Source organism: Paenibacillus sp. J31P190, from assembly GCF_059692075.1.
In genome coordinates this window covers 346,029-402,277 of record NZ_JCAUAS010000005.1, presented here as the reverse complement: position 1 = coordinate 402,277, position 56,249 = coordinate 346,029, and the positions used below count along the sequence as shown (strand labels likewise).

The 56,249-nt window shown below is 44.9% G+C and carries 53 protein-coding genes, 3 tRNA genes and 1 pseudogene (1 of these 57 only partly in view); 39 read left to right on the top strand and 18 right to left on the bottom strand.

The features are described from left to right. The first annotated feature begins 207 nt into the window (after positions 1–207). The 5 genes from AC58U0_RS13415 (at position 208) to metK (ending at position 3,178) form a co-directional block, all read left to right on the top strand. A tRNA-His gene (locus AC58U0_RS13415) sits at positions 208–280 on the top strand. 16 nt (positions 281–296) lie between these two features. Further along, positions 297–368 (top strand) — tRNA-Gln (locus AC58U0_RS13410). Between the two features lie 16 nt (positions 369–384). Further along, positions 385–466 (top strand) — tRNA-Leu (locus tag AC58U0_RS13405). A gap of 249 nt (positions 467–715) precedes the next feature. Then, complete coding sequence (mtnK, locus tag AC58U0_RS13400; RefSeq protein WP_497379500.1) at positions 716–1,930, top strand: S-methyl-5-thioribose kinase; 1,215 nt, start codon at positions 716–718, stop codon at positions 1,928–1,930. Positions 1,931–1,960: 30 nt separating this feature from the next. Further along, entirely contained in the window at positions 1,961–3,178 is a 1,218-nt protein-coding gene (gene metK / locus AC58U0_RS13395; protein WP_497379486.1) for a methionine adenosyltransferase, read from the top strand. A 69-nt stretch (positions 3,179–3,247) separates the two neighbouring features. Here metK and speD read toward each other — a convergent pair whose 3' ends face one another. From speD to AC58U0_RS13380, 3 genes are all read right to left on the bottom strand, one after another. Beyond that, positions 3,248–3,619 carry an adenosylmethionine decarboxylase gene (gene speD, locus AC58U0_RS13390; RefSeq protein ID WP_497379485.1) on the bottom strand — a complete coding sequence of 124 codons (372 nt, stop codon included), beginning with the start codon at positions 3,617–3,619 and terminating at the stop codon, positions 3,248–3,250. A 159-nt stretch (positions 3,620–3,778) separates the two neighbouring features. Beyond that, positions 3,779–5,089, bottom strand: coding sequence for an aminotransferase class I/II-fold pyridoxal phosphate-dependent enzyme (locus AC58U0_RS13385; protein WP_497379484.1), 1,311 nt, complete (start codon positions 5,087–5,089; stop codon positions 3,779–3,781). Between the two features lie 115 nt (positions 5,090–5,204). Next, positions 5,205–5,795 carry a GNAT family N-acetyltransferase gene (locus tag AC58U0_RS13380; RefSeq protein WP_497379483.1) on the bottom strand — a complete coding sequence of 197 codons (591 nt, stop codon included), beginning with the start codon at positions 5,793–5,795 and terminating at the stop codon, positions 5,205–5,207. Between the two features lie 252 nt (positions 5,796–6,047). Between AC58U0_RS13380 and AC58U0_RS13375 the strand changes: the two genes are divergently transcribed. From AC58U0_RS13375 to AC58U0_RS13350, 6 genes are all read left to right on the top strand, one after another. Continuing rightward, the gene (locus AC58U0_RS13375; RefSeq protein ID WP_497379482.1) at positions 6,048–7,028 is read left to right on the top strand and encodes a phosphotransferase; all 981 of its coding nucleotides are present in this window, start codon (positions 6,048–6,050) and stop codon (positions 7,026–7,028) included. A 15-nt stretch (positions 7,029–7,043) separates the two neighbouring features. Next, positions 7,044–7,949: a phosphotransferase gene (locus tag AC58U0_RS13370; protein ID WP_497379481.1), complete on the top strand. Its 906-nt coding sequence runs from the start codon at positions 7,044–7,046 to the stop codon at positions 7,947–7,949. A 148-nt stretch (positions 7,950–8,097) separates the two neighbouring features. After that, on the top strand, positions 8,098–8,895 hold the full coding sequence (locus AC58U0_RS13365; protein ID WP_497379480.1) for a glycosyltransferase family 2 protein: 798 nt from the start codon (positions 8,098–8,100) through the stop codon (positions 8,893–8,895). 11 nt (positions 8,896–8,906) lie between these two features. Next, complete coding sequence (locus AC58U0_RS13360; RefSeq protein ID WP_497379479.1) at positions 8,907–9,953, top strand: glycosyltransferase family 2 protein; 1,047 nt, start codon at positions 8,907–8,909, stop codon at positions 9,951–9,953. A gap of 4 nt (positions 9,954–9,957) precedes the next feature. Further along, positions 9,958–10,701, top strand: a complete 744-nt coding sequence (locus tag AC58U0_RS13355; RefSeq protein WP_497379478.1) for a glycosyltransferase family 2 protein — start codon at positions 9,958–9,960, stop codon at positions 10,699–10,701. A 551-nt stretch (positions 10,702–11,252) separates the two neighbouring features. Beyond that, complete coding sequence (locus AC58U0_RS13350) at positions 11,253–12,692, top strand: NAD-dependent malic enzyme (protein WP_497379477.1); 1,440 nt, start codon at positions 11,253–11,255, stop codon at positions 12,690–12,692. Positions 12,693–13,268: 576 nt separating this feature from the next. Here the strand turns inward: AC58U0_RS13350 and AC58U0_RS13345 are convergent. Together AC58U0_RS13345 and asd are read right to left on the bottom strand one after the other, a co-directional pair. Continuing rightward, positions 13,269–14,528 carry an MFS transporter gene (locus AC58U0_RS13345; RefSeq protein ID WP_497379476.1) on the bottom strand — a complete coding sequence of 420 codons (1,260 nt, stop codon included), beginning with the start codon at positions 14,526–14,528 and terminating at the stop codon, positions 13,269–13,271. A gap of 30 nt (positions 14,529–14,558) precedes the next feature. After that, complete coding sequence (gene asd, locus AC58U0_RS13340; protein WP_497379475.1) at positions 14,559–15,347, bottom strand: archaetidylserine decarboxylase; 789 nt, start codon at positions 15,345–15,347, stop codon at positions 14,559–14,561. A 592-nt stretch (positions 15,348–15,939) separates the two neighbouring features. Here asd and AC58U0_RS13335 point away from each other — a divergent pair. Continuing rightward, positions 15,940–16,236, top strand: coding sequence for a transposase (locus tag AC58U0_RS13335; RefSeq protein ID WP_497379474.1), 297 nt, complete (start codon positions 15,940–15,942; stop codon positions 16,234–16,236). A 69-nt stretch (positions 16,237–16,305) separates the two neighbouring features. Then, complete coding sequence (nagZ, locus tag AC58U0_RS13330) at positions 16,306–17,583, top strand: beta-N-acetylhexosaminidase (protein WP_497379473.1); 1,278 nt, start codon at positions 16,306–16,308, stop codon at positions 17,581–17,583. A 139-nt stretch (positions 17,584–17,722) separates the two neighbouring features. On the opposite strand, the gene AC58U0_RS13325 is transcribed toward nagZ, so the two are convergent. Then, complete coding sequence (locus AC58U0_RS13325; protein WP_497379472.1) at positions 17,723–18,823, bottom strand: YheC/YheD family endospore coat-associated protein; 1,101 nt, start codon at positions 18,821–18,823, stop codon at positions 17,723–17,725. A 279-nt stretch (positions 18,824–19,102) separates the two neighbouring features. Here AC58U0_RS13325 and AC58U0_RS13320 point away from each other — a divergent pair, with 279 nt between their 5' ends. From AC58U0_RS13320 to AC58U0_RS13250, 15 genes are all read left to right on the top strand, one after another. Continuing rightward, positions 19,103–23,764, top strand: a complete 4,662-nt coding sequence (locus AC58U0_RS13320) for a WIAG-tail domain (protein ID WP_497379471.1) — start codon at positions 19,103–19,105, stop codon at positions 23,762–23,764. Positions 23,765–23,976: 212 nt separating this feature from the next. Then, positions 23,977–24,696, top strand: coding sequence for a sugar phosphate nucleotidyltransferase (locus AC58U0_RS13315; RefSeq protein WP_497379470.1), 720 nt, complete (start codon positions 23,977–23,979; stop codon positions 24,694–24,696). Then, the gene (rfbB, locus tag AC58U0_RS13310) at positions 24,696–25,700 is read left to right on the top strand and encodes a dTDP-glucose 4,6-dehydratase (protein WP_497379469.1); all 1,005 of its coding nucleotides are present in this window, start codon (positions 24,696–24,698) and stop codon (positions 25,698–25,700) included. The genes AC58U0_RS13315 and rfbB overlap by 1 nt, the downstream gene beginning before the upstream one ends. Further along, entirely contained in the window at positions 25,697–26,569 is an 873-nt protein-coding gene (rfbD, locus tag AC58U0_RS13305; RefSeq protein WP_497379468.1) for a dTDP-4-dehydrorhamnose reductase, read from the top strand. Before rfbB ends, rfbD begins: the two co-directional genes overlap by 4 nt. Before the next feature lies 1 nt (position 26,570). Next, positions 26,571–27,665, top strand: a complete 1,095-nt coding sequence (locus tag AC58U0_RS13300; RefSeq protein ID WP_497379467.1) for a CgeB family protein — start codon at positions 26,571–26,573, stop codon at positions 27,663–27,665. A 15-nt stretch (positions 27,666–27,680) separates the two neighbouring features. Next, positions 27,681–28,901: a CgeB family protein gene (locus tag AC58U0_RS13295; RefSeq protein WP_497379466.1), complete on the top strand. Its 1,221-nt coding sequence runs from the start codon at positions 27,681–27,683 to the stop codon at positions 28,899–28,901. Then, on the top strand, positions 28,870–29,166 hold the full coding sequence (locus AC58U0_RS13290) for a hypothetical protein (RefSeq protein ID WP_497379465.1): 297 nt from the start codon (positions 28,870–28,872) through the stop codon (positions 29,164–29,166). Before AC58U0_RS13295 ends, AC58U0_RS13290 begins: the two co-directional genes overlap by 32 nt. A 75-nt stretch (positions 29,167–29,241) precedes the next feature. Beyond that, the gene (locus AC58U0_RS13285; protein ID WP_497379464.1) at positions 29,242–31,143 is read left to right on the top strand and encodes a glycosyltransferase family 4 protein; all 1,902 of its coding nucleotides are present in this window, start codon (positions 29,242–29,244) and stop codon (positions 31,141–31,143) included. After that, positions 31,140–32,234, top strand: a complete 1,095-nt coding sequence (gene wecB / locus AC58U0_RS13280) for a non-hydrolyzing UDP-N-acetylglucosamine 2-epimerase (RefSeq protein WP_497379463.1) — start codon at positions 31,140–31,142, stop codon at positions 32,232–32,234. Before AC58U0_RS13285 ends, wecB begins: the two co-directional genes overlap by 4 nt. Next, on the top strand, positions 32,224–33,210 hold the full coding sequence (locus AC58U0_RS13275) for an SDR family NAD(P)-dependent oxidoreductase (RefSeq protein WP_497379462.1): 987 nt from the start codon (positions 32,224–32,226) through the stop codon (positions 33,208–33,210). Before wecB ends, AC58U0_RS13275 begins: the two co-directional genes overlap by 11 nt. Continuing rightward, positions 33,207–34,043 carry a dTDP-4-dehydrorhamnose reductase family protein gene (locus tag AC58U0_RS13270; RefSeq protein ID WP_497379461.1) on the top strand — a complete coding sequence of 279 codons (837 nt, stop codon included), beginning with the start codon at positions 33,207–33,209 and terminating at the stop codon, positions 34,041–34,043. The genes AC58U0_RS13275 and AC58U0_RS13270 overlap by 4 nt, the downstream gene beginning before the upstream one ends. Continuing rightward, positions 34,031–34,936 (top strand): NAD-dependent epimerase/dehydratase family protein, encoded by a 906-nt coding sequence (locus tag AC58U0_RS13265; RefSeq protein WP_497379460.1) that lies wholly within the window; start codon positions 34,031–34,033, stop codon positions 34,934–34,936. The genes AC58U0_RS13270 and AC58U0_RS13265 overlap by 13 nt, the downstream gene beginning before the upstream one ends. Beyond that, positions 34,929–35,663 (top strand): glycosyltransferase family 2 protein, encoded by a 735-nt coding sequence (locus AC58U0_RS13260; RefSeq protein ID WP_497379459.1) that lies wholly within the window; start codon positions 34,929–34,931, stop codon positions 35,661–35,663. Before AC58U0_RS13265 ends, AC58U0_RS13260 begins: the two co-directional genes overlap by 8 nt. 22 nt (positions 35,664–35,685) lie before the next feature. Further along, positions 35,686–36,405, top strand: a complete 720-nt coding sequence (locus AC58U0_RS13255) for a glycosyltransferase family 2 protein (RefSeq protein ID WP_497379499.1) — start codon at positions 35,686–35,688, stop codon at positions 36,403–36,405. A 4-nt stretch (positions 36,406–36,409) separates the two neighbouring features. Continuing rightward, the gene (locus AC58U0_RS13250) at positions 36,410–37,126 is read left to right on the top strand and encodes a glycosyltransferase (protein WP_497379458.1); all 717 of its coding nucleotides are present in this window, start codon (positions 36,410–36,412) and stop codon (positions 37,124–37,126) included. Between the two features lie 148 nt (positions 37,127–37,274). Here the strand turns inward: AC58U0_RS13250 and AC58U0_RS13245 are convergent, their stop codons facing one another. Then, entirely contained in the window at positions 37,275–37,700 is a 426-nt protein-coding gene (locus AC58U0_RS13245) for a hypothetical protein (RefSeq protein ID WP_497379457.1), read from the bottom strand. Positions 37,701–37,866: 166 nt separating this feature from the next. Further along, positions 37,867–38,937, bottom strand: a complete 1,071-nt coding sequence (locus tag AC58U0_RS13240) for a glycosyltransferase family 4 protein (RefSeq protein ID WP_497379456.1) — start codon at positions 38,935–38,937, stop codon at positions 37,867–37,869. A 163-nt stretch (positions 38,938–39,100) separates the two neighbouring features. Between AC58U0_RS13240 and AC58U0_RS13235 the strand changes: the two genes are divergently transcribed. From AC58U0_RS13235 to AC58U0_RS13225, 3 genes are read left to right on the top strand one after another with little or no spacing between them, the layout of a single operon-like run. After that, complete coding sequence (locus tag AC58U0_RS13235; RefSeq protein WP_497379455.1) at positions 39,101–40,522, top strand: glycosyltransferase family 4 protein; 1,422 nt, start codon at positions 39,101–39,103, stop codon at positions 40,520–40,522. 28 nt (positions 40,523–40,550) lie between these two features. Further along, a complete protein-coding gene (locus tag AC58U0_RS13230; protein WP_497379454.1) occupies positions 40,551–41,129 on the top strand; it encodes a methyltransferase domain-containing protein in 579 nt (192 codons plus the stop codon). A 30-nt stretch (positions 41,130–41,159) separates the two neighbouring features. Further along, complete coding sequence (locus tag AC58U0_RS13225; RefSeq protein ID WP_497379453.1) at positions 41,160–41,573, top strand: hypothetical protein; 414 nt, start codon at positions 41,160–41,162, stop codon at positions 41,571–41,573. A 35-nt stretch (positions 41,574–41,608) separates the two neighbouring features. On the opposite strand, the gene AC58U0_RS13220 is transcribed toward AC58U0_RS13225, so the two are convergent. The 5 genes from AC58U0_RS13220 to AC58U0_RS13200 all read right to left on the bottom strand — a co-directional run bounded on the left by AC58U0_RS13220 (position 41,609) and on the right by AC58U0_RS13200 (position 45,239). Then, complete coding sequence (locus AC58U0_RS13220; protein WP_497379452.1) at positions 41,609–42,835, bottom strand: sialidase family protein; 1,227 nt, start codon at positions 42,833–42,835, stop codon at positions 41,609–41,611. Between the two features lie 15 nt (positions 42,836–42,850). Beyond that, on the bottom strand, positions 42,851–43,228 hold the full coding sequence (locus AC58U0_RS13215; protein WP_497379451.1) for a hypothetical protein: 378 nt from the start codon (positions 43,226–43,228) through the stop codon (positions 42,851–42,853). A gap of 18 nt (positions 43,229–43,246) precedes the next feature. Beyond that, positions 43,247–44,311 (bottom strand): glycosyltransferase family 4 protein, encoded by a 1,065-nt coding sequence (locus AC58U0_RS13210; protein ID WP_497379450.1) that lies wholly within the window; start codon positions 44,309–44,311, stop codon positions 43,247–43,249. Positions 44,312–44,345: 34 nt separating this feature from the next. Next, positions 44,346–44,693 (bottom strand): hypothetical protein, encoded by a 348-nt coding sequence (locus AC58U0_RS13205; RefSeq protein ID WP_497379449.1) that lies wholly within the window; start codon positions 44,691–44,693, stop codon positions 44,346–44,348. Positions 44,694–44,831: 138 nt separating this feature from the next. Further along, complete coding sequence (locus AC58U0_RS13200; RefSeq protein WP_497379448.1) at positions 44,832–45,239, bottom strand: hypothetical protein; 408 nt, start codon at positions 45,237–45,239, stop codon at positions 44,832–44,834. Between the two features lie 198 nt (positions 45,240–45,437). Between AC58U0_RS13200 and AC58U0_RS13195 the strand changes: the two genes are divergently transcribed. From AC58U0_RS13195 to AC58U0_RS13165, 7 genes are all read left to right on the top strand, one after another. Further along, complete coding sequence (locus AC58U0_RS13195; protein ID WP_497379447.1) at positions 45,438–45,785, top strand: hypothetical protein; 348 nt, start codon at positions 45,438–45,440, stop codon at positions 45,783–45,785. A 210-nt stretch (positions 45,786–45,995) separates the two neighbouring features. Next, on the top strand, positions 45,996–46,790 hold the full coding sequence (locus AC58U0_RS13190; protein WP_497379446.1) for a glycosyltransferase family 2 protein: 795 nt from the start codon (positions 45,996–45,998) through the stop codon (positions 46,788–46,790). A gap of 4 nt (positions 46,791–46,794) precedes the next feature. Beyond that, positions 46,795–47,892: a glycosyltransferase family 2 protein gene (locus AC58U0_RS13185; protein ID WP_497379445.1), complete on the top strand. Its 1,098-nt coding sequence runs from the start codon at positions 46,795–46,797 to the stop codon at positions 47,890–47,892. A 6-nt stretch (positions 47,893–47,898) separates the two neighbouring features. After that, positions 47,899–48,627 carry a glycosyltransferase family 2 protein gene (locus AC58U0_RS13180; protein WP_497379444.1) on the top strand — a complete coding sequence of 243 codons (729 nt, stop codon included), beginning with the start codon at positions 47,899–47,901 and terminating at the stop codon, positions 48,625–48,627. Between the two features lie 85 nt (positions 48,628–48,712). After that, positions 48,713–49,003, top strand: a complete 291-nt coding sequence (locus AC58U0_RS13175) for a nucleoside-diphosphate sugar epimerase (RefSeq protein ID WP_307446869.1) — start codon at positions 48,713–48,715, stop codon at positions 49,001–49,003. Between the two features lie 11 nt (positions 49,004–49,014). Continuing rightward, the gene (locus AC58U0_RS13170; protein ID WP_497379443.1) at positions 49,015–49,362 is read left to right on the top strand and encodes an alpha-helical endospore appendage domain-containing protein; all 348 of its coding nucleotides are present in this window, start codon (positions 49,015–49,017) and stop codon (positions 49,360–49,362) included. Further along, positions 49,362–49,646: a hypothetical protein gene (locus AC58U0_RS13165; RefSeq protein WP_497379442.1), complete on the top strand. Its 285-nt coding sequence runs from the start codon at positions 49,362–49,364 to the stop codon at positions 49,644–49,646. Before AC58U0_RS13170 ends, AC58U0_RS13165 begins: the two co-directional genes overlap by 1 nt. Here AC58U0_RS13165 and AC58U0_RS13160 read toward each other — a convergent pair. The 5 genes and pseudogenes from AC58U0_RS13160 to AC58U0_RS13140 form a co-directional block, all read right to left on the bottom strand. Further along, a complete protein-coding gene (locus tag AC58U0_RS13160; RefSeq protein WP_497379441.1) occupies positions 49,626–50,615 on the bottom strand; it encodes a ketoacyl-ACP synthase III in 990 nt (329 codons plus the stop codon). The genes AC58U0_RS13165 and AC58U0_RS13160 overlap by 21 nt on opposite strands. A 193-nt stretch (positions 50,616–50,808) precedes the next feature. Then, positions 50,809–52,064 (bottom strand): annotated as a pseudogene (locus tag AC58U0_RS13155) (Gfo/Idh/MocA family protein). A gap of 81 nt (positions 52,065–52,145) precedes the next feature. Further along, positions 52,146–53,732, bottom strand: a complete 1,587-nt coding sequence (locus tag AC58U0_RS13150; protein WP_497379440.1) for an extracellular solute-binding protein — start codon at positions 53,730–53,732, stop codon at positions 52,146–52,148. A 37-nt stretch (positions 53,733–53,769) separates the two neighbouring features. Beyond that, entirely contained in the window at positions 53,770–54,654 is an 885-nt protein-coding gene (locus AC58U0_RS13145; protein WP_497379439.1) for a carbohydrate ABC transporter permease, read from the bottom strand. Positions 54,655–54,678: 24 nt separating this feature from the next. Further along, positions 54,679–55,623: an ABC transporter permease gene (locus tag AC58U0_RS13140; protein WP_497379438.1), complete on the bottom strand. Its 945-nt coding sequence runs from the start codon at positions 55,621–55,623 to the stop codon at positions 54,679–54,681. 255 nt (positions 55,624–55,878) lie between these two features. Here AC58U0_RS13140 and AC58U0_RS13135 point away from each other — a divergent pair, with 255 nt between their 5' ends. Continuing rightward, positions 55,879–56,249 carry the start of a helix-turn-helix domain-containing protein gene (locus AC58U0_RS13135; protein WP_497379437.1) on the top strand. Its footprint extends 1,888 nt past the window's final position, so only the first 371 of its 2,259 coding nucleotides appear in the window; the start codon lies at positions 55,879–55,881; the stop codon falls past the right edge of the window.

The following is a 56,249-nucleotide window of genomic DNA, read 5'->3' as shown; positions in this document are numbered from 1 at the left end:
GAGGTGGAAGTGCAGCAATGCATGCAGCTGACGAATACTAATCGGTCGAGGGCTTAACCTAATATAGGGATCTTTTGACGAAGTCAAAAGTCTCTCTGCTTAGGGATCTTTGACGAAAGTCAAAGTCTCTCTGATCAGCTGACTAAGCAGTTGTTCAACTTTACGCAAGTTTCGTATCTAGTCTTCAGGGAATAAATCCCTACTGTGGCGATCGTGGCGAAGGGGTTAACGCACTGGTTTGTGGATCCAGCATTCGTGGGTTCAAGTCCCATCGGTCGCCCTTTTCCCTTTCATAATGGGGATTAGCCAAGCGGTAAGGCAACGGACTTTGACTCCGTCATGCCTAGGTTCAAATCCTAGATCCCCAGTTTTCTAACTTCATACGCGGTCGTGGTGGAACGGCAGACACACCATCTTGAGGGGGTGGCGCTCACAAGGCGTGAGGGTTCAAATCCCTCCGACCGCATCCCTATTTTAAGCAAGAAACCCTTACTAGTTAAGGGTTTTTTTGCGTTATTACGAATGTATAAGTAACATACAGACAGGGTCTAGACACATTAATATTTCGGTTCCATCGATAGATTCTCTTATTGTGACCTAAATATGTAGTCTGTTTCACTATTTTTGCTTTTTACATACACCAAAACTTCTTCCTTTGATTATTAATAGAATAGAATTACTTTCTACATGAGGAGGAAGGAGGAATGAAAGTGTGATTCAATACCAAATCCTTAATGAATATAGTGCTATGAATTATGCCCGAAAGTTAAGAAACTTGTTTATGACAAATGCACAGTTGGTTTGCCAAGAGATTGGCGATGGAAATTTGAATCTCGTCTTTCGTATTACAGACAAAAATTCAGAAAAAAGCATCATAATGAAGCAGGCGCTTCCTTATGCGCGGGTGGTTGGGGAATCTTGGCCATTGACCCTTGACCGGGCACGAATTGAGAGTCAGGGATTGATTGCTCAACATTCTATTTGCCCAGGTTTAGTGCCTATTGTCTATCATTATGATAGTACGATGGCATTGACGGTGATGGAAGATTTGTCGAGCCACCTGAATATGCGAAAAGGATTGGCTGCCCGAGAACGCTATCCTCATTTTTCACGTCATATTGGCACCTTTCTAGCGAGAACTTTGTATTTGACGTCTGATTTGGCATTGCCCGCTCAAGTGAAAAAGGCAAAAGTGATTCAATTCTCTAATCCGGAAATGTGCAAGATATCCGAAAATCTTATTTTTACGGATCCCTATTTCGCTTCAGAAACCAATCAATTTAATCCATTGATAGCAGATAAGGTGGTTGAAATATGGGAGAATTACCAACTGAAACTTGAGGTCGCAAAATTAAAGGAAGGTTTCCTCACTCATGCCCAGGCACTCATCCATGGGGACCTTCATACCGGGAGCATCATGGTAACGAAAGAGGATACCAAGGTGATTGATCCGGAATTCGCCTTTTATGGCCCTATTGGTTTTGATATCGGCGCTGTGATAGGTAACCTATTACTTAGCTTTGCCTCCCATGAAGGACACACTATGGACTCGCGGGAGCGAATGGATTATCAAGCTTACCTGCTTACGATGATCGAACAAATATGGACTTACTTTGAAAAAGAGTTTAGGGATTTATGGGGGAAAGAGTCAAAAGAAAGAATGGCGGTAATCCCAGGATACGTAGATCATTACTTACTCCAAATACTTGAAGATACTGCAGGCTATGCGGGTTGTAAAATGATTCGTAGAATCATAGGTCTAGCACATGTATGGGATCTGGAAAGTATAAATGATCCAAGTTTGCGGGCAAAATCTGAAAAGCTAGCACTTTCGATCGGACAAGAGCTGGTACTAGAAAGACGGCAAGTTCAAAGAATCAACGACATTACATCCCGTGTTAGACAGATAGCAGGGTGGGGGGAGTTATAAAAGGGGATTATTATTTGGGAGGTCATGTATATGACTATAAAAAAAAGAAACCATCTCTTTACATCTGAATCGGTGACTGAAGGCCATCCTGATAAGCTATGTGACCAAATTTCTGATGGAATTTTAGATGCTATATACGAGATAGATCCGAATGCACGCGTTGGTTGTGAATGCTGTGTAGGTCGGGGGTTTGTACTTGTAACTGGCGAGATTACGGCAAATGCGTTTATTGATTATCAAAAAGTTGTTCGAAAAACAATTAGTAACATTGGATATACACGAGCTGAGCTCGGTTTCGATGCTAATTCATGTGCAGTCTTAATCGCCATTAATGAACAATCTCCTGATATTGCAATGGGGGTCAATAAAGCTTTAGAAATTCGCGAAGGCAAGCTGAACGATGGAGAGTCTGAAGAGACTGGTGCTGGTGATCAAGGATTGATTTTTGGTTTCGCTTGTAATGAAACCGAGGAATTGATGCCATTGCCGATATCTCTGTCCCATAAGCTGGCCTACCAATTGGCTCAAGTACGTAAGAACGGTACGGTACCTTATTTGCGTCCCGATGGGAAAGTGCAGGTTAGCGTAGAATATGAAGGCGATTACCCCATCCGAATCGATACGATCGTAATCTCAGCTCAACATGATCCTGAAGTGTCCCTAGAGCAAATTAAAAAAGATATGCATGAGTTTGTGATATTACCTGTCATTCCAACGGATTTGATAGATGAAAAAACAAAATATTTTATTAATCCAACAGGCCGTTTCGTGATCGGAGGTCCAGAAGGAGATGCAGGATTAACGGGGCGTAAAATTATTGCCGATACTTATGGCGGTTATGCTCGTCATGGCGGGGGAGCATTTTCGGGTAAAGATCCCACCAAGGTTGACCGTTCGGCTGCTTATGCCGCGCGTTATGTAGCAAAAAACATTGTTGCGGCTGGTCTCGCTCAAAAGTGTGAAATTCAGATTGCTTATGCGATTGGAGTGGCACATCCCGTTAGTATAGCTATCGAAACATTTGGTACGGGAATCATTGACGATGACGATCTTATTCAATTAGTTCGCAATCACTTTGATCTACGTCCGGCAGGTATTATTAAAATGCTTAATCTACGCCAACCTATCTATCAGAACACGGCAGCATATGGACATTTTGGCCGAACAGATGTTGAATTTCCTTGGGAACAGACAGATAAAGCGGAATTGTTAAAAAAAGAAGCAGCAATAGGGCCAGTAGGGGAATGATCAACAACCATTTATGTATATGACAAACTAAACACTAAAAGCCTCTTCATTCACAAGAGGCTTTTTATATTAATCTAAGACAACTATTTCATTAGAACCGCGAATTAATGTTTTTGTATACATTTTCTTGGGTTTTAATATATCCACTAAATAATCGATCGCTATTTTAGGGTCTACTCTTTTTCCGCAGGTGTAACAATCTATTGCCGCAAAATCTTCCTCCGGATATGTGTGAATGGAAAGATGACTTTCAGATAAAAGAACAAGTATTGAACAGCCACTTGGATCGAATTGTTTATGAATGACTGACAGCACTGTAGCACTGCTTTTCTCAGCCGCATTCACCATAATTAGCTGTAAAAGATCAACATTATCTAGAAATCTGGAATCTACCCCCCAAACGTCAACAACCGTATGCCTGCCAAATGTTGAGTATTGCAAATCTATCACCCCTTTAAATTTCAACTTCATAATATTCTATGAATAAAAAAGGAAGAGTGATCTAGTAAAGTGACTAATTGTAGTGAAAGCCAAGAACATACGAGAAGAACAAAAGAGCACTCTCTAACTTGAGGTTAGGAAGTGCTCTTTTTGTTCTTATTATTTGCTAGCTGAGACGGTTTCTATTTCTTTAACGCTTTGATAAATGAGGTTGAATAGCTCTTCAAGGTTACCTTCTTCAATACAGGAGAAAGCAACGCGCAGGTCAGTAGATCCGAGGGCGATCGTCCCTACACCATGCTGATTCAGCAAGTGTACACGTAAGGCTTCGGCGTCAACGGTTTTAAGCTTCAAGCACATGAAGTAACCGGAGTTGAAGGGGTAGTAGCCCCATGCATCATCGAACTTTCCGCTGTCCAGAATGGACTTGGTGCGATTAGCACGGCCTTTCATGATCTCATATTTCTCTTGCTTCTGTTGACTAAACTCTGGAGAGTTAAGCGCGTGAAGCACGAATGTTTGAGATGGGTGAGGACCGCTGGAAATAGTTGCACGGATGATTCCCATTGTTTTCTGCTCCAAGGCGCTGAGAAGTGCTTCACTTTGGCCTGCATACGTAATGAAGCCTACACGGAAGCCCCAAACGTACTCTTCTTTGGTGGCTCCATCGATTTTGACTGCGAGTACACGCGGGTGGATGTCAGCCAATTGACCGAATAAGGACTCGTGCATGGAACCTTCGAAGAAAAGACCGAAGTATGCGTCGTCCGTAAGTACGATGACGTTGATGCCTGCTTCAGCAGCATCTTTGATGGCAGCAGTAATTTCTTTCCCTTCTTCGGCCCCAGGTGTATAGCCTGTCGGGTTGTTCGGGAAGTTCAAGACAACGATCGCTTTGCCTTTGGATTTTTGAGCAAAAAGAGCTTCACGAAGTCCAGCTGCATTAAATTTCTGCTGCTCGTTGTATAACGGGTAATTCACGATTTGGGCACCGCGGCGGATTTCGAAGGTGAGCTCGTAATTTTCCCAGTTTTTATCTGGAATAATGACTGCGTCACCAACATCTGCGAAAAGGTCAGCGGCAATGCTAAGACCATGGGTCAAGGCATTTGTAACAATCGGGTTCCCAATCAGTTTACTGCCAATCTCAGGATTTTCCTCAAGCATTTTTTTGCGCCACGCTGTACGAAGTTCAGGTTTACCGGCAGGTGGTGCGTATTCATATATATCTTTTGGAGCATAGGTGGAGAGTGTGTCTTGAATGACCTTCAGATGCATAGGTTGACCATTTTCGATAGCAATACCGATAGTAGCATTGTATTTTTTGGCTTTGGCCTTTGCTTCAGCAGATTGGCTGAGAATGCCTTCTTTCGGGAAGTAAATCGATCTACCTAATGCAGAAAGCATGTCATGCACGTGAGAATTTTCACGTTCCAGGGTCTCGTTTAACTGTCGTGCCAGAGGATTCATAAGAGTGGGTCATTCCTTCCAATGAGCTATTCATTTTTTGCAGTTATTATACCACTTTAACAAGAGTACGTCACTGCGTGAAACAAATATTTTCGGATTGGTTTTGGATATGGAATTATACGCCAACGTTATTTAAAAAACCTTCTAATCGCTGTTTAACTTCAGGCCATTCGCTATCGAGGATGCTAAACATGACGGTGTCCCGTATATAGCCATCGTGGAGTATACGATGTTGACGGAGAATACCTTCTTTTTGGGCACCTAATCGAGCAATAGCCGTTTGGGAGCGTTCGTTCCGTAGGTCTGTTTTTAATTGGACGCGAAGAAGATTTAAGGATTCGAAACAGTGCTTCAATAGTAAATATTTGCATTCAGTATTAACGCGCGTACGCCACACTTGGGAATTGTACCAGGTATGACCGATCTCCAGATTACGATGTTGTGCTGAAATATCGAAGAGACGTGTGCTGCCGACGAAAGAATCGGTATGCTTGTCGTAGACGCTATAAGGGATGCCCAGTCCTGCCTTTTGTTCTTCTAGTGCTTGGTGAACAAACTTCTCCACATCTGCGAAACTAAGAAGCGGCGTCATATATGCCCATATGTTTGGGTCGGCGGCAGCTGCTGTAAGACCGGTTATATGGGATTCTTCCAAAGGCAGTAGAACGACACGTGTTCCTTCTAGAATATCGGTGTGTAGATTCATTGGGAATGTTCTCCTTGTTAATTGGTTATTTGTATATGTGATTTTAGTTAGCATAATTGAAAAGTAGAGTAATAGAAAGACCCAATTTAGTTTTATTTATATGTACCAGTCTTACGTTTGCGAAGGTGGTGATCTCTTTGGGGTATCGATCAAATATTTGGATTTTCCACCGGGGTATGAACACCAATCCGTATCAACATTAATAAATTGTAAAAGGCAATGCTTTATAGGCTTTTAGGAAGGAGACGTTTCATGGCTAGAACGCATGGCTATCGATTAATTTTCAAGAAAATCGCTCGTTCCTACGGGTTTTCTATCAGAAAGACCCGCTCCTACTCCTCACAGTATAAAAAAACTGCCGCATTCCGGGTAACGACGAACAAAGGAACATATATGATTAAACCTTTTATAGGATCGAAAAGCCGTCTAATCCAGCTATCATCCTATGCGGTCAAATTGCACAAAAGAGGCTTTCACGGTATGCCCAAATGGTTAAGATCCCGATCGGGGAAATATTGGGAGCAGGAGGGAGGGAAGTTTTTTTACTTAACCGATTGGATCCAGGGCAGAAAAATGAGCAGGAGCAAGGAGGATCTTGTCAAGTTAGGGAGAATGCTAGCCAGACTGCATTCGGTTTCGCGTAATTTGAGGCTTCCTCGCCAACCCGATTCGGTTACGCTGCGTCATAGGAAAAACTATTACGCATTCCTAAGACGATTGAAGAATCTTCGGAGAAAGCCTACCAAAGCGGGAACTTGGTTTAGGCATCATGGGGATCTCTGCATTGAATTAAGCCGAGATGCTATACAGTCGCTTGGAACATCAAAAATTCGCTCAACGTTGAGGGAGGAATGCCGGCATCCCTCCCTCGTGCATGGGGATGTTACCGTAGCAAATACCCTGCAATCGAAAAACCGTATTTATTTGATCGACTGGGATTTAATGAAACGAGGCTCTAGTTATTACGATTTGGTCGTAGCACTTACCAATACGGCTGGATTTGAACCATCAAAAATGGCAGCATTCCTAAAGGGGTATGAAGAGGTGCGCCCGCTTCGCCGTAGAGAGAAAAAACTGATCAGTGCCCTGTACCGCATCCCCAGAGAGGCCTGGTATGTCTGTCAATATGCTATGAACGGACGTAAACATGGTCCCCTTTTAAATGTTTTAAATAAAACCTGGAATAGTAGGCTATTAGCCATCAAGTGGATCGACACCTGGTCTAGGCAGTAGTGAGGGAGGGTTAACATGCCGTTATGGACTGATTTCAATAAAGATTTCGGTTTACAGGTTAAAAGGAGAAAGAAAATTCGAGACGTCTACCAAGTCTTCACTACAACGGGACGTACTCTTTGTTATAAACCTTATTCAACCGGGGAAGACGAGGTTGCCTTTATAAGAAAGCTTTTTGTACATCTTGACAATAAAGACTATCGGTATGCCCCTAAACCTGTTGAAGGCCCCGATCAGAAGCTTTGGTCCTTTCACCGGGGGCAATATTGGCTGCTGACCAATTGGGTGAAGGGGCGGTCACCGAATTTCACCCGGGAATCAGAGCTCATGAAGGGGTTCCGAACCCTGGCAAAGTTTCATCGCCTTGCGGAAGGATTTACTGCTGAAGGAATACCAAACGGCAGAATCCGCTATGACGAATTGTACCGGCGGCCAGGCGATTACCGTTCGGAGATTCGCCGTTATGGCGGCAGTCTCGACCGTTTTATCGATTGCTGCTATAAAGCTGAAGCGTTCAGCCAAAAGCCTGCTATTGCTAGTGCTGTAGAGATGGAACGGAACGCTGGAGCTTTCTCCCACGGAGATTACAATTATCCTAACTTAGTATTGGACCGTTCCAATCATCTTCATCTGATTGATCTGGAGAATGCGTCTATGAACGTAAGAATGATAGATTTAGCCCATATTTTATACCGGAACTATCCTTGGAATGGAAGAGGCATACTGAAGGGAATCGAGGAGTACGACCGGAAACGTCCCCTTTCAGTTGAAGATCGGCATTTGTTGTATATGCTTCTCCTGCTCCCCTATCCGCTTGTCCGTGCCATGAGACAATTCGGAACTCAGTACCTTCGTCATATTGAGCTTCCATCATCCAGTAGACTTTCGGGATATAAAAAAACCTTGCGTAAGATATTATAAGTATTTATTGAAAAACGTCCGCATAAAGCTGGCGTTTTTCTGTTTTTATGCATCTGTACCTAGACCTGTACTAATGCCGTTACATATATCATTCAGGGACATACAATGGGGTAAGACTGGAAGAATGCTAATCTTGGAGGTGTATTTTGTGACGTTCCCAAAAAGAGTCCGTGTCGTAGAGAAGAAAACCACTACCCCACAGCGTATACTTAATTCCAAAAACCCAGAAGTTTCTGTCATTATACCTCTTATGAATGAAAGACGGACGATCGCCAGGGTCATCGCCAATGCTCGAAAGGTTCATCCTAAGACAGAGGTTATCGTTGTAGCGAACGGATCACGGGACGGCTCCAGCCAATTGGCTAAACAAATGGGGGCCAAGATGATTACCTATAAGAAGGCTTTGGGCCATGATGTAGGAAGAAGCATAGGGGCGAAAGCAGCCAAAGGAAATGTTCTTTTGTTTCTGGATGGAGACATCGTCTTCTCGTCCAATTCATTGAAACGACTGGTTCATGCGGTAAAAAACGGCGTGGATGTCGCCTTAAACAAATTTAACGGCACGTTGGCAAGAAAAAATGTCCACAGTGTTGTTCTTTCCAAGTACGCATTAAACAACATGTTGTCCTTACCTCACCTGAAAGGTGCTTCTTTAACGACTATTCCCCATGCCCTAAGCCGCAAAGCTTTGGAGAAAATCGGAGCGGAGAATTTGACGGTTCCCCCCAAAGCGCAGACCATCGCAGCTAATAATGGTTTGGTGATTAAAGGTGTCCACTATTTTGAAGTAGGCAAAACGAATCCACGAAAACGACGAGGTCCAAATGACCCGTTGAAAGACTTAATTATTGGAGATCACCTGGAAGCTATTCAACATCTATTGGACAAAACCGATACCCGTGGAGGAATGACCGATCTAGACCGGAATAGAAAGATGGTGAAATAATGATAAGGGCTGTGAAGTCAAAATTAAAATCAAAACGGACCTCCCCATCCACCCGACATCAAATGAATACAAAAGAGATCAAAAGATGGAAAAGAAAGGCCTATGAGGCGGGATCACATTATGGCTCCCGCTTCGAGAAAGAAACCGGAGGCTTTGAGCCCGCGAAATCTGCGATGAATCATGATTGGAACAAATGGGCCTCCCGTCTTCCCCGGGCATTAAGCACAACACTCTATCATTCCGCAGCGCGTAAGTTTTTCAAAGGATATTATTCGGAAATCGGGGAGAAATACACACGCTTGATCCCGCTTCCCACAGATAAGAAGGTCGCAGCCATTCTAAGCGTCAAGAACGAGGATGACACGATTTCCAAGGTGCTTGACGAGCTTGAGTGCCTCCCTTTTCACGAGGTCATCGTAGTGGTTAACGGGTCGGATGATAAAAGCTTCGAGCGCATTAGGGAACACCCTGCCGCACCGATCGTGCTCCACTATGAAGAAGCGCTCGGACACGATGTCGGGAGATCAATAGGAGCCAATGTCTCCCAGTCGGACATTCTTTTGTTTCTTGACGGGGATATTCGCATTTCCTATAAAAAGCTTATCCCTTTTATCCATGCGGTTGAGAAGGGAACGGATGTTGCACTCAATGACATAAGCCCCTTTATCCATAAATTAGGTTCCCGTGACGCGGTATCGGTTGTTAAAGAATTCGTCAATCGGGCCATGGGAAGAGCCGACTTAATGGCGAACTCCATGACAGCTATACCTCACGCCCTCTCCAGGTCTGCTGTGGAGACCATAGGTTTGGCGAATCTGTCCGTACCGCCTCTCGCTCAGGTGATTGCCATGAAAAAGAAGTTAAAAGTGAAGGCTTCGGCCAGCATAAACGTCCTGAATAGCAATCGAAGATCAGGTCTCAACCACGGGCGGCATAATCCCTTGACCCAATTGATTATCGGCGATCATCTGGAAGCCTTGCATAAAGTCATGTCGCGCCGTGGCAAGAGGCTTAGTTTCAAAGATAACATGCGAAAAAGGCATCTGGCGGGAGGCTAGGTAAATGAACAACATTAAAACAAGCATCATCATTCCTAGCTATAACGGACTGGAGCTGCTTAGAGAATGTGTAGAGGCCATCCGTAGCTATACACACGAAGTATATGAAATTATCGTAGTGGACAACGGCTCCGATGACGGGACTCCTAAATACTGTGTACAGGAAAAAATCCGCTTGATCTCGCTTCCTAAAAACAAAGGGTTTCCAGCAGCGTGTAATCTGGGTCTAAAGATAGCGACTGGAGACGCGCTTCTCTTGCTGAATAACGATATCGTTGTTACCCACAACTGGTTATCCAATATGCTAAACTGCCTTTACAGCAGCGAACGCATCGGTATCGTCGGTCCCTATACAAACTACACGAGCGGCCGGCAGCTGAAGGATTCCGGCTATACGGATTTATCCCAGTTTCACGAAATTGCCGCCACAGCCAATATACAGAACCCGGAGCTGCGGATGCCACTCAACCGATTGGTAGGCTTATGCTTCCTTTTTAAAAGGGAAGTGATGAACAAGATTGGCTTATTAGATGAACAATTTACACCCGGCCATTACGAGGACGACGATTATTGTTATCGCGCCAGGTTAGCTGGATTTGAGCTTATGCTGGCAGGGGATGTCATCATTCACCATCACGGCAGCAAAAGTTTCAATAAGATGGATAAGGAACAATTGTCTAAATTGGTCCACAAAAACCACAAAAGGTTTCGCGAAAAATGGAAAGTGGATCCGCTGCAGTTTTTATAACTAGCTCCATGTTCCACCTATCAAGGCACTTTATCAGTCAAGGGGTTTTTCTAAAATGAATGACAAGTCAACAAAAATCGGCGATTTCCCTGGAAATCGCCTTAATAATCCCGCAATAAGCGTTCATGAAACCATATAGCACCCATGTTTTTGGCGATCTCCTGTTCCATCTTAGTCATGCTAGCGATGACTTCTTGCACTTCACCTGACTTACCATATGCAGTTGGTGTATTGGCAGATTGGGCAAACGTCTATGATAAAGACATACGATCATCGCTATATCCCCGACACATAATTATTATGGCTGTGCGAGCTAGTATGGCGGTCTAGTAAGTGAGTAGATCCTGAAGGGTTTATTAAAAGGGAATTGCAGTTGCGGCACGGGTTTTTCGCACCTCACCAAGGATGAAATTCGCCGCGGCGTTGCTCTCCTACGACATGTTTAAGAAATTGTCACAAAATGACCAATATGATTTTTGGCAAGGTCGACATTGTATGCTATGATCTAATCTGGTGGTCAATTAATTATCTTCTTAGGAGTGATCCTTATTATGGCGGGGTTAAACGGTGGAGGCACAAGCGTTATTGTGCGTTTGGAAATACATAAAGAATTAGTCACTTTTGGAAAAATCGCTACAGCAATAGGTGAAGCAGGCGGCGATATTGTCGCGATCGACGTAACAAGAGCTAGTAAAACAACAACAACGCGCGATATTACAGTAAAAGTTAGCGACCCTGAACATACGGAATCCATAACCAAAGTGTTGAAGGATATTCCTGGCGTCCGGTTAATTAACGTTTCAGACCAAACGTTTCTCATGCATTTGGGCGGCAAGATCGAAGTGACTCCGAAAATGCCTATTAAAAATCGGGACGACCTATCCCGTGTATATACACCGGGTGTTGCTCGCGTTTGTATGGCTATTCATGAAGACCCTAATAAAGCACACTCATTAACGATAAAACGGAATACGGTTGCTGTTGTGTCGGATGGCACAGCGGTCCTAGGTTTAGGAAATATCGGTCCGGAAGCGGCGATGCCGGTGATGGAAGGGAAGGCTATGCTGTTCAAGCAGATGGCCGGTGTAGATGCGTTCCCGATTTGTTTGGACACGCAAGATACCGAAGAAATTATTCGTACTGTAAAAGCGATCGCACCAGCATTCGGCGGTATTAATTTAGAAGATATTTCATCGCCTCGTTGTTTTGAAATTGAGGAAAGATTAATCAATGAGCTCGATATTCCTGTGTTCCACGATGATCAACATGGAACGGCAGTAGTTATTCTTGCAGGGCTGCTCAATGCAGTTAAGCTAGTGGGTAAGAATTTGGAAGATTGTAAAGTAGTTATCACGGGCATTGGAGCTGCAGGGATTGCCTGTACGAAGATGCTGCTAGCTGCCGGTGTTACAAATGTTATCGGTGTAGATCGACAAGGCGCAATTGTACGCGGAGAGAGCTATACGAATTCAGCTTGGGAATGGTATGCAAACAATACAAATCCGTTTTTACAAAAAGGACCTCTGTCGGATGTGATACCAGGTGCTGATATTTTCATTGGGTTATCGGGGCCAGGTGTACTTAAGGCTGATGATGTGAAGAGAATGGGCACGGATCCGATTGTGTTTGCGATGGCAAACCCAACACCGGAAATTACGCCGGAAGAAGCTGAACCTTATGTTCGTGTGATGGCAACAGGCCGTTCGGATTACCCGAATCAAATTAATAATGTTCTTTGTTTCCCGGGGATTTTCCGCGGTGTGCTGGATTGCCGTGCTTCACGCATCACGCAAGAAATGAAGCTGGCCGCAGCCAAAGCCATTGCATCGGTAGTAAATGAAGATGAATTGAACGAATATTACATTATTCCAAGTGTGTTCAACACGGCTGTTGTTGAAAAGGTAAGGGAAGCGGTCATGGAAGCCGCCTATGAATCCGGTGTAGCCCGCCGCCGCAACCAGCGTGAGACACATGATGCACACCACGAATAAGTCGCGATGAATTAGCAGTTCGGTATACCTCAATGAGGTGTACCGAACTGCTTTTTTGTGTTCTGACAATAGAGGATATTTGGGGCAAGGCAGGTAGCTAGCTGTGTGATGCGCAAAACCACACAAGTTGCAGTTTGTGCATCAAAATTATAAATTACCGTCCTTTTTTGGGAATTACCTGCAAAATGTGCAGCTAATTCTCGTCTTAACGGGTCAAAAGGGCGTTTTTGGGAGAATTAGATGTAGGAAATGCAGATAATCCCTGAGGAAAGAGCAGCACATTAGAAATTAACTGCATGTTTTGCAGCAAAAGTGTTTGAACAGTTCCTAAAGTCTGGCGGAGGATGGATGGGGGCAAAGGCTGGAGGAAGTGTTGGTATGTCATGACAGTAATGGTTTGGCAGGCAGTAAGGTAATGGATTAGCAGTCAACAAGGTAGTAGATTGTAGCAGCAAAATAATGAGTCAGTAGAAGCAAGGGAATGCACGAAATCACTCTGCTTGTTTATATATGTACACAAAAAAAAACCTTGTTTCAGCAGCTGATGCATTCAGCTTGCCTAACAAGGTCTTTTGGCTAATTAGATTCTTCTGTCCATTGTCTTAACTTGCGATCCGAAGGGAGAAGGAAAGTCAGGATACCAAGGAGCGGTAGAAATGCACACATTTCCATAACACGCGTCGTGCCTAAGGTGTCGCAGAGATTGCCAAGGACGACACTCCCGATACCGCCCATTCCGAAGGCTAAGCCTGTAATTAAGCCAGAAACTGTCCCGACTTTCCCAGGGAATAGCATTTGGGCGTACACAACGGTAACAGAAAAGCTGGATAGTAGGATGATACCGATAATGACAAGTAAAATGTAAGCCCAAGTAATTGACACATGCGGTAACAGCAAAGCAAAAGGCGCTGAACCAAGCATGGAAAAGAAAATGAGATTACGCTTACCGAAGCGGTCAGCAAGCGGACCGCCAAAAAATGTTCCAACCGCTCCAGCCGCTAGGAATAAGAAGATAAAGTCTTGTGCACGGTCGATTGACATGCCGTATGTATCCTGCAAGAAAAAGGCGAAGTAGCCGCTCATGGCTGCTCCATACCAAGAACGGACGAATACAAGAAAAACAAGTAGGCAAATCGCAAACATGACTTGCTTGCGCCGCTGCGGGTTGACGGTGCGTTGTACGATTGTCTTCGCTTTAACCGGTGTGGCAAGCAGCACGGATTTATACCAGCGAGCAATATATAATTGCACGGCGATAGCAACAGCTGCTACACCTGTGAACCATATGGAACCGAATAACCCAAGTGGAATGAAAATCCATTTGGTCATCATGGGGGCCAAAGATTGACCGGCGTTACCGCCAACTTGGAAAATGGACTGAGCCAGACCTTTGCGACCTCCCGCGGCCATATGTGAGACACGAGACCCTTCCGGGTGGAAGGCGGCTGAACCAAGACCTACAAAGCAAACAGACAATAACACGACCCAATACGAATGTGCGAATGCGAGCAGCAGCATACCCGTTAGGGTGGAGGCCATGCCAATCGGCAGCATATAGGGTGAAGGTTTGCGATCTGTGTATAAGCCGACAACTGGCTGCATGATGGAAGCCGTGAAGTTAATGGCAAATTGCACCCAACCAATCTGTGCATAGCTAAGTCCCATCTCGCTTTTTAGAATGGGAAAGATAGCAGGAATGACAGATTGAATCGAATCGTTGAGTAAATGGACAAGACCAATTGCGAATAAAATACGATATACGGTAGGTTTGACGTCTCCGGTACCATGTAAGCTCTTGGAGCTTTGTTCGGGAGATGATGCTGTAATGGACGCCATGGTTCTCTCCTCTCCAATCACATATTCCCTTTATTTTTCTAGGAAACGGCCGAGGTCTTCTCCCATTTTAACTTTAGAACCGAGCTGCAGATCTGAACGAGGCTCAAACATATCATCTTCAAAAAGGAGAACGACCGTTGAACCAAACTCGAAGTAGGCTAGTTCTTGACCTCGCTCAAGCGTTTTGGGAAGAGGCTTCACATATTGAATCGAACTTACGTTAAGGGCCCCAACCTTTACTACAGCAACTTCACCGGCATTGTGCTGGATAAAGGTAATTAACCGTTCGTTACGACTTAGTACTCTCTTCATATGACGAAGGCCAAACTCATTCACAGGATATACTTTCCCAAGCACATGCTCGCTCTCAAGCACATCACCTGAAATTGGCGAATGAATGCGGTGGTAGTCGGTAGGACTTAGGTACAGAACAAAATAAAAGCCATTCTTATAGTTGATCGTACGAGGGGAACGATTAAGCAGCTCTTCGATGGTGTAGTCTTGACCTTTGACATTCACAATCAAGCCTTCTTTAATGTCGCCGATGCCCGTAATCATGGCATCAACAGGACTTACAACGCGAGTCAGGTCTTCGTGAATAGGGCGTAACCCTGGCTTTAATCGGCGTGTGAAGAAATCATTCAAAGATTTATAATCCTGTAAATGCTTCTCAGCATCTTCGATGCGTATTCCGTAGGTTTGGGCAAAGCGAGGAATGAAGATCCGGCTTGCTTTGGATCTGGCAAAAGCACCTGTCACTTGGGACACCCATTTGCGTGAAGATAGCTCCGTTAGCAATCGAAAAAATGGTTTAGACATAGATTGAAAAACTCCTGTTCATTCGTGTTTAGGAGAGACTTTGATCGATCACGGATCAATGCTCCCTTCATGCAGAGAGACTTTGATCAAGATCAAAGATCCCTATATATTGTTCTTCGCTAATCTTGCCACAGAAAGGTAAAAGAATCAATTGTCGAATGAGGAAGGAATGCAAGGTAAGTGCAAGAAAAAAACAGCCTAATGGCTGTTTGAGGTGGAATATGCTAGCTTTGCTTATAATCCCCGCAGGTATAGCAGGTAGCGAGGTTAACGGAGATGGGAACCGAGGAGCCGGCGAACTTGATACATTGGACAGGGGTTCGAGATGAATGATCAGAAATACTCGTACAGGACTTGCAGCTTGCAATTAGCTCAAAGGAAGCATCTAAGGGCAGCGAATACTGTAAGACGATATTCTTTTTCATTAATAGACCTCTTTTCCTTGTGATGGATACGAGCCGGATCCTAGCAGTAGAAGCCTTCATGTAAACGCTTTACTTTCACTATCAATCATATCACAAAATGGATCAATATGCCTTTGGTATTTCCGGAATGGAAACCGTCAATGCTGTTGATGAGGTGAAATAACAATATGTCCATAATAATCGTGATACTTAGTATTCTGATTCCGATTTGCATGCTAATCAGTGCTTGGCTGTTCACAATGTGCCGAATTGTATATCATGTGCTGGCAGTGGGGTGTGCCTATGTGTTTGGTATCATCAGCGTGCTCGCTATATATGAGATTTTAAGAGATGAGACGGTATTTATGACGAATATTCACGGCATTTTTCAAAATGAGCTATTTCTGTTAAGCGGAGCTTACTTGGGGTGTTATGGGATCTACACGTTACTGAGATGGACGCTGAAAGAGCTTAGAAGCGAATAATCGGTCATGCAACAATTTTAGGTTGAGGATCGTTAAGAAGATTAGGTTCAAAAGGGAAGGTAGATGAAGATGAAACAAGATTTACCATTATTGCTCAAGGGTGCTTGGTTCGCAGCTGCGTTCTCTCTGCTCTTAACCGGCTGTTCGTCGTCTCACCCGGGACCGGGAGTCAGTCCATCTTCCTCAGCACCCGCCGCGACACCGCCGAGAGTGGAAACTACACCAACACTGACTCCAATACCAACACCAGTCGCAACAAGCGATGCTGTGGCGATGACGCTGGAAGAAAAGATAGGACAAATGATTATAGCGGGAATCGATGAGTACAGTATGAATGTACATGCACGCGCACTGATTGAAAGTTATCACGTTGGCGGGATTATATTATACAAGCCTAATGTGAAAAATACGACTCAGTTGGTAGATCTAGTTAATGAATTGAAACTGACGAATGCTGTGAATAAGCTTCCGCTTTGGTTGGGTGTAGATGAAGAAGGCGGCAGAGTGACGCGGTTGCCGGATGAGATTACGAAAACACCGACCAGCAAAGACATCGGTAAAACGGGCCGTCCTGCGCTGGCATATAATATTGGCCAACTTCTGGGAAAAGAACTAAATGCCTATGGCTTAAATATGGATTTCGCACCCGATTTGGATGTCAATAGTAACCCTAATAATCCGGTCATTGGCGATCGTTCCTTCGGATCTAACGCTTCTATCGTAAGCAGCTTTGGTGTTCAAATGATGAATGGACTGCAGAAGCAGCAGGTTGTCCCGGTTGTAAAGCATTTTCCAGGGCATGGTGATACTTCGGTTGATTCGCATGTGGGACTGCCGATCGTCCAAAATGACCTCGCCCGCTTGCGTAAGCTTGAGCTGGTTCCGTTCGCAGAAGCTTTCAAGCATCAGGCTGATGCGGTCATGGTCGCTCATATTCTGCTGCCTAAAGTGGATGCTCAGAATCCTGCTTCGATGTCGAAAAAGATTATGACAGATCTTTTGCGCAAGGAAATGGGGTTTGAGGGACTCATCATGACCGATGATATGACGATGGGGGCCATCATCAAGAACTATGATCAGGGTGAGGCCGCTGTGAAGTCTGTTCTTGCGGGGGCAAATGTCGTCATGGTCGGACATGAGTATGAGAGGGTCGTAACGGTCATTGACGCATTGCGAAAAGCCGTTCAATCCGGGCGAATACCGATGGAAACAATCAACCAAAGTGTTCGTCAAGTCACGAAGGTGAAACAAAAATACCAACTAAATGATCGTCCGATTAAAGTCCCTGATACGAAGAAACTGAACGCTGAGGTTCAAAGCGTACTGGGAACAAATGCAAACAAATAACACCGTTCCTGCGATTTATTCGCAGCACGGTGTTTTTTTTGCGCGTAGATAAGAAAGTATAAGTTTTATTACACTTCGCGTCATTAGTCTTGACAAACGCGCTCGTCCCAGAAGGACGACGGAGTCGTTTATCCTTGGATTATAGTGGGGGGATGCCGCCATCTAACAAGAATTTGGCATAGGCGATAGGGTTAAAATAAGTAGCTTTCCATATCTCCTGCATGTTGGCATTAAGGAAGCTGTAGCGTTGATCTTTTCCATTACATTCAATAAATAATGGAAATCCGTAGCATGTGATCCCTACATCAAGCCCGATATCAGCTAGGTAGGGCAGTTCTGTACTGAGATGCCGGGCTATACGCAGGGAGAAGTCGGTAATTTGGTTTAATACGTCTTCTTGATTAAGGTGAGGGTATTCGGTGGATAGAATATGGGGTAAAGTTTGCAATTCTCCACCCTGCGCTACGTTGGTGAGAAAGAGTTTACGTGACGCGACTTTCGCAACCATACCTGTTATCCCCCATTCTCCTGATGCCCCGCGTTGAACAGATATGCGAAGATCGAAGGGTCGGCCATCAAATGTAGCCAGGGGCAGACGCTGCTGAATCATGTAGGTGTTGCTTTGGATTTTGCGTCGCAAGGTCAAAGGAAGGTAATGACGGAAGCTTACTGTCCGCCAGATTCGGTTGCTGATCTTCATGCTTGCCGGGTAAATGAGCGTCCAGCTCCTGGCATGGCGATCCATTTTCATCACACCACGTCCGATGCTAGAATTGGTTGGTTTAATAATGAGAGAGTCGTAGGTTGACATCATGATTTTCATATTTTTCAAGGTAGCTGGATAAGTGCCTGGCAGATGGGGGCGAATACTATCATTTTTCATCAAAAGATCGTGAATTCGAAGTTTGCTATAGCGATTCCATCTATTAAACAAGATGACGCCTCGTTTGCTCCATTCCTCCAGTTTCCGATAAGAAGCATGGTCCAAATAAATCGCTCGATTGTGGATAACCTTCGGAAGATCCAACCATTTTAGCTCAAAGCAACGACCTTCTTGTACATAAGCGTGTACTTTCATCTTATCGATTTGGACATCCTGGAGGCGGAAATAACAAGGAGTTACACCGTAATGCTTGCCAGCTTCATCATAATATGGAATAGCTTCATACTGCGTGTTCCCTAGGGGAATGCCTGCGTATAAGGAATCGTTGACTAAAATACCCACATAGGGATTTGCCATCTACTTCACTCCTTCTTCTTCAGAGGGCTTTTATGAAATGGAGACTCTCCTTAGTTTATGGAAAAGCAGGGGTGCTTGTTTGTACGGATGCTTATACTTTCCAAGAGGAAATAGAACAAATGCCCAAGCTTTGCCTTTTAATCCGCATATGTATAGAGAGTAGTTGGTGAATTCGACCATTTATCTAGGTTAGCGCACATTTTCTCGGGCTAGCGTACCTATCGGGCGGAGACTGAATATGTTACAAGTGACTAATTCTTGGAGAATGGAGAGGAGTCTATGAGTAAGCGTAAGAGCAGCAGATTAAGACCTTATGTTCAAAAAGTGAACTCCAGCAAGGTGAACGAACTGGATTGGATAGATGAGATTGAACCAGTACCAACTCCAGTGAAGCAGGAAAAAGCCGAGAAAGTCGAAAAAGCGGAACCCGTTCAGAAGACGGTAACGAGTGATCCACTTCCGCCAGTCAAAGGGAATGTGAAATCCCCAGTAGAAACGACCAAAATTAACAAGCAAACCAATCTTATGAAGGTTTCCACTACTTCTACCGCTCCCGCACCACCGCTGTTATTGCTCTCTGAAAGGAAAACGGGGAAATTTGTAAACCCTGTTGTCTATACAGATGATATTGTCGAAGAAGCGATTACTTGGGAGAAAATTGCAAATCGCTCTGTTGATGAGAGCAAAATTAAACCACTCAGTATCGGCACTAAAGCTCTGAAGGATTTTGCGATCGAGCATTCAAAGCTTGCTCCGGGAAGCGTAACAAGAGATAAGATCGCTAATCAAGCAATCAACGATGAACATCTTGCCCCGCATAGTATATCGGGTGATAAAATTCAGGATCAATCCATTCCGGGCAGTAAACTGCTAGACAATAGTATCACAGCTGATAAACTGGCCGACCAAACCATTGATTCCTTAAAAATTGCTCACGGTTCCATTCTTCCACAACATTTATCTGAACTGATCATTACAAGCGAGCTCATTGATAATCAAGCTGTAACTGGAGAGAAAATTCATAGTGGCGCTGTGCAAGCAAAGCATTTGTCCAATTACATTATTGATACCGCCAAGATGATGGATGCTTCCATCACAACGGATAAGTTAAGAGATCAGGCTGTGACTGAAGAAAAAATCGCCAATGCAAGCATTACCTCTGTTCATTTTCAACCGCAAAGTATTTATGGAGAGCATTTGGCTAATGGCAGTGTTCTAAGTCATAATATTGCTCCGCGTCAAATCGAAACAACGCATATTGCTGATCTTGCGATTGAGAACTTTCATTTGAAAAATGAGTCGATCACAACAGAGAAGCTGGCGTGGGATGCTGTAAATCACGATCAGATTGCGGATATGGCTGTATCGAGCGTGAAGATTGCTCCACTTGCGATTGAGACGAGACATTTGCAGGAATCCTCCATCTATGGTGAACATATTACCGATGAAGCAATCACCAGTCGTCATATCGCTGCAAGCTCGATTCATGCGGAGCATATTGCGAATGGTGCTTTATATGGAAGCTTGCTTTCGGATGGAAGCATTACATCGGATAAGTTGGCAGAAAACCTCATTACGGATACCCACATTCATCCTAATGCCATTCAAAGCCAGCATCTTGCGGACGCTATCATTTCGAACTCGAAACTGAAAGATGGGTCCATTACATCAGCTAAATTGGTAGAAGACCTTGTTGAAGGAAAGCACATTCGCAGTCAAACGATTGGTAATAGACATTTGATTGATGGTGAAATCACGCCTTCAAAGCTTCAAGATGGAACGATCACCTCTTCTAAATTAGCCGAAGGCTCGGTTGAAGGAAGACATATTAAAGCACAATCCATACAGAATACACATTTGGCGGATCATATCATTTCTACTGCTAAGCTTGAAGCGGGTTCTGTGACGAATGAGAAATTATCAGAGGGCAGTGTAGATACTTCGAAGTTGAAGGAAGAAAGTGTAACTTCAGATAAAATCTCTCCGAGTTCCATCAAAACAGGACATTTGCAAGAAGGCATCATCAGTAGTATCCACTTGAAGGATGTAGCCGTACTCGGTCAACACATTACCCATCAGGCAATTGGGAAAGAGCACCTTCAGAATGGGATTGTTACCGGGGATAAGATCGGGTTAAATGTGATTCGTTCGGAGCATGTCGCAGAGCAAGCCATCGGCGGGAAACAAATTGCGTGGTTAGCGGTTCAGCGCGAACACATAGCTGAAGAAGCCATTACAACCCTTCATATGCAAGATGAAACAATTACAACGAGTAAAATCGCGGAAGAAGCTGTAACGAGCAGTAAAATGGCCTCAATGTCTGTTGAAACCCGCCATTTACAAGAGAAAATTATTAAAGGGATGCACATTAAACCAGGTGCAATAACGTCCGAACATTTAGCCCAAGGTTCAATTAATATCGGTATTTTCGCTGACCGAAGTCTGGAAGGAACCAAACTTGTCGAACGATCGATCACCTCTGAAACACTTGCTCAAGGAGCTGTTACAGAAGAGAAGCTGGCAAACGGAGCGGTTGGAACCCAGCATCTGCAAGCTGAATCCGTATCGTCGAAGGTACTCCAGGATCGAGCGGTCACAACAAAGAAACTGGATGACCAAGCGGTGATGGAAGCCAATTTAGCTGATGCGAGTGTGACTAGTCGCAAAATCACTGTGAAAGCTGTTAATAGTGAGCATATCGCTGACGGGGCAATTACAGCAGCTAAACTGGCTAATGAAAGTATTCATGGCAGCAAGTTAGTGAGCGGGGCACTAAGCGGAAGACATTTGGCAGACGGTGCTGTCACGAGTTCCAAAATTTCAGCACTTGCTGTAAATAGTGAGCACTTAGTGGATGGTGCTGTAAGCAGTTCGAAGCTGGCAATGGGCAGCGTAGACGGTACGAAGCTGTCTCTAGGATCAGTTACGAGCAAACATCTGTCTGATGGCGCTGTGGATGGTACAAAGCTAGGATTTGGGGTTATTGACACCGAACATCTGGCTATCGGTGCTGTTGATAATGATAAGCTTGCTGCGAATTCGGTAGACGGGAGCAAATTAATACTTGGCGCTGTTAGTAATTATCATCTAGCGGATAACGCGGTGTATGGAGCGAAGCTGGCGACAGGCAGCGTTGACGGCAGTAAGTTGACAACGGGTTTGATAAGGAATGAGCATCTGTCAGATGGTGTTGTAGATGCTGTGAAGCTGGCAGCAGGTTGTGTGGATGCGACTAAGTTAATGGTGGGTTCGGTTCATCGGGAACATCTCATTGATAGCGTTATAGATGGATCGAAGCTGGCGGCAGGCGCTGTAAATAATGAGCACTTAGCGAATGGCATAGTGGATGGGTCAAAGCTCGCTGACAGCAGTGTAGGAAGTAGTAAATTAGCTCTAGGAACGGTTGGCAGCGGTCACCTCATTGATGGCTCCGTTACGAGTGCGAAGTTGGCAGCAGGTACGGTTGACAGCAGTAAGTTAGTCACTGGGGCCGTGAACAGCGATCACATTGCTACTGGATCCATTAATGCATCAAAGTTGGCTCCAAACAGTGTGGACAGCAGCAAGCTAGTGGCAGGTGCGGTTACGAATGAGCATTTGGGAGACGGAATCATCACAAGCAGTAAGTTGGCACCGTTCAGTGTGGATGGCAGCAGGCTGGTATCTGGCGCAGTTAGTGGTTTTCATATCGCAGAAGGTGCAGTGGATAATACGAAGCTAGCCGCAGGAAGTGTAGATGGCAGCAAGCTGACAGCTGCATCTGTCAACAACGCTCACCTTATCGACGGTGCTGTTGATGGGGCTAAGTTGGCAGCAGGAAGTGTTGATGGCAGTAAGTTGACCGCAGGTGCTGTTAGCGGCGATCATCTCGCTGATGGCGCATTGTATGGCGCGAAGCTAGCTGCGGGAAGTATTGATGGCAGCAAGTTGGCCTCTGGCATCATTAGCAACTATCATTTGACGAGTGGCAGCGTGGATGGAAGTAAGATCATCGCAGGCGCTATTACGAATGGACATCTAGCGGACGGTGCAGTGGATGAGGCAAAGCTGGCAGGCGGCAGTGTGAACGGTAGTAAATTGGCCAGCGGCTCGGTGAGTGGTGAACACCTTGTCGATAAAGCTGTATCGGGATCGAAGTTGGCCCCAGGAAGTGTAGATGGCAGTAAGATTACAGTTGGCGCAGTAACGAAGGAGCATCTGGCAGACGCCGCGGTAGATGGTAATAAGCTGACGGCAGGCAGTGTGGATAGCAGTAAATTGGTAGAAGGTGCGGTAAGGAATGAGCACCTGATGGATGGCGCTGTGGATGCAGCGAAGCTTGCAGTAGGAAGTGTAGATAGCAGTAAGTTGGCGTTTGGAGCCGTGGACAGCAGTCATCTGGCCCCCGGTTCCGTAGACGGATCGAAGCTGACAGCTGGCAGCGTAGATGGCAGCAAGTTGGTTGCTGGCGCAGTGAATAGCAGCCATCTGGCAGACGGTGCGTTGGACGGATCGAAGCTGACGGTTGGCAGTATTGATGGCAGCAAACTGGCTTATGCAGCTATTAGCAACTTTCATATTAAGAGCGGCAGCATTGACGGATCAAAGCTGAAATCAAATGCTGTAAGCAGTGAGCACATTGCAGATGGAACGCTTTCCGTAACGAAGTTAACGGAAAATGTTCTGCAGACGCCAAGCACGCAAAAAAATATTACGCAGCAGTTCGGGCTCGTTCCTTTCGAAATGAAAATTCAGGATGAAATAATTGAAGTGGAAGTACACTTCGATGAGAAGTTTGCGGATGAGAATTATGTGTTGACGGCGATGACGAATCATCAGGCCTGCTATGTATCTGTGAAATTTAAATCGATGGAAAACGCGGTAATATCGGTTATACGTGCCAAGTTTTCACCGGATCAACAGGGTATCGTAAATTGGATTGCTATCGGCAAGAAGTTGTAAATGATGAGGGTTCAGTCGATAAAAAAACGGCTTGTGTCGCAGATTCTGCGAGCTAGCCGTTTTTTGTTGTTTAGCGGTATTGTTTTCGTGTGGTTGAATGACCAATTTTTGATTCAGGGGTATTCGTCCAATTTCCATATATCACGAAAGCATATGATTAAAGAAGTGGATGTGACTACGCATATTATAACGCTTGGAGAGGGGTATGTCTTGTGAAGGGTGTTGTACTGGCGGGAGGAACAGGAAGCCGCTTGCGTCCTCTAACGAACATCATCAATAAACATTTACTTCCAGTCGGTGAATTGCCCATGATTCAATATGCCATCGAGAAATTAAGCAAAGCTGGCATTCAAGATATTTTATTAATAACGGGGAAACAATCGGCAGGTTTGTATGTAGAGTACTTGGGCAGCGGTGAAACGTTTGGTGTCCGTCTTACTTACAAACTTCAAGAGAAAGCCGGCGGGATCGCTCAGGCATTGGCGCTTGCGGAGGAGTTCGTGCCGGAAGGAGAGAAATTCGTCGTTCTGCTTGGTGATAATCTGTTTGAAGAATCATTAGTTCCGATTATCAACACCTTCGAGAAGCAGGAAGAGGGAGCGATGGTCATTCTAAAGAAAGTGGATGATCCTAGAAGATATGGTGTTGCAAAGATGAAGGATGGCATCATTGAACAGATTGAAGAAAAGCCGGATCATCCGAGCTCATCTTATGCGGTTACGGGTATTTATTTATTTGATTCTACAGTGTTTAACATTATAAAAAAACAAAGGCCTTCCAAAAGAGGCGAGTTAGAAATCACCGATGTGAACAATGTGTACGCAGCTGCTGGCACACTTACTCATGGGTTCTTTACAGGATGGTGGATTGATGCCGGGACACATGAATCTCTCTTTCAAGCCACACTTTTTATCAGAATGGGGGATAGCTAATGGCAGTGATTTTAGTAACTGGCGGCATGGGATTTATTGGAAGTAATTTTATTCATTACTGGAAAAAGCAGCATCCGCAAGATCATATGATAAATGTAGATTTACTTACTTATGCGGGAAATAAGGACAACGTCGCTGCATTAGAAGGGCAAGTTGGTTATCAGTTTGTATACGGCGATATTGGAAATGAAGCCTTCATGAACGAGCTAATGAAGCGAGGGGTCGATGTGGTTGTACATTTTGCAGCCGAATCCCATGTAGATCGAAGCATCCATAGCCCGCGCGGTTTCGTGGTTACGAATGTAGTGGGAACGCAGTGCTTATTGGAGGCGGCAAGGAAGCACCAAGTCAAGAAATTTATTCATATTTCGACGGATGAAGTTTACGGATCACTAGGTGAGGAAGGTGCTTTCACTGAAACGACGCCGCTAGCCCCTAATTCTCCTTATTCCGCAAGTAAGGCTGGTTCAGATCTGCTAGTTAGAGCCTACTATGAAACCTACGGTTTTCCGGCTGTGATTACTCGCTGTTCTAATAACTATGGTCCAAGGCAGTTTCCTGAAAAGCTCATTCCGATGACGATTACCCGTGCCCTTCGCAATGAGTCTATTCCGATCTACGGCGATGGCAGGAATATACGAGATTGGTTGTATGTGGATGATCATTGCAGCGCGATTGAGCGGGTGATCATGGATGGTGTCCCTGGGGAGGTTTACAATATCGGCGGACAAAACGAACGCTCCAATCTGAATGTCGTAAAGAGCATATTGAAAGAGCTAAACAAATCAGAGGATTTGATCCAATTCGTAGCGGATCGACTTGGACATGATTGGCGATATGCGATTGATAGTACTAAAATTCGTTGTCAGCTAGGTTGGGAACCGTCCTATTCATTTGAAACGGGACTCAAAAAAACGATTGATTGGTACGTGCAGGAAAACGAGTGGTTTGCAAGTATTGCAAACGGATCTTATCGTCAAGTTAAGGAAGCTGGTCTCACATGAAAATATTAATTACCGGTGCCGGAGGACAGCTAGGGTATGATCTCAACCGCGTTTTTCGACCTGTTCATGATATAACAGCTTGGCGAAGAGACCAATTAGACGTCAGTGATGAGAAGAGAGTCATGGATATTCTTCTTCAGGAACACCCTGATGTTGTGATTCATGCGGCTGCTTACACGAACGTAGATAAGGCGGAAGTGGAGACGGAGCTTGCTTATCAAGTGAATGCGCTCGGTCCCCTGCATATAGCCAAGGCCTGCGAACAAATAGGAGCTAAGCTTGTCTATGTCAGTACCGACTATGTGTTCGATGGTACGAAGGGAACACCTTACGATGAACGGGATATCACCAATCCAAACAATGTGTATGGCCATTCCAAGCTTCTTGGAGAGAAATTCGTCAGAATGACCTGCTCGAAGCATTTTGTCGTACGAACTTCCTGGTTATACGGAACCAAGGGAGCTAACTTTGTTACCAAGGTATTAGAAAAGGCTAGATCAGGAGAACCGCTTTCTATCGTGGATGATCAATTCGGTTCGCCTACTTATTGCTTAGATCTGGCGATCTTTCTTAGAGAACTCATTGAAACGGACAGGTACGGGATCTATCACGCTTCGAATCAAGGGGTTTGCTCCAGATATGAATTCGCCATACACATTTTGAAAGTAATGCAAATGGAGCATGTTCCGTTAATTCCTGTTCCTTCGGATCTATTTCCAATGCCCGCTGTAAGACCGATGTATTCGGCCTTTAATCACAAAGCGATTTCAGACAATGGGTTTACCCCCATGAGAGATTGGAAATCGGCTTTGAACTTTTTTCTGCAAGTTGACCATGATTATCCAGCCGTAATAGATAAGAAGGTGTGATATGAGTAAGAGGGATGCTGCCAGTTCGGAAATGGGAAGAAAACGAGGATTCCGAGCAGGGCTTGAGCAAGGACTCCGGATGGGGAGGTGCAAGTCTGTTCTTGATACGGTAACCCCTGCCCTTATACCGCTCAGAGAAGCAAGAGTGTTATTTATTGTTCAAGGCTTCGATGCGATCGATCAAGGGATTATTCAAGGGCTAAATGAAACGGTTCGAGAAGTGATTGTCGGAACTGCTGCGGATCTGCTTCGTTTGGCGAGAGAGCATAAACCGAACCTCGTTCTAGTCATGAATGGTCTCCATGTCTTTCCGGCTGATCATACGGACCATGTCGATCAAGTTAGACAAATGGGCATACGAACAGCGATTTGGTTTGCTGATGATCCCTATTTTACCGATCTTACGGCCTCTCTTGCTCCGCACTATGATTACGTGTTTACCCATGAAATGAGCTGTGTAGCGTTTTATCGGGAAGTTGGTTGCAGGCAGGTCCATTACTTACCCTTAGCGGTCAATACGACGGTATTTAGACCCTTACAGGTTGATCCCGCGTATTGCAGCGATATTTGCTTCATTGGAAACGGCTTTCCCAACCGGATCGACTTATTCAACCAGTTAACGCCCTTCTTAGTGAATAAAAAGGTGCTGCTGGCCGGTGCTTTATGGGACCAGTTAAGTCAGTATGAACTCTTAAAGCAAGGGATTAAGCTGCATTGGGTTCCTATCGAGGAGTCTGTTAAATATTATAGCGGCGCTAAAATTGTCATTAACGTACATCGCCTAACCTCTCACAAAACGTACAACAAAAATAGCAGGAACATTCCTGGTCATTCGATTAATCCTAGAACGTATGAGATTGCTGCATGCGGTACGCTGCAAATAACGGACTACCGTCACGACTTGGACCTATATTACACACCAGGTCAAGATATCGAGACCTTTCTTAATTCGGCTGAGCTTATCAAGAAGATGAAGCATTACTTGAATCATGAAGAGGATAGGCTGCGAATTGCGTTAAGAGGCTTGCGAAGAACGGTAAACGAACATACGTTTGCGTGTCGATTAGTAAAGCTGATGGAAATTGTATTTGCCTAGGAAGGAGTGGAAAAAATGGCCTCGGTCAATAATCACCGTGCCAGGAAACGGGGATATAAGGACGGTTATGAAGTGGGCTATACCAATGGAGTCCGGTTGGGTCAATGTGAGGCCGTTATTCAAAAAGCGATTCGGGATCGGACACCAAATCCCGTATGGGATGTGCGCGTGTTGTACGTTACGTCGGGAAAAGGCTATCCTTATGTGCCTTTGGATCATGCGATCATTGGCAGCTTGCGTCCTTTGGTCCGCGAATTGATTATAGGAAACTGCGATGACGATCAGATCCGCATCGGGAGCCCGGAGGCAAACCTTGAAACGCTTGCTGCAGTCTATCAACCTAATCTGATGATCATTCTAGATGGGATGAATTTATCTCTAGATGTGGTAGATCGCATTCGTAGTATGGGCATCCGCACAGCCGTATGGCTTACTGATGACCCTTACTACACGGACCATACGGCCTCTTATGCGCCCCACTATGATTTCATGTTCACGTTGGAAGTGAATTGCGTTTCTTTATATCAGGAAATGGGTTGTGCCCAGGTTCATTACTTACCCCTCGCATTTTATCCGGAAATGTTTCGGCCAAAGCCTGCTCGTATAAGAAAACAGTTAGATATTTGTTTTATTGGATCAGCCTATTGGAATAGGGTGGCGATGTTCGATAAGCTTGCTCCCTATTTAGCGAACAAACGGATCTTCATCTCTGGCAATTGGTGGGAGCGTCTGAAGCAATTTAAGCTGCTGGCCTCACAAATTCAGCTTAATACTTGGATGCATCCGGAGCATACAGCGGATGCCTATAACAGAGCCAAACTGGTCATTAATATGCATAGAGCCCACGATGATCAGGCTTATAACAATAATAGCCGAGGCATATTAGGGGCTTCACCTAATCCGCGAACCTTTGAGATTTCTGGCTGCGGCACGCTTCAAATAACTGATATACGTGATGACCTGGTTAATTTATATACACCGGATTACGATATTGTGACCTATGCTTCACCAGAAGAGCTGATGGAGAAAATGAACTATTACTTGACGCATGAAGAGGAGCGTAAACAAATAGCTCTGCGAGGATTGTATCGTACGATGCGAGATCACACCTATGCGAATAGGCTGTCTAACATGCTCGCGATTATTTTTGGACAAAAGGATGAGATCCATAGTCCTAATGGTAAGAAAGTTGAGGTGCAAGGCATTGGTCAAAAAGATAAAGCTTCGAAAGCTTAGGCTTAAGATAAATATTCGAAAAAAGAAGCCCGCTGAGCAGACTAAATCTCGCTTAAAGAAGAAGCTGATTGTCAAAAAAAAACTTCGCCCCAATCGCCTGGTGAAATCGGCCAGACATAAACTAAGACGTAAATCGATCAAGAAACGCAGGAAAACGCAGGAGATCCGTGCATACAATAAGGCCTTCGATAAAGCCTACAATGAGGGCTACAACATTGGCTTTGCGCAAGGATATGCTTTGGAGCAAGAGCAGCCGGTGGTTTAGCCCATGAACAATCGTCAGTGTATTGAAAAAAGGAGGTGAATTCCATACCTGGTTGTCGTAACGGGTATGTTACACATGTCGACTCCACAAAAACCGAGAGCCCTATTATTTTCCCATTTCTGCAATCCAGATCATATTACCGGGGCGGAAAAAATGCTGCTCTTTGTGACTTTGGAACTGGGACGTCATTATGCCTGTACATTGGTGGTACCGAAAGAAGGGCTTTTAGCTGCAGAGGCTAGACGCCATGGCATTGAAACTGTCGTTCAATCGTTCCCTCTTTTATATGACATGTATCATCCAACAGCCGCAATACCTCAACTGTTACAGGACCTGCTTGTCCATTCCGAAATGCCCAGTTTACTTGACCTTCTTCTCATCCACGAACCGGACCTTGTTATCACGAATACTTGCGTCAACCTTGCACCGGCAGCAGCTGCTAAGAAATTAGGGATTCCTGTCACATGGATTGTGGCGGAGACCATTCAAATGAATGAATTCACGCCTCTCAGTGCAAGACTTATGGATCAATATGCGGACTGGATCGTGGGCATATCCGATGCAACGCTGCAGCCGCTTCAAGGATTTGTGCGTGATCATAAAATGTTCGTACTTCCTCCTTCATGGCATACAGAGCATTATGACCCTAGCCAATGGCCGATTAAAAGACAAAACAAACGTGCAGAAATCGGCATCCATGATGAACGTCCTGTCATTGGTTACATTTCTTCGGACATCTATGCGAATAAAGGGTTGGACCATTTTATTCAGATGGGAATATGCATTTGCGAAACGAATCCTATGGCCCATTTTATGATTACAGGTAAGCCAACTGACCCCATTTATACGGATTCCTGTTTAAAAATGATCTTGCATTCCGGCTATTCATCTCAATTCTCCGTCCTCTCTTTTGAGCCTGATATTCAATCGGTTTACCCTGCAATGGATGTCGTTGTTGTCCCTAGTCTATTAAATGAGGGCTTTGGATTAACTGCACTGGAAGGTCTAATCTTTGGTAAACCCGTTGTTGCCTACCGCTCTGGCGGATTGATCGAAATATTGACTTCTACGGGAAACGAACACCTTCTGGCACAAAAAGGAGATGTTCAGGATCTCACAAGCAAGGTTCAGTATCTACTATCGGATCACCGACTCCGTCAGGAAATAGGCAGTCGGAATAGTCAAACGATTCATCAAGTATTTGGAATTGATGCTTACCGTTCCCGATTGGGACAATTTCTTTCTCTTCTTTCGCCTCACTTGGAAGCAAGATCGCTAGAGAAGCAGCGTGCACCTAGATTTCCCGATTATTTGCTGCTAAAAGGCGAATCCTCACATACGGTATTTCTCATTGAGCAAGGTATGAAACGCCATATTTATACGGGTAAGGATTTCCACTTCTATAAATATGATTGGCACCGAGTTGGGATCGTAGGCGATCAACAGCTCGCGATGATTCCGACAGGCATTCCGATTCGGGCCATGGAGCCTTTTTTGAAATATGCCCCAGCCATCTATGTAGCGAAAGGACAGGGAGCAACAGTCTACCTCATACAGCATGGGGTGAGGTACCCATTTGCCTCAGAAGGAGCGCTTCGGGGGCATGGGTACCGCCCATCACAAGTTGTCTTACTGCCAGAGAGCGTTATAGCGACTTATACGCTTGGTCTGCCTATTGTTGGCGGGGAGGAGAAGGCGAAAAAGAAGCTAAGAAGCAAGCGGAAAGCTAAGCTGATCATAAGGAAAAAGTTGAAAAGTCGAAAAAAGCTAAAACAAGGAACAAAGCTTAGAAAAGGTACAAACAGGTTTGCCAAGGGCGGAATCAAAGCGCGCAAACGAAAAGCAGCTGCTCGGAAGGCGAGCGCGAAGAAAAAGCCGACGAGGGTGCGCAGGCGGAAGAGCCTTCGTGCGAAAAGGGCAAATGCAAAACGGAAACTAGGGCATAAAGGCAACGTGAAAGTAGGAGGAAAAAGATGAAAATCGCGACTGTTTTGGGGACTCGCCCCGAGATTATCCGGCTGAGTCTCATTATTCAGAAGCTGGATGAGCTGGCTGAACAACATGTGCTCATTCACACAGGACAGAATTTCACTTCTACGCTTAGCGACGTGTTTTTCGAGGAGCTGGGGCTGCGCCAACCCGATTATATGCTGCAGAATCAGCAGCGTACCTTAGGAGGGCAGCTCTCGGTCCTTTTCGCAGAGCTAGAACGCATATTTACCCTTGAACGCCCGGATAAAGTGCTTGTTTTGGGTGACACGAACAGCGCACTCAGCAGCATCCTTGCTGAGCGAATGGGTATTCCCGTGATTCACATGGAAGCGGGTAACCGCTGTTTCGATCTCGCTGTACCGGAAGAGAAGAACCGAAAAGTGATCGATGCGATTTCTAGCATTAATATGCCATACACCCGTTACAGCCGAGACAATCTGCTAAGGGAGGGCGTACCAAGTCATCGCATTATCGTCACAGGGAATCCTATTTATGAAGTGCTGACTCATTATGAGACACGCATTGAGCAAAGCGACATTCTGGAAAAGTTAGATTTGAAAGGTGAGCCCTACTTTCTGGTTACGACGCATCGTGCTGAAAATGTGGATCATCCTGAACGACTCCAGCAAATTCTCAAAGGACTTAATCTGGTTGCTGAAACCTTTGGACATAAAGTCATTTGCAGCATTCATCCCCGTACCAAATCACGACTCGAGAAGGATGGCATGGTCACGATGCATCCACTGGTTCAATTTCATGAGCCATTTGGATTTTTCGACTTTGTGCATCTGGAGAAGCATGCTTTCTGTGTCTTGACTGACAGCGGCACCGTTCAAGAGGAATGCTGCATTTTCCATGTGCCAACGGTGACGATTCGAACAACAACAGAACGGCCTGAAACCGTCGATTGCGGAAGCAATGTGGTTTCTGGTCTCCGGGCTGAGCAAATATTGAACGCGGTTAAAGTGATGGTGAGTTTTCCAGCAGGGTGGCATTGTCCGGATGGCTATTTGGATACAAATGTATCGCAGAAAGTCGTTCAATATTTATTAGGAGGTAAAGAAAATGTTTGCTAACGCGACAATCTTGGTGACTGGCGGGACGGGGTCATGGGGTTATGAGCTCATAGAACAGCTGCTTCGGGAAAATCCCAAGAAAATTATAGTATTCTCCCGTAATGAATCGACACAGGTAGCAATGAAGCGGACGTTTGAGGATGCCAGACTGAGCTTTTGCATCGGAGATGTCAGAGATAAAGCAGCTTTGATGAAAGCTTGCGAGAAAGTCGATTACCTGTTTCACTTGGCGGCACTCAAGCATGTGCCCGTTTGTGAAGATCAGCCTTATGAAGCATTGAAAACGAATGTGATCGGTACACAAAACGTGATTGAGGCAGCGATTGAGAACAGAGTCAAAAGAGTGATCAATATATCCACAGATAAAGCAGCTAATCCCTCCAACTTCTATGGGATGACCAAAGCCATTGGTGAAAAGCTGATCGTTTACGCTAATTTAATGAGTGATTATACGAAGTTCGTTTGTGTAAGGGGCGGGAATGTATTAGGCACAAATGGCAGTGTCATTCACCTGTTCATGAAACAAATTCGTGAGAAAAATCAAATTGGTATTACGGATAAAGAAATGACTCGCTTCTTTCTTACGAAAGAGGAAGCCATCGCTTTGTTGCTGCGGGGAGCGAAGGAAGGAAAAGGCGGCGAAATATTCGTCATGACGATGCCTACTTGCAAAATTATGGATCTCGCTGAGGTCTTAATGGAGGAAATGGGTAAAAAGAATGTGGAAGTTATCGAGCTTGGCGTTCGACCTGGTGAAAAAATTCATGAAATCTTGCTTTCCGAATTCGAAAGCCATTATACCGTAACGTACGATAAACAATATTTGGCCATCCTGCCGACCATAGATATTCCGGGCCTGCGTGATTACTATGCGAATTATCCGAAGGTGCCATTTGAAAGCTTTAGCTCGGAGGGGCCTTTAATGAGCAAAGCTGAGATTAAGTCGCTGCTTATCCGAGGGGGGTTCTTGCTATGAAACGGAAGCTGCTCATCCTCGGTGGACAGGGGATGCTAGGAAGTATGCTCGTAGACTATTTCCGCTCATGCAGTGACTACCATGTGTACTATACGACCAGAGATAAGGGAAATCCAGAGGGACTTTATATGGATGCCGAAGATCCGGTTCTGCTCGATAAAGTAATTGAGTCCGTTTCTCCGCATATCGCAATTAATTGTATGGGTATTCTGAATCAATTCGCACAAGAAAATCCTCAGCGGGCTTATTGGGTTAACGGATTAGTCCCTCACCGGATCCGGGAAGCAATGGATAAAGCAGGCGGGAAACTGATTCATATCAGTACGGATTGCGTATTCTCTGGTGATAAAGGAGGACATACGGAGGAGGATGAACCGGATGGCTCTTCTGTTTACGCCAAATCTAAGGCCTTAGGTGAAGTGATATCTCACCCTCACTTGACCATACGCACTTCGATTATTGGACCGGAAATTAGGACCCAAGGCATTGGCTTAATGCACTGGTTTTTCCAGCAGCACGGGGAGATCAGCGGATATAGCCAGGCTTTCTGGAACGGGGTGACGACGCTAGAGCTTGCTCATTGCATCCGCCATGTTATCGAGGAGGAGCCAGTTTCGGGGCTCCTCCACATCACAGCGCCAGAGCCCATCAGCAAGTATGAGCTGCTCAAATTATTTCAGCTCGTTTTTCAAAAGAACGATGTCACGATTAACAACAATGACACGGTTAAGCTGAACCGTACACTGAAGCAAAGCCGAACAGATTTCCACTATGAGGTTCCGGTGTATGAGGATATGCTTCATGAATTGAAGCGCCGGATGTGTTCCTATTGAAAACCATTCTGATCACAGGCGCGAGCGGCTTTACTGGGCAGCATGCCTGCCGGCATTTTGTGCAAAAAGGACTTCAGGTTGCGGCTATTTCAAGATCTCAGCGATCCTCCGAAAGCTCCGTACAGTCATGGATATGTGACTTAACGAAACATGAACAAGTGAAAGAACTTGTTGCTCAGTTGAAACCGGACTATGTGCTGCATCTTGCAGGCCGAAATGCGGTGGGTGAGTCATGGCGGGAGCCGATCGCTTATATGGTGACCAATATGATGTCTACCTTATATTTGCTGGATGCGCTGCGCTGTGTGCCTGAGTGCCGCATTGTGGTTGTTGGCTCAATGCTCACTTATGTTCCATCGCCTACGCAAAAACCTCCGCATCCTTATAGTATGAGCAAGTCGTTTCAAACGTGGGGTGCGCTGGATTGGGCGCATCTTTTTGGGCAACAGGTCATGGTTGCCAGACCTTCGAATTTAATTGGTCCAGGACCTTCTAATGGCGTATGTGGACTCCTTGCACGCAGGGCAGCACAGATGGAGAGCGGTAAAAACTCGACACCCTTTCAGCTTTCATCCCTTGTGGAGGAACGTGATTACTTGGATGTTCGAGATGCTGTGCTCGCTTACGACCGCTTATTGGAGCACGGGGTAACCGGTATGACCTATCCAATTGCTTCGGGAATTAATCGAACTCTTGGCCAAATTGCAGATGCGCTGCGGAAGCATGCCCTTACAGAGGTGCCAATCGTCGCAGGGCAGATAAGTGCTTATACGCCTCCAACTCCAATTGATGCGACATTAACCCGCCAACTGGGATGGAACCCGACGATCCCTTTAGAGGATTCCTTACGGGATGCCTTGACTTATTTTCGCCAGGAAGCAGCAAATGAATAGAGGTGAAAACATGTATCCGAAAGTCTCGATCGTGATCCCTTTTTATAACGATCCCTATATCGAACAGTCGATTGTAAGTGCGCTTAGCCAGACGTATCCAAATACCGAGATCATCGTGGTGGATGACGGATCTACGATGCACCAGGATAAGATCCGTCCGTTCTTGACAAGGATTCATTACCTAGGGAAACCGAATGGCGGAACGGCGAGTGCTCTGAATTACGGGATCCGTATGGCAACAGGACACTATATGGTCTGGCTCAGTTCGGATGACATGTTTTATCCCGATAAAATCGAAAGACAGCTCCAATTTATGTTAAGCCAAGGCTCTGCCATCAGCTTCACGTCTTTTGATGAAATTGATGCTTACAACAATATAACGGGACGGCATGTTGGCCCCCATTTTGCCACGTACCCGGCGTTTGTTCATTCATTTACCAACTGTTGTCCCATAAATGGCTGTACCGTGATGATCAATAAAGAGCTATTTTCCCATATTGGTTTATTTGACGAAGGACACCCTTATACACACGATTACGATTTATGGGTTCGAGTTCTCTTAGGAAGGGTTCCGATTCATTATTTGGCGGCACCATTAACGATGTACAGGTGGCATGGAGAGATGGGGACCAAGAAACATTGGTCCGCTATCCAGGGTGAAATAGCGCATATTCAGGCGAAATACAACGCTAGGCTGCTGCAGTATGTCCATGAGATTGGAGGTTAAAGCCTTGAAAGAGGAAGAGCTTATAGGGCCTAAAGTATCGATCGTTATTCCGTTTTACAATTGTTCTTATATCGATCAGGCGATTGCCAGTGCGCTAGGCCAAACCTATCCCCATATAGAGATTATCGTTGTCGATGACGGATCCACGATCCATGCAGACAAAATTGCCCCCTATTTAGATCGTGTCTATTACCTCGGTAAAGCGAATGGCGGGACAGCAAGCGCACTAAATTACGGCATACGCAAAGCTACCGGCAAGTATGTGGTCTGGCTCAGCTCTGACGATTTATTTTATCCGAAAAAAATAGAGAATCAGCTTGCGTTTATGGAAAAGAATCAAGCTGTTATCAGCTATACGTCGTTCGATGAAATCGATGAGCACCATCGGTTTCTTAACCTTTCTGCAGGGATGAGGTTCCGGAATTATCGTGATTTCATCACGTGTTGGCTTAAGCACGATCCTATCAATGGTTGTACGGTCATGATTCAGAAAGATTTGTTTGACCGAGTGGGTTACTTCGATGAGACACTGCCCTATACGCACGATTATGACTTGTGGATTCGGTTTATTTTGAACGGTGTGCCCATTCATTTCCTAGATGAGTCTCTCACCAAATACCGCTGGCACGAGGCAATGGGGACCAAGATGCACTGGCCAGAGATTGAAATGGAAATAGCGGCCATCCAGGAGAGATACAGGCCGCAGCTTCTGGCGCTTATTGCTCAGATGGGGGAGGTGTGAAGCTATGTTACCTGTGGTTAGCGTGATCATTCCCTTTTATAACTGTCCTTTTGTCGATCAAGCCATTCAAAGTGTGTTGAATCAAACGTACGGATACGTAGAAATCGTTCTTGTAGATGACGGCTCAACTCTGCATGTCGATAAGGTTGCTCCCTATATGGATCGTATATGTTATCTCGGCAAAGCAAACGGCGGAACCGCCAGTGCACTTAATCACGGGATTCGCCATGCTACAGGAAAGTATATTGCGTGGTTGAGTTCAGACGATCTGTTTCATCCCGATAAAATAGCAAGGCAGCTATCCTTTATGTTGGCGCGTGATGCCTGGGTTAGTTTCACAAATTACGATTTGATCGATGCTAACAGTACAACAACAGAAAGGTATGCGGGTCCTTGTTTTTCTACAGTTTGGGAGTTTTATCAAGCGTTTTTCGCGAGTGTTCCCGTGCATGGCTGCACGGTTATGGCGAAGAAAGAGATGTTCACTCAAATGGGATATTTTAATGAGAGCTTGCTGTATACACAGGATTACGAAATGTGGATGCGGGTCGTATTGTCTGGCTTTGATTTCTATTACCTGCACGATTCGCTTACGCTCTTTCGCTGGCATGGAGATAACGGAACGATCCGGCACCAAAGCCGCATGGCAGAGGAAGTTCGTTATATACGTGAAACATATAATCCGCTGCTGCAAAATTGGATGGAGAGCCAACGTAAATAAAGGAACAAAAAAGGATGAGGGCATCATGCCCTTATCCTTTTTAAGAATATATATGTATTGGGGTAAGCAAAGCTTACCCCTTATTTGTTCGGGCGATTCAGAATAAGCGCGTTTATCGCGCTTATTTGCTCCCAGCTTCGGTTCTTAATTAAGCATAAGCCGTTACGTTAAAGCTTTCGGGGCCTACACGAACAGTTCCAAGTGCGCTGGCGCTAACAAACATGGTGTAAATTAGAAAAGGTGTAATAGGCACATTGTAATCCGAGCCCGTAAATACGATGCTTTGCGGTCCGGCGAAAGCTAAGTTGAGAGCCTCGGATACAGCAAAAACCTGTGGATCTGTTGGTAGAGTTCCTCTCACAACAGAAATATTAATAGTAGTAGCTACCGGAAGAAGCGGTAATTGGATCGTTGTAATTCCAGAGAATTGTGCACGAATTAGGCTGGTAGCAAGACCCGTTTCTAAGCCTACTTGTCCAACCAAGACAGGTGTATTAATAGCAAGGATGGGAACAGCAATAGAGTTGTTAAAACTAGCATTCTGAGATGTTCTTGCATCAAGAAAAATGGTCATTCTTTAAAAACCTCCTTTTAGTTGATATAGAATAGGATATGTCCAAGCAGCGTTTGCTGCTTGGACATAAGTCTCTCATAAAAGCGACCATTTCTCCGTAAACATGAGAGAAAGGTCGCTTATTTTAGTAGAAAGAATATGTCTGGCAGATTTAAATTTATTCGCCCTAACTTGATAGGGAACGAACCATGCTCAAAAAGTTGTCGCAATAGCTCTCTGGACTGAACTGGGTTCTGACATGCTGCTCTGCTTGTAAACAGATGGCAGATCTGAGAGCCAAATTATCCATCAGATCTACAACTTGATCGACAGCTTCACGGATATGACCAGCCGTGTAATATTTCCCGGTTTGATTGTGCAAGATCGAGCTCCTTACACCATCGGAGTCCGTCGTTAGGACGGGACAGCGGCAGCTCATAGCTTCTATAACCGAATAAGGAGCCCCTTCTACTTTGGAGGTGCAGCATAAAAATCCGCCCGAATCGGCAATTAGGGAAAAGTATTCTGGCATTTTGTCATGGGGGATATTTTTCAGATTCAAAATACGGTCAGTAAGTTTCAGTTGTTTCTTTAATTCTTCAAATTTAGCTCTTTCTGCGGGTTCGGATAAAAGGGGGTCTTCGAACATCCATATTCGCAGTTTGGGAACGTATAGTCGAATAATCTCCTCACAGATATATAGAAACTCACTCCAGTTTTTATTATCTTCAATCCTTCCGACCCATGCGGCAACGGGGGATGAAGGAGGAAGCCCCGGACGATAGTAAAAGGCTTCCATGTCCAAACAGTTATTGAAATTAAATTGAGGAACTTGTGGGAAAAATTCGCTAAACAACTGTTTGATATGCGGGGTGTTTGGATTAAGCAATCCGTCCGTATAGGTAAGTATATTGTGGTTGGCTTCCGTTAGCGTAGTTCGTGCCTGAGAAAAGGACCCCAGTCCTTGCACTTCATAGATGAGTTTTCCGCGAAAACCCATAATCCGAAACTTCGCCAATAAACGGTAAGCAGAAGTCACGACAATGACGTCGTAGCTGTTGCTGTCTAACAATTGCTTGATTTCGATATCGTTGTTCGTCACAAAGACCGGTGTGTCATGACAGTTTTGTAAACCGGATCCACCATTTAAATATAAGCAGTGGCACGTATGTCCGAGTTTCTGCAGAGCGTTAGAACGCAGGCGATTCAACGTTTCCACACCACCGCTAGGAATATAGAACGCGAATAGGATGTTCATCTTCATTTACCTCACTTTTACAGTTTGGTGTGTATATCTACATGGTATGAAAAAAGGGGGCTGGAGGTTTGGACATCATCATATTTTTCATGACGAGTCATACACACAGGCTAACCCGGCAGCAGGGAATATACTAACGTAAAGATAGAAATGAGGGAATCGAATGAGAATATTGCTTGCAACGTACTGGCAGCTGCCCTTTGTAGGCGGTGTGTCGGCTTACACGGAGCAGCTTAAGCAAAAGCTCGAATCATTAGGGCACGAGGTCGATGTCATGGGCAACGGGATTGACCGCTACCATATCATCCATAACTATCGTGCGATTCTTAAAGAGAAAATCATGCCTCTGTTGAGGGCCAAATTAAGTCCAAATGTCGTACCTCATCTTTATCAGAATGAATATATTCTTCATGCTGAATTTGATCGTTACTGTCTGGAACTGTCGGCAGCTTATTTGGGTTTGCATAAGTACGACGTCATTCATGCGCAGGATATCCTGTCATCACGCGCACTGAGTCGGGTTAAACCGAAAACGACCCCGCTAGTCACCAGCATTCATGGTTGTGCGGCTAGAGAAGTGCTGCTTGATCTATCCACTCATACGCCCAGAGAAACTGTGCTGAATTCGGTGATTTGGAAGTACTATTCTTCCATGGAATTATTCGGTGTGCGAGCAAGCGACATCACGGTAACCTCATCCGACTGGTTGAAGCATGTTCTAGTCAAAGAATTTTCAGCACCGTCCAATAAAATCTCGGTTTTTCCATACGGCATGGATATCCCTGGCTTCCTTCAAAAGATGGCGCAAGGAGCTCCGGTTGATCGTCCTGCTGGGAAGAAAGTAATCATTTGTACATGCCGACTTGAGCATATCAAAGGAGTGCATGTACTGCTTCACGCCTTAGCCAAAGTCAAAGCACTGCAAGAGGGTTGGGTTTGTTGGATTGTAGGGGATGGACTGCAAAGTTGGATGCTGCAGCAGTTAGCCAGAGACCTTGGGATAGAGCAGCACGTTCAATTTCTAGGACGCAGAAATGATGTTCCTTCTCTACTTCGGCAGTCTGATATTTTTGTATTAGCCAGCCTTCAGGAGAATCAGCCTTTCTCTGTGATGGAGGCAGAAGTAGCAGGATTGCCTGTTATTGTATCGGATGCGGCGGGGCTGCCAGAGATGGTCGACCATGGCCGTGTGGGCATAACGTTTCCGAGTGGTAATAGTGATGCCCTAGCACATCAACTGATTACTTTATTGAATAACGAAACCTACCGCTTGAAATTAGGGGAAAGTGCCCATAAGTGGGGATTGGGACGTTGGTCTATGGATACGATGGTAGAACGAATGCTTCACACTTATGAGCTTGCCAAAAAGAACTATCCTCCTAAGCATACAGCCTCTCATGATCTTCCAGGAGGAACAGAGACGGAACCGGTTGAGATTATGGGTGATTTGTATAATCGCTTGTTTGAGAAGCAATTCTCTAACCCTGATGTTCGTGTCGATTACTTTACGTGGAATCGATTATATAACTCCCTTCCAGCTGATTACTTATTACCGGATCTAGGTTTTCTGGCAACTTTGCGATAATAAGTTAAATGAAAGGAGTGTTTAACGGATGATAACGGAAACAAATAATAGAGATTTGATTGCTTTGTTGAAAGAGTTAATTGATCAGCAGGGCTACAGCCTTCTTGATGTGGGCTGTGGGCTTTGTTTGAATTTGGATCAATTTGAATGTCCAGTCATTATAGGGATTGATGTTCACCGCCCTTATTTAACGAATCGCGTGAATCGCTCCGCTCACATTATTCCGATGCAAATGGATGCTAGAGATATGAGTCTATACTTTTTGCCAAAAACACTTTCCATCGTATTATTTAATGATACCTTGGAGCATTTCAATAAGAATGAAGCCTTGGATATGTTGAAGCGGGCCGAACAAATTGCCGACCAGAGGGTCATTGTTTTCACCCCAAGAGGCTTTTTTCCACAAAGTGATTACGACCATTTTCAATTGAAAGGCGAGATGTATCAAGCGCATCGCAGCGGTTGGGAACCGGAGGAGTTTGCGGATCTGGGTTATGAGGTACTTGTCTTAAAAGACTTCCATGATGCCCGCAACATCTCATTTCGAGCTTCTTTTGGTGAAGATCATCCCCCCATCGATGCACTTCTGGTTTGGAAAAATGTTTAGTACGTAAGGGCGAAAGGATGTGTGATGGACATGTTTCAGATTGTTGACTTCGGAAGAAGCGTTCCCTATCCATTCTCTAATTCAATTACATTGGCAATTCTAGCTTCTCCAAGCTTATTAACCCTTGCGCAATTTGGTGTGCAGGTGCAGCAAGATGGACAGGTACTCATTAATGCCACCGTAGGTACGCAAACCACCTTAGGTGCTCCAGACGTGTTGTACAGCATCATTCGCAATAACATTTTGATTGGTACCATAAACGCAAGCTCCTTACAACAAAATCAATTCAATGAGGTGTCCTTCAGTTTCGTAGATACGGATGTACCTCCAGGTTATTTCTCTTACACACTGGCGGCGGAGATCACAAATGCTATCATTTCTAATCGGGCCAATGTGATCGGACCTATTGTATTTAGCGGGCTTTCGTTGGCTAACATCGGGTGAAATAAGGAAAAGGCTGCCACATGGGCAGCCTTGTTTTATGTTCCGAAGAAAACATCCAGTTTGTTCGTTGGTGCGACGGTCCCCGTCCAAACGGCTGCCAGCGTTTGCGGTTTGATAACGGAAGCCCAATTATAGTCGCCAATGAGGGGTTGACTATCTGGATCGAACGAGACTTGCGTGACTCTTCGATTCAGAAAGATAGCGCCGCCGCTTGTCGATTCGGCTACGAATAAATCTAGCAAAGGCGGGTTCACCCGATTGGTATAATAGGTGACAAAAATCTTTCCGGTGAAGGGAGAGACCGTTACAAAGGGGAAAAAGTTCTGAGAACCGGCAGGCGCTCCCGTAATACTTAGCGGTGTCGACCACAGCAGGCCATCTTTCGATATAGAAAAGAAAACATCGGAATATCCTTGCCGGTTATCCTGCCAAGTGGCATAAACGTTTCCTCCAAAGGCACCCGCGGATATATCCGTTCCTAAGCTCGCTAGCGTAAGAACACGGAACGTGTAACCGGGCAGAAAGACAGGGACAATAGATACATCGGATACTTTCGCAGGAAGTTGATTCACATCAGGTTGGAAAGTAACACCGCCATCTAAGGACCTCCGAATCAAGAAAACAGGCTCTGTCGGCCCAGTCTTTATCCACCCTACATAGACTTCTCCCGTAAGTCCTATAGCTGTGGATGCTCGATTCTGCAAACCAAACGGAAGAGAGATCCGAATAGGCTCCTGCCAAGTCAACCCAGTATCTAGTGACCTCTGGAAGAAGATAGCCATATTCCCGTTTCCGAATTCGAAATCAAATAAGGGAACATAGGTGAGATAAGCAAATCCTAAGTGCGGACTGGAAGGGGAACGGTCGACGGCCAAATAAGGGATATCATAATGGACGACAGTCCCATATCCTCTAGCAACGAGAATAGGGGGACTGAAGGTAGCACCGTCGTCCGTTGAACGATACACGTAGATGCTGCCGTCTTGGTTACCGTTAAATGCATGCATACCAACGAGAAATATGTTAGGTAATGTATAATCTATCGTGTCGGCCTCAGCTCCGGCAAATCCTGCTGGTAGAGGTAAAACCCCTGTTGTGAAGGTAGCGCCACCGTCGATACTCCGGTATATTCCGATTTGTGTGGAACCTGTCGTCGTATCGGCCGCAACCACATTGATGATGTTCGGATTCAGCACGCTAACGGCAATAGATGGCTCAAAATGGGCACCCGGGAGGTTTGCTGTAATATTAACAACAGGCAAGACATAAACCCCCTTTTAAGTTACGCTGCTTAATTGATCAATCCGAGTCAGTTCAGGTGTCAAGACACGTTGATTTTGAACGAAATTCCCAGCTTGATCGACACCGAAGACGCTGAGAGCCACATTCGTTGCACTATAATAATCGATCTGGACTTCATAAGCTATCGCGTTGACCAACGTGTACGTCTTAAAGAACATCTTGTTAGGTGTGAGATTGAACAAATCTTGGCCGGCAGGTAAACGTATATTGCCGGCAATTACACGAAAAACAAGCAGTGCCACGTTAGCCGTAAATTGGGGATTGTCGTTGATGACACCGACGATAACCGATTGGGCAAAAGTGGGCCCTGTTGATGTTGTTTGGTTAATGATTAATCCCGTTGTAAAAGCCACGAGGCACCACCTTCTTATTTAGGAAATGCCGAGCTGGTTGAGCATGGACACGAAGTTGCGGCAGTAAGCATCTGGAGAAAAGTGGGTTTCAATATACTTTCTTGCTTGCGTACGAATGGCATCTCGACCAACTGGATTGATGAAGTAATAGATGCCCTGTTGAAGAGCTTCTGTTACATTTCCTTGCGCATACATCTTTCCGGTCTCGTGAGGAATTAAGAAGCTCCTTACACCATCTGAGTCTGAGCACAGAATGGGACAAAGGCAGCACATCGCTTCCACCATGGCATAGCCGAAGCCCTCTGTAACAGAGGTAGAAAGCAGGAAGCCTCCCGAATCCCCCATCATGGAGAGATAATCACGCATTTGTCGGTTAGGAACGTTGGAGTGGCGTACAATATGAGCAGAAATCCCTAATTGGCTAAGCGTATTTTCAAACTGCTGCTTCTCGTCACCCATCGTCGTATCCTCGAACATCCAAAGCTTAAGATCGGATCGAAAGGCTAGTAAATGCTTGAAGATAACCAAGAGGTCCCGCCAATTCTTATTAGCTTCGATACGCCCTACCCATCCAATAACGGGATATGAAAGTTGGGGCAAAGATTGATACGAGAATTGAGAGCTGTCAATGCAGTTATTAAAGGAGAAGTGCCGGAATGTGGGATACAGGTCTTGAAACATCTGAATGAGATGCGGTGTTTGAGGATAAAGAAGAGCATCGGCATAATCAGTTAGAAAGGGAATAGCTTCTAATAGCGCATATCGAGCCGAAGAGATGGAGCCTAATCCTTGAGCTTCAAAGATAATCGGCTTCGCAAAACCCATATGGCGAAGACGTGGGATAAGTTTATAATTGGATGTAACGATGATAACATCGAATTTCTCTCTCGCAAGCAGGTTATTGATTTGTTTATCTTCTGTCATTACATAGGTATTGCGGTTCTCCAAATTCTGCAAGCCCGCACCATATTCCAAGTACAGTAAATGACAATCGATGCCAATTAGGCGCAGAGCTTTGGATCTTTGACGATTGAGCGTCTCCATGCCTCCGCTTGGCGTATAAAAAATAAAGAGCACCTTCATTCGTTTCGCCATCCCCGTTGTTAAATTATGATTCTTATTCGAATTTTATGAAATCATTTTGTGTGAAAATGGCTATTACGTTTCCATTATTTTTGGCAAAGAGCGTGAGTGCGGTTGTACTAGTCGTTAATAGGTTCGTAATAAGCAGGAAAGAAAACGGGCTAAAATGCGTATAGATCTCAGGAATAACGAGGATAGAGCCCGGCTGAGTGCTAGGGCTCAAATGATGCAGGGACAAATGGAAAATACCAAAATCATTATTCACCTGAATAAGGACATCCATGTCTTGAACGCTCAAATTACGAATTTCCAAGTCACAAGTGTGGATATATCTAGAATCAATGGGGTAATTGACATTAGAATGAAGCTGAAATATAGACATGTTCCCCCTCATTTCCCATAGTTTCGTTTATTACTATCCTACGTGAAGAGGCAGAAATTCGTACAAGACAGGTATCCATCTTCTATGTATTTGCCAAAAAAAAGACAGCTGACTGTGCAGCTGTCTTCTTAATTTTCGTTAAACTAAGGAAAGACCACTAAAGGCAATAGGTCCAATTACGTTAGCTGTGTTTGTTGAAATGGAGTTGGTGATTTCTACTAGTAGACTATAAGCAAAATAACCGTTTGAGGGGCCAGTATCCGTATAGTTAAATCCTGCTTCGTCAAATTTATTTGCCGTCAGATCAGATGCCTTAACGGTATATATCACTGTATTTCCACGTACGATTGTATACAAAATATCAGGAGATCCTAGAGTTGCTTGCGTTCCGACAGTTGCTTCTAAGATGACCTGACCACCTGAAACGACAGAAAGCCCGAATTCTGCAATCTTCACAGCAGTTGGAGAAGCTGGGATTGCGATACTGGTAGAGTTGAAGAATTGAGCAGCATTGCTTTTACCAAAATCTTGAATGGAGAATGTCATTTTTAATCACCCCCTTTGTTAGAATAATGTATGCAAACTCTATTAATCTGCTTGGTCTATTCTCTTAGTAAAAGAATCTATTTATATGGAACTCATTCAAAATAGTTAGTATTTTAACCATGTGACGTTGAAATGCCCGTACACTTTCACTTCAGATTCATACCCTGATAGCGAGCTTGTAAAAGGAGGGGTTCAGCTATGTCCATTTTCCGAGTCCATGCGAATGAACATCATGCCATTAATTCAACATACATTCAATCCATCGATTTAACGATACAAAACTTAGGTGCTGAGGAATTTGATATATTAATTGAAGGAAAAAATCCGCATGGAAATACCTTTCTGTATCTCTACCATTTGGACAGTGAGTCGCACCCTAATTCCATTCGAACGATCCCGGATATGTTTACGAATTACGCGCCATTTTTCTTACAGCTAGTGACCAATATTAATCATAGTTCAACCACAGCCCTTACGATGTTTGCCAAAAACAATGGTCAAGTCATAGCGATTTTTACGCAAGCTGATTTTTCGAAAATAGAGTAGCCTATTCACAAAGATGCCTCCGCTTCATTCGCTATGGAATGAAGCGGAGGCATCTTTGTTTACGCTTCATGTTTGGCATGTGACAAGCTTAAGGATAGGCTGTACAAATGCCTGTTTTCTACTTGTACGGCTTCTGCCCTGTCTCCTTTCTGTTGCAATCATAGAATATATAAAGCAGGTATTCCGCCATGGACAGGAGTTGAGAACGAATTGAGAAACCAGCGTATTCAGCGGAAACGGAAGCAGCCAATCTCCTGCGTCACCTTGTCTCAGCATCAGCCTAAAGTATCGGTCATCATTCCGGTTTGCAACGAAGTTCGTACCTTGGCCAAAGTCATTCGGGAAGCTTTCCGCGTGCATCCACAAACAGAAGTTATTGTTGTTGATAATGGTTCTACGGATGGTAGTAAACGTGTAGCGACGAAATTAGGGGCGAGGGTTATCTCGTTTAGTCAACGGCTAGGACATGATGTTGGGAGAAGCATAGGTGCTATGGAAGCTAAAGGGGATATCCTACTATTCCTTGATGCCGATTTTGTTGTATCTGCCAAAGAAACGATCCCACTGATCCGAGCTGTGCAGCAAGGCGTGGATGTAGCATTAAATAAATATAACGGAATTATAACGAAAGCGAATGTTCATAAGGTCGTTCTAGCCAAACACGCGCTTAATGCGATACTGGGCCGACCAGACTTACAAGGCGCCTCCATGACGACGATCCCACACGCAATTAGTCGCAAAGCGCTCGACACCATTGGAGCTGAGAACCTAGCAGTTCCACCATTGGCTCAAGTAATAGCTGTACAACGCGGACTTCAAATCAAGGCAGCGCAGCTTATTCAAGTCGGACTCAGAAATCGCATCCGAAGAAGGGCCAAAGATGTAGATCCTATAGGTGATCTGATTATCGGTGATCATTTGGAAGCTATTTGGTGGCTGATCCAATCCTCTGATGAAAGAGCGAGTATGCATGACCAATTGCGTATTAGAGAAATGATGAGGTGATCACATGAAGCTGAGCATCAAGAAACGAAACCCTCAACCCCTGTCTGCGGTGGTGAAAAAAAAAAGAACCCGGCTTAAGAAATCAGTGCTCCGCTCCCCTGCTAAGCACACTCCTTCCCTAACAAGAACCCAGTTATACTGGAGAAATTGGGGGGAACGAGCGGGTCAACAAGATGCGCTCGCGCACAATATTACGAAGGAGCCTTATCAAAAGAAAGCACTCAATAACCTTTGGGTACACCGGGTGAATTCCCGGTTACTTGCTGCCAACTCACTAAGCTATGAAGCAGCGTCAAAAGGGTATGTAAAAGGTTACTGTAAAGCTGCTAAATTGAATGTCCCCGATTGGATGCTTATCCCTACAGCGCGTTCCGTTGGCGCGATAGTGAGTGTGATGAATGAAGAGCATACCATTGTAAAGGTAATGGAGCAGCTAAATCGACTACCTTTGGATGAAATCATCATTATAGTGAATGGGTCGAGTGATCGCACCTTAGAGAAGGTAAGAGCGCACTCGCATGCTCTCATAATTCATTACCCCGATCCGTTGGGCCATGATGTCGGGAGATCGATAGGTGCCAAACTGTCGCAATCGGATATTTTGCTCTTTTTGGATGGAGATTTTGTCGTGGAGGCCGAGAAACTTATTCCTTTTATCTATGAGGTTGAACGCGGCTCCGATATTGCTCTAAACAACATAACACCGTATTTACCTACATTTTCACTCTGGGATTCCGTAACCGTGATGAAACGGTTTCTTAACATAACGTTGAAAAGACCGGAATTGAATGCGAACTCGCTCACGGCCATTCCGCATGCTCTATCGAGGAAGGCGCTGGAGCATATCGGATGTTCCGAGTTAATGGTTCCGCCCAAAGCACAGGTAAACGCGATTCTGACTGGGTTACGAATTACAGCTCCAACAAGCGTTAACGTCATATCTATGAACAAAATCCGAAGTCACAATAAAGGGGAAGACAACCCGGTTGCCCGCATGATTATTGGCGATCATGTAGAGGCGCTGGAGCTTGCGATGAAGATGAAAGGTGAGCGAATCGTGTTTCCTGATATCATTAGAAAAAGGAAATTTCTGGAGAGGTGAGGGAGCGTGCAGGTAACCAGTATCGTTATTCCTACTTTCAATGGGCTTACTTTACTGAAAGAGTGTGTAGCTTCAATTCGCAGCCATACTTCAGTTCCATTTGAAATTATCGTGGTGGATAATGGATCACAGGATGGAACCCTGGCGTACTGCTATAGAGAGCGGTTGAAGCTGGTTTCAATTCCTACGAATCGCGGCTTCCCCGCAGCTTGTAATTATGGCCTTCACATTGCGACGGGAAATGCGTTGATGCTGCTCAATAACGATACCATCGTGACTCCGAATTGGTTGGATAACTTGCTGCGCTGTTTATATAGCAGTGAGGACATAGGCATGGTAGGTCCTGTGACGAACTATGCGAGCGGTAAACAGCAGATTCAGGAACCATTTACGAACATAGCCGACATGGCAGCGAAATATAACAACATGAATACTTCTTTATGGCAGGAAACAGAACGCTTGGTCGGGATCTGCTTACTTTTCAAAAGGGAATTGTTAGATAAAGTCGGCTTTATGGACGAAAGATTCTCCCCAGGGCACTTCGAAGACGATGATTTATGCTATCGGGCTCGGCTTGCTGGATATCGATTGCTTATAACAGGGGATTGCTTCATCTTCCATCATGGCAGTGCAAGCTTTAGCAAAAAGGGTCAAGAGGCTGTTCAAGGGCTGCTGCAGCAAAATCGCCAGAAGTTTATTGATAAATGGGGCGTTGACCCCCACAGCTTCATATAAGGCCGGGCGTGAAGCTTCCGGAGTCACCGTTCTCTGCATTGCTGCATAACTTAGAGTGAAAAAGTGGAGTTGGAGGCGAAAGAGCTTGGAACAGCGAGTGACAAAGATTATTTCCCACATTGCAGCATCGCATCGTGAGATGTCTAGAATCTTGGAGACACACCGAAGTGTTTCGACACAAATGGCCACCATTGCCAACGATATACCTGACTCGCATCCTAATTTCGATGGCATAGGCATGCTGCAGGAGCAAGCATTACAACTAACTAAGAATATAACGGCTTATTTAAATAGCTTAGCTAATTTGGAAGAGGCAATCGCGCAGCAAACGGAAATTGTCATGAAAGAAATGAAAGATCCTGAAGATGAAGAATAGAGGGATACGCCTTGAATAGAAATGATCTATATTTGAAAATGTTGGATGCTACAGCAAAGCTGCAGCAAGAAATAGCTTTGATGTTGGAAGCTAGAGTTGTAGAAGCAGAGAAATCGCGCAACTGGATTTGCCATCATATTAACTCAACGAATTTAGAGGGGCATGAACATCAGATGAAACAATCCGGAGAGATTCATGAGTATGTGATTGAGCTCATCGATGGCTTGACGAAGATGGAGAACTCCTTAAACCGACATATGCAGGCTCTTCTTAGACAAAATGAATCGGAAGCAGGAGCGGGGGGAGACGGTTCGAACGGAATGGGGAACTTATTTTCGTTTGGTGAGGATGGGAAATAATGAAAGCATCGAATCGTGAGAGAATTGAATTGCATATGCTAACCTCGCTGGCTAGAAGCCAGCGAGCCTTATGCCGAATCATAGAGACGATCGCGGATCAAGCAGCAGTCTCCGAGCAGCTTGCTGTCCATATGGCTGAGAATCTCAAGACGATAAGTGAATACCAGCGTTCGATGATTCAGAAAATAACGAAACAAAATCCACGTCAACGCCGGTTAGGAACACCCGGCAAGCCGTGGATCAGCAAGAATGTCGTTCGCGGATCATCCCCAACGCATGATTAATCCCGCATGAGTAAGACCCCCGCCAAAACCAAAAAGAAGCAGCGTATCACCGGCCGTGACCTTACCCTCTTGTATGCCTAGGTCCAAAGCAAGAGGAATGGAAGCCGCGGATGTATTGCCGTAGTATTCTAGGCTGTACAGCGCTTTTTCGAAGGGAATACCGCTCTTTTCACAGATGGATTCAATAATCCGAAGGTTAGCGCTATGAGGAATGAACCAATCAATTGCGGTATGAGGTAAACGGCTTTTTGCGAGCAGCTTCTCGATTCCTTGCGGGACAGTCGTCACAGCATACTTATACACCTCGCGGCCGTTCTGGACGAGCTTGCCATCACCAGTTAGTGGCGTTCCGTTCAATTCTGAGGCAAGTCCAGTTCGGTATACGTGCTTGCCGCCTGTACCGTCCGATCCAAGATGGTGAGCAAGGAAAGCAGGATTCTCTTCTTCTCTTTCAATCATCACGGCTCCAGCACCATCACCGAAAAGAATGCAGGTGGAACGGTCCGTGTAGTCTGTAATTTTGGATAAGGAATCCCCACCGACGACGAGAACCTTGCGGTGTACCCCAGCAGCAACAAAGCTGCTTGCTGTATGCAGGGCATAAGCGAACCCGGAGCAGGTGGCATTGAGGTCGTAAGCACCTGTTTCAGGGATGCCGAAATGAGCTTGAATCTGGCAAGCGACAGGGGTGGAAGGCAGATCCGGTGTATGGGTAGCGACAATGATTAAATCAACATCGCTTAGTGATGTCGGATATCTAGTGAGCATATTTTGTACGGCTGCTATACATAAATGACTTGTGAATTCATTCGCTGCTGCAATTCTACGTTCCCGAATCCCTGTGCGCTGAACGATCCATTCATCATTCGTATCGACCATTCCCTGAAGATCCGCGTTGCTTAGTATGTGATGGGGGACGTAGCTGCCGATTGCAGTGATTCGAGCTTGTAATGGGGGAAAGATGGACATCAATGATTCACTCCTTGTTAGTATCAGATATTAGTACTAGGTACTAAAAATAAGCATAAATATACTTTATCGGATACTCAAGGTAAAGTCAATGAGCGGGATAAAAAAAATGCAGCAGGAGATAGTAAGGTAGGAAGAAAAGAGCCGCCTCCCTTTCTTAGTATTGAGGGAATCGGCTCAGTTTACTTTTCCACTATGGCTTCATTATATGTATGACAAATTCGGATAAATCAATGGACTTTCCACTATTCAATCGGGACTCTTCTGCGGCAAAAGCCATCAAATGGCTGCGCACGGACGCAGATGCGGATGTCAAGCTTTCTCCTCCGTCGTAGTTCCGTACTTCCTCAAGGAAGCTGTGGACGATACCAGAATCCCCGCCGCCATGACCGCTTGTTGGAGTCGCAATTTTAATTTCCGTCTCCTCATGAGTGACGAAATCTAGTAGTGTCAACTTGTCTTCGTCCCCGCGAAGCTCGCCTTTGGTGCCCATAATTTGAATCCGTCGTTCTTGGTGACGGGTGAAGCCGCACATGCTGAACATGGCCGTGCCCCATTCGCGAATTCCATATTAACAACTTGATGATCAACGACATTATTATCGCTTTTGTACACACAGCGTCCATAAGGGGTTTCCTTCAAGCCTTTGACGATATTTTCCCTAGTCAGTTCTTCTGTAAAATGTCTCGCCCATCCTTTTCCTTCACCTAAGTAAAACCGTGGCGCGGAATACGGACAGGTCGATTCGACCGTGCAGCCATTAACGCAATAATCCGTGGATCCTTCAGGGGCATTCCCGGAATGAAAATGCATCAAGGAGCCGTAAGAACTGACACGGGCACAAGGCTGATCCATTAACCAGGTGAGCACATCCATATCATGGCATGATTTGGAAAGAATCATCGGGCTTGAGGTATCGGAGTTATTCCAGTTACCTCTAACGAAGCTGTGAGCAATATGCCAATAACCGACGTTCTCGTTTAATTGAATGGATGCGACTTGACCAATTCTATCCTCTTGGATCAGCCGTTTAATGGCAGACCAGAACGGCGTATAGCGGAGAACATGACAGATGGTAAGTAGACGGTTATTTTTCTTTGACGCTTTCTCCATCTCCAAGCATTCCTTGGGACTGGGCGACATCGGTTTTTCCAGTAGGACGTGGTACTTGTTGTTCAATGCTTGAAGTGTAGGATGGTAATGCATCCGGTCCTGCGTGCAAATCATCGCAATATCTGCCATTTGCGGCTGCTCCAGCAGTTTTTCCCAGGAATCAAAGCAGCGATCCTCCGGAATTCCGTGGTCTTTGGCAAAACTTGCTCTTCGCTCCGGATTCGATTCTGCAACGGCGACGAATTTCAATAAGTGAGGGTAATTGATGGCATAAGGCGCATAACCATGGGCGCCTCTCGCTCCCGCACCGATGAGTACAGCTGTAAGCTCCTTCATAGTAGGTTCTCTCCTTGATTATTATAGAACAGCCCGGGTCTTTGGGATCGGGCTGTTCTCGTCTCTAACCTGCGGGTAGGATTATTTTTTCCATTCCCCTTTTAATTTCATATCAGTTAGCTCTTTGTTGACTTCATCGATAGCTTGTTTGCCACCTTTAGCCATCCATTCCTCAACCATCTTATCCCAATCGGAAATCGGTCTTTGACCAACGACCATCTTGGTCGTTTCATCCGTAATATATTGGTTCAATTCCGTCTTTTTCTCCATAAATGTAAGTGGATGAATCCGATTGAGCGGATTTACATAAAACGGTGAACTTTTCAAAAGATCGGCAAGCTTTTGGTTGAATACTTTTCCTTCAGCTGTTTTATTCATCTTCGCGTAATCATAAAGAATGTCGTCGCCAGTCTGCCATCCTTCGTTTAAGATATAGGCGTTAGGCGCTACATTAGATCTGTTTTCCTTCATTTGCTGCGCGATTCCGTCAACCATTTTATAGCCTTTGCCTTCATGACCGTTCATCCAATCGAAGTATTCGTTCTTCGGATTCTGTTGATCGAAGGGAACGGGCTTTCTGAAGTAATCGATGATCTCCAGAATGCGTTTTACTTTATTCGGATCGTTTTTCAGCTTGGCAGAAATCATATACATACGATAAAAGCCAGTACCTAGTGTATACCCGGAATTCCCGTCAGCTGTTTTAAACGGAGGAATCGGAACGACTACCGCCTTCGGATCATTTTTCATCAATACTTCAAAGTCAACGCCGCCCGGCCCGCCAGGTCCCGGTTGATCGTACCAAATCCCGACTTTACCCGCGTTAAAAGCTTTAAATACGTCGTTATATTTCGTAACAGCCCAATCTTTATTGAGCGCGCCTGCCTTGTAAACATCGGCAAGGAACTGAATTTTTTCTTTATTGGCTTGAGAAATATTGCCGGGGATCAACTGCCCACTTGGATTCGTATGATACCATGCGGTATTGCTGTAATAGGCGCCAAAGCCCGGGTCATAATAGATCCCTTTTGCAAGACCTAGACCTACGGTATCTTCCTTTCCGTTTCCGTCCGGATCGTTCTTCGCAAAAGCCGTAACAACTTGCTTCAGCTCATCATAGGTAGTTGGCATTTTGAGCCCGAGCTTATCCAGCCAATCTTGGCGGATAAGCGGTTTTTTTCCGCCTTTTGCCGTAAAGTAGGTTGGAATCCCGTAGATTTTCCCGTCCACTTTCAAAGGATCCCATACATAATCCGGAACCGCTTTAAATGTGTCATATTGCTTAATAAATTCATCGAGCGGAAGGTAAGCGCCTTGCTTCGCCCATTTCACGAAGTTGGAATCAACTTCCTCCATGCCAATCACATCCGGAAGATCGCCGGAAGCCATTTTTACGGCAAGCTTCTCATCGTATGTATCCCAAGGAATGTACTGCGACTTGAAATCAACTTTAAACTTTTCATTGATCGCTTTTACCGCTTCACTATCCGGTGGCGGCACTGGATCTTCCCAAGAACCTTCAAACCAGTTGATTGTCACTTTTTTGCCGGTATCCGTCCCAGCTTTGCCGGTTTCTTGTGGAGTTGCAGATTGTCCGCTGGAACAAGCCGCTAGACTGGTTGCCATAGTAAGAGACAGTAGCACAGTAGTTATACGTTTTATTTGCATGTAGAACCCTCCTCATTGATATGTAATCGGTACTCCATTATCCTTTCACTGATCCCAACATCACCCCTTTCGCAAAATGCTTTTGCAGAAAGGGATATACGAGTAAAATCGGGATCGTTGCGAGCAGGACAGCAGCCATGCCGATCGTCTCGGCGGGCGGCGGGTTTTGAGCCAATCCCATTGCGTGACCATCAGAAAGTGTCCCTGCAGCTTGCTCCAAAATGACGATTTGGCGCAATATGACCTGTACGGTCCATTTTGCTGGATCACTAATATAGATTAGTGCCGAGAAATAAGTGTTCCAGTTGCTAACCGCGTAAAACAAACCAAATGCCGCGAGTGCCGGCTTAGAAAGAGGGATGATAATGCGGGAGAAAATTTGCAAATCATTTGCACCATCCATGTAGGCAGCTTCCGATAAATCTTGAGGGATACCCATGAAAAACTGCCTCATTACGATCAAATTGAACGAGTTAATCGCACCCGGAATGATTAGCGCCCAATACGTATTGAGCAAGTGTGTTGCTTTTACCACTAAGTAGGTTGGGATAATGCCTGCACCGAAAACAAAGGTAAACAGAACAAGGAATAAATAAAAGCGTTGGCCCCATATTTGGCGCGACAGCGCATAAGCCATCATGGAAGTTAGCAGCAGACTTATGAACGATCCAATGATCGTAACAAAGACAGTAACGCCAATTGAACGGACAAACGCTTTGGAATCAAAAATGTAATTGTAAGCATCAAGCACCCATGTCTTCGGAAACAGCAGCAATTCCTTTTGTACAAATTCTGCGTAAGACGTAAAGGAAGTAACCATCATGTAATAAAACGGAAACAGCATGATCAAGCTAATCACAATAAGTATAAGCGCATTGAGCGCATTCATCGATTTACTTCGCCAACTTAGATATGAATTCATTCCCTTTACCTCCTTTTCTGATGATTAAAAGACGCCTTCTTCACCGAATCGTTTCGCCAAACGGTTTGCCCCAACGATCAAGATCAAGCCGACAAACGATTTGAATAGTCCGACCGCAGTCGCGAAGCTAAAGTCCGATTGTTCGATACCTTTGTAGTAAACGAACGTATCAAGCACGTTGCCCATTTCCCTGTTAAACGGATTAATCATCAAGAAGATTTGTTCAAAACCAACATCGAGGACGCTCCCGAGCCTTAAGATCAACAAAATGACAATCGTGCTGCGAATAGCTGGCAGCGTAATATGCCAAATCTGCCTCAATCGGCTTGCACCGTCGACAACAGCCGCTTCGTATAAGCTTGGGTTCACACCGGATAAGGCAGCGAGGAAAATAATCGTACCCCAGCCGGATTCCTTCCAGATCACTTCCAAAACGATTAGAGGCATGAACCAGCCTGGCTCCTGCAGAAAGGGAATCGGCTGCATCCCGAATACATGCGATAATAGTTGATTCGCAATCCCCTCTGATTTGAGAAATACTGTTGCGATTCCAACGACCACAACCCACGATAAAAAGTGTGGCAAATAAATGATGGATTGAATAATGCGCTTCAGCTTCTCGCTGCGCAGTTCATTTAGCATAAGTGACAACAGAATCGAAAACGGGAAGGCAAACACAATCTGCAAAAAGGACAAGTATAGCGTGTTCCAGATAACACGGATCACTTCGCTATCATCAAAAATCTTCTTAAAATGTTTCATCCCAACCCAGTCGCTATGAAGAAATCCTTTAAATGCACTGAAATCCTGAAAGGCGATAATATTGCCCAACATAGGAACATAGCGATAAATAATGAAATAAGCAAGTCCCGGCAGAAGGAGCAGATACAAATATTTTTCTTTCCATAACCTGGATGAGAGCGAATTTCTCTTCTTCTTCACAATTCTATTTTCTGTGATTATTTCCATTGTCTTCCCCCTTATATTTATGTACTATAAAAAGACCTACATAGGTGTAACCGTTTTCAATTGGGTGATAGGTGTTGGCGTTACGCCAATCAACACGACCTTCAGTTGTTGCTGCCATATGACCAATACTAATCAGTAAGATGGGAAGAGGCTATCCGTAAAATTTTCAATACCGATCATTTATTCGAAAAATCTGTAAAAAAGCACGATTTTCAATAAAATGATCAACTTTATTACGAAGGAGGATTCAAGAACATGCGAAGAATACGACAGTGGAAACTCAATACCCGCTCCATTTTTGTCAAATTGCTGATAAGCTTCCTAGTAATCATCCTCCTGTTTGTCTCGTTTAATTTATTTTCACTTACATTTTTCAGACAGAGCGTACGAGACGAGCTGATTAAATATAACGATACCAATATGTCCAATACGACTCACGACTTTGAAGAATATTTTCAACTGTTGAACAGCATCATTGTCAATTTGTACTTAAATAAAAATCTGCGGGATTCAGATTCAGCATCCATCGATTATGTCGCCGCCAATCATGTGATCGACGATTTGCGAAACACGGTCTCCAATCCCCGTTTCTATTTAAATAACTTGTTTGTCTACGATATCAAACA

What these genes read in the sequence shown, in the direction of transcription:
- metK (WP_497379486.1), top strand. Translation starts at nt 1,961, where the DNA reads ATGACTATAAAAAAAAGAAACCATCTCTTTACATCTGAATCGGTGACT.
- AC58U0_RS13385 (WP_497379484.1), bottom strand. Translation starts at nt 5,089, where the DNA reads ATGAATCCTCTGGCACGACAGTTAAACGAGACCCTGGAACGTGAAAAT.
- AC58U0_RS13380 (WP_497379483.1), bottom strand. Translation starts at nt 5,795, where the DNA reads ATGAATCTACACACCGATATTCTAGAAGGAACACGTGTCGTTCTACTG.
- AC58U0_RS13375 (WP_497379482.1), top strand. Translation starts at nt 6,048, where the DNA reads ATGGCTAGAACGCATGGCTATCGATTAATTTTCAAGAAAATCGCTCGT.
- AC58U0_RS13370 (WP_497379481.1), top strand. Translation starts at nt 7,044, where the DNA reads ATGCCGTTATGGACTGATTTCAATAAAGATTTCGGTTTACAGGTTAAA.
- AC58U0_RS13355 (WP_497379478.1), top strand. Translation starts at nt 9,958, where the DNA reads ATGAACAACATTAAAACAAGCATCATCATTCCTAGCTATAACGGACTG.
- AC58U0_RS13350 (WP_497379477.1), top strand. Translation starts at nt 11,253, where the DNA reads ATGGCGGGGTTAAACGGTGGAGGCACAAGCGTTATTGTGCGTTTGGAA.
- AC58U0_RS13345 (WP_497379476.1), bottom strand. Translation starts at nt 14,528, where the DNA reads ATGGCGTCCATTACAGCATCATCTCCCGAACAAAGCTCCAAGAGCTTA.
- asd (WP_497379475.1), bottom strand. Translation starts at nt 15,347, where the DNA reads ATGTCTAAACCATTTTTTCGATTGCTAACGGAGCTATCTTCACGCAAA.
- AC58U0_RS13335 (WP_497379474.1), top strand. Translation starts at nt 15,940, where the DNA reads ATGTCCATAATAATCGTGATACTTAGTATTCTGATTCCGATTTGCATG.
- nagZ (WP_497379473.1), top strand. Translation starts at nt 16,306, where the DNA reads ATGAAACAAGATTTACCATTATTGCTCAAGGGTGCTTGGTTCGCAGCT.
- AC58U0_RS13325 (WP_497379472.1), bottom strand. Translation starts at nt 18,823, where the DNA reads ATGGCAAATCCCTATGTGGGTATTTTAGTCAACGATTCCTTATACGCA.
- AC58U0_RS13320 (WP_497379471.1), top strand. Translation starts at nt 19,103, where the DNA reads ATGAGTAAGCGTAAGAGCAGCAGATTAAGACCTTATGTTCAAAAAGTG.
- rfbB (WP_497379469.1), top strand. Translation starts at nt 24,696, where the DNA reads ATGGCAGTGATTTTAGTAACTGGCGGCATGGGATTTATTGGAAGTAAT.
- rfbD (WP_497379468.1), top strand. Translation starts at nt 25,697, where the DNA reads ATGAAAATATTAATTACCGGTGCCGGAGGACAGCTAGGGTATGATCTC.
- AC58U0_RS13300 (WP_497379467.1), top strand. Translation starts at nt 26,571, where the DNA reads ATGAGTAAGAGGGATGCTGCCAGTTCGGAAATGGGAAGAAAACGAGGA.
- AC58U0_RS13295 (WP_497379466.1), top strand. Translation starts at nt 27,681, where the DNA reads ATGGCCTCGGTCAATAATCACCGTGCCAGGAAACGGGGATATAAGGAC.
- AC58U0_RS13285 (WP_497379464.1), top strand. Translation starts at nt 29,242, where the DNA reads ATGTCGACTCCACAAAAACCGAGAGCCCTATTATTTTCCCATTTCTGC.
- wecB (WP_497379463.1), top strand. Translation starts at nt 31,140, where the DNA reads ATGAAAATCGCGACTGTTTTGGGGACTCGCCCCGAGATTATCCGGCTG.
- AC58U0_RS13275 (WP_497379462.1), top strand. Translation starts at nt 32,224, where the DNA reads ATGTTTGCTAACGCGACAATCTTGGTGACTGGCGGGACGGGGTCATGG.
- AC58U0_RS13270 (WP_497379461.1), top strand. Translation starts at nt 33,207, where the DNA reads ATGAAACGGAAGCTGCTCATCCTCGGTGGACAGGGGATGCTAGGAAGT.
- AC58U0_RS13260 (WP_497379459.1), top strand. Translation starts at nt 34,929, where the DNA reads ATGAATAGAGGTGAAAACATGTATCCGAAAGTCTCGATCGTGATCCCT.
- AC58U0_RS13250 (WP_497379458.1), top strand. Translation starts at nt 36,410, where the DNA reads ATGTTACCTGTGGTTAGCGTGATCATTCCCTTTTATAACTGTCCTTTT.
- AC58U0_RS13245 (WP_497379457.1), bottom strand. Translation starts at nt 37,700, where the DNA reads ATGACCATTTTTCTTGATGCAAGAACATCTCAGAATGCTAGTTTTAAC.
- AC58U0_RS13240 (WP_497379456.1), bottom strand. Translation starts at nt 38,937, where the DNA reads ATGAACATCCTATTCGCGTTCTATATTCCTAGCGGTGGTGTGGAAACG.
- AC58U0_RS13235 (WP_497379455.1), top strand. Translation starts at nt 39,101, where the DNA reads ATGAGAATATTGCTTGCAACGTACTGGCAGCTGCCCTTTGTAGGCGGT.
- AC58U0_RS13230 (WP_497379454.1), top strand. Translation starts at nt 40,551, where the DNA reads ATGATAACGGAAACAAATAATAGAGATTTGATTGCTTTGTTGAAAGAG.
- AC58U0_RS13225 (WP_497379453.1), top strand. Translation starts at nt 41,160, where the DNA reads ATGTTTCAGATTGTTGACTTCGGAAGAAGCGTTCCCTATCCATTCTCT.
- AC58U0_RS13210 (WP_497379450.1), bottom strand. Translation starts at nt 44,311, where the DNA reads ATGAAGGTGCTCTTTATTTTTTATACGCCAAGCGGAGGCATGGAGACG.
- AC58U0_RS13205 (WP_497379449.1), bottom strand. Translation starts at nt 44,693, where the DNA reads ATGTCTATATTTCAGCTTCATTCTAATGTCAATTACCCCATTGATTCT.
- AC58U0_RS13200 (WP_497379448.1), bottom strand. Translation starts at nt 45,239, where the DNA reads ATGACATTCTCCATTCAAGATTTTGGTAAAAGCAATGCTGCTCAATTC.
- AC58U0_RS13195 (WP_497379447.1), top strand. Translation starts at nt 45,438, where the DNA reads ATGTCCATTTTCCGAGTCCATGCGAATGAACATCATGCCATTAATTCA.
- AC58U0_RS13185 (WP_497379445.1), top strand. Translation starts at nt 46,795, where the DNA reads ATGAAGCTGAGCATCAAGAAACGAAACCCTCAACCCCTGTCTGCGGTG.
- AC58U0_RS13165 (WP_497379442.1), top strand. Translation starts at nt 49,362, where the DNA reads ATGAAAGCATCGAATCGTGAGAGAATTGAATTGCATATGCTAACCTCG.
- AC58U0_RS13160 (WP_497379441.1), bottom strand. Translation starts at nt 50,615, where the DNA reads ATGTCCATCTTTCCCCCATTACAAGCTCGAATCACTGCAATCGGCAGC.
- AC58U0_RS13150 (WP_497379440.1), bottom strand. Translation starts at nt 53,732, where the DNA reads ATGCAAATAAAACGTATAACTACTGTGCTACTGTCTCTTACTATGGCA.
- AC58U0_RS13145 (WP_497379439.1), bottom strand. Translation starts at nt 54,654, where the DNA reads ATGAATTCATATCTAAGTTGGCGAAGTAAATCGATGAATGCGCTCAAT.
- AC58U0_RS13140 (WP_497379438.1), bottom strand. Translation starts at nt 55,623, where the DNA reads ATGGAAATAATCACAGAAAATAGAATTGTGAAGAAGAAGAGAAATTCG.